General features: G+C 74.3%; 51 protein-coding genes (1 of these 51 only partly in view). 31 read left to right on the top strand and 20 right to left on the bottom strand.

Annotation, left to right across the window (positions count from 1 at the left end; genetic code table 11):
- Positions 1-87: 87 nt before the first annotated feature.
- The gene (locus tag ACH4SL_RS08040) at positions 88-516 is read left to right on the top strand and encodes a hypothetical protein (RefSeq protein WP_398442579.1); all 429 of its coding nucleotides are present in this window, start codon (positions 88-90) and stop codon (positions 514-516) included.
- Positions 517-578: 62 nt separating this feature from the next.
- On the opposite strand, the gene ACH4SL_RS08035 is transcribed toward ACH4SL_RS08040, so the two are convergent.
- The 5 genes from ACH4SL_RS08035 to ACH4SL_RS08015 form a co-directional block, all read right to left on the bottom strand.
- Positions 579-1,634 carry a GDSL-type esterase/lipase family protein gene (locus ACH4SL_RS08035; protein WP_398442578.1) on the bottom strand — a complete coding sequence of 352 codons (1,056 nt, stop codon included), beginning with the start codon at positions 1,632-1,634 and terminating at the stop codon, positions 579-581.
- Positions 1,631-3,106, bottom strand: coding sequence for an MFS transporter (locus ACH4SL_RS08030; RefSeq protein WP_398442577.1), 1,476 nt, complete (start codon positions 3,104-3,106; stop codon positions 1,631-1,633). Before ACH4SL_RS08030 ends, ACH4SL_RS08035 begins: the two co-directional genes overlap by 4 nt.
- A 204-nt stretch (positions 3,107-3,310) precedes the next feature.
- On the bottom strand, positions 3,311-4,150 hold the full coding sequence (locus tag ACH4SL_RS08025; RefSeq protein WP_398442576.1) for a class I SAM-dependent methyltransferase: 840 nt from the start codon (positions 4,148-4,150) through the stop codon (positions 3,311-3,313).
- 52 nt (positions 4,151-4,202) lie between these two features.
- The gene (locus tag ACH4SL_RS08020; RefSeq protein ID WP_398442575.1) at positions 4,203-5,030 is read right to left on the bottom strand and encodes a cyclase family protein; all 828 of its coding nucleotides are present in this window, start codon (positions 5,028-5,030) and stop codon (positions 4,203-4,205) included.
- A 29-nt stretch (positions 5,031-5,059) separates the two neighbouring features.
- Positions 5,060-6,295, bottom strand: coding sequence for a serine hydrolase domain-containing protein (locus tag ACH4SL_RS08015; protein ID WP_398442574.1), 1,236 nt, complete (start codon positions 6,293-6,295; stop codon positions 5,060-5,062).
- Positions 6,296-6,433: 138 nt separating this feature from the next.
- On the opposite strand from ACH4SL_RS08015, the gene ACH4SL_RS08010 reads away from it, so the two are divergent.
- From ACH4SL_RS08010 to ACH4SL_RS08000, 3 genes are read left to right on the top strand one after another with little or no spacing between them, the layout of a single operon-like run.
- Complete coding sequence (locus ACH4SL_RS08010) at positions 6,434-7,081, top strand: nitroreductase family protein (protein WP_398442573.1); 648 nt, start codon at positions 6,434-6,436, stop codon at positions 7,079-7,081.
- A complete protein-coding gene (locus tag ACH4SL_RS08005) occupies positions 7,082-7,402 on the top strand; it encodes an ArsR/SmtB family transcription factor (protein ID WP_398442572.1) in 321 nt (106 codons plus the stop codon).
- Positions 7,403-7,460: 58 nt separating this feature from the next.
- Entirely contained in the window at positions 7,461-8,438 is a 978-nt protein-coding gene (locus ACH4SL_RS08000; RefSeq protein ID WP_398442571.1) for an LLM class F420-dependent oxidoreductase, read from the top strand.
- A gap of 34 nt (positions 8,439-8,472) precedes the next feature.
- Here ACH4SL_RS08000 and ACH4SL_RS07995 read toward each other — a convergent pair whose 3' ends face one another.
- The 4 genes from ACH4SL_RS07995 to ACH4SL_RS07980 all read right to left on the bottom strand — a co-directional run bounded on the left by ACH4SL_RS07995 (position 8,473) and on the right by ACH4SL_RS07980 (position 12,442).
- A complete protein-coding gene (locus ACH4SL_RS07995; protein WP_398442570.1) occupies positions 8,473-8,967 on the bottom strand; it encodes a MarR family winged helix-turn-helix transcriptional regulator in 495 nt (164 codons plus the stop codon).
- 209 nt (positions 8,968-9,176) lie between these two features.
- Complete coding sequence (locus ACH4SL_RS07990) at positions 9,177-10,379, bottom strand: cytochrome P450 (RefSeq protein WP_398442569.1); 1,203 nt, start codon at positions 10,377-10,379, stop codon at positions 9,177-9,179.
- A 15-nt stretch (positions 10,380-10,394) separates the two neighbouring features.
- Positions 10,395-11,600 (bottom strand): acyltransferase family protein, encoded by a 1,206-nt coding sequence (locus ACH4SL_RS07985; protein WP_398442568.1) that lies wholly within the window; start codon positions 11,598-11,600, stop codon positions 10,395-10,397.
- A gap of 119 nt (positions 11,601-11,719) precedes the next feature.
- On the bottom strand, positions 11,720-12,442 hold the full coding sequence (locus ACH4SL_RS07980) for a LuxR C-terminal-related transcriptional regulator (RefSeq protein WP_398442567.1): 723 nt from the start codon (positions 12,440-12,442) through the stop codon (positions 11,720-11,722).
- 282 nt (positions 12,443-12,724) lie between these two features.
- Here ACH4SL_RS07980 and hutH point away from each other — a divergent pair, with 282 nt between their 5' ends.
- From hutH to ACH4SL_RS07895, 17 genes are all read left to right on the top strand, one after another.
- A complete protein-coding gene (hutH, locus tag ACH4SL_RS07975) occupies positions 12,725-14,398 on the top strand; it encodes a histidine ammonia-lyase (RefSeq protein WP_398442566.1) in 1,674 nt (557 codons plus the stop codon).
- On the top strand, positions 14,382-15,815 hold the full coding sequence (locus ACH4SL_RS07970) for a phenylacetate--CoA ligase family protein (RefSeq protein ID WP_398442565.1): 1,434 nt from the start codon (positions 14,382-14,384) through the stop codon (positions 15,813-15,815). The genes hutH and ACH4SL_RS07970 overlap by 17 nt, the downstream gene beginning before the upstream one ends.
- A 12-nt stretch (positions 15,816-15,827) precedes the next feature.
- Entirely contained in the window at positions 15,828-17,663 is a 1,836-nt protein-coding gene (gene asnB, locus ACH4SL_RS07965; protein ID WP_398442564.1) for an asparagine synthase (glutamine-hydrolyzing), read from the top strand.
- 51 nt (positions 17,664-17,714) lie between these two features.
- Positions 17,715-18,704 (top strand): carbohydrate kinase family protein, encoded by a 990-nt coding sequence (locus tag ACH4SL_RS07960; protein ID WP_398442563.1) that lies wholly within the window; start codon positions 17,715-17,717, stop codon positions 18,702-18,704.
- Complete coding sequence (gene metF / locus ACH4SL_RS07955; protein WP_398442562.1) at positions 18,701-19,645, top strand: methylenetetrahydrofolate reductase [NAD(P)H]; 945 nt, start codon at positions 18,701-18,703, stop codon at positions 19,643-19,645. The genes ACH4SL_RS07960 and metF overlap by 4 nt, the downstream gene beginning before the upstream one ends.
- Before the next feature lie 127 nt (positions 19,646-19,772).
- A complete protein-coding gene (locus ACH4SL_RS07950; RefSeq protein WP_398442561.1) occupies positions 19,773-21,182 on the top strand; it encodes a class II 3-deoxy-7-phosphoheptulonate synthase in 1,410 nt (469 codons plus the stop codon).
- Positions 21,179-22,363, top strand: coding sequence for a chorismate synthase (gene aroC / locus ACH4SL_RS07945; RefSeq protein ID WP_398442560.1), 1,185 nt, complete (start codon positions 21,179-21,181; stop codon positions 22,361-22,363). The genes ACH4SL_RS07950 and aroC overlap by 4 nt, the downstream gene beginning before the upstream one ends.
- Positions 22,363-22,935, top strand: a complete 573-nt coding sequence (locus ACH4SL_RS07940) for a shikimate kinase (protein WP_398442559.1) — start codon at positions 22,363-22,365, stop codon at positions 22,933-22,935. The genes aroC and ACH4SL_RS07940 overlap by 1 nt, the downstream gene beginning before the upstream one ends.
- Complete coding sequence (locus ACH4SL_RS07935; RefSeq protein WP_398442558.1) at positions 22,871-23,602, top strand: dTMP kinase; 732 nt, start codon at positions 22,871-22,873, stop codon at positions 23,600-23,602. Before ACH4SL_RS07940 ends, ACH4SL_RS07935 begins: the two co-directional genes overlap by 65 nt.
- Positions 23,589-25,292 carry a GH3 auxin-responsive promoter family protein gene (locus tag ACH4SL_RS07930; protein WP_398442557.1) on the top strand — a complete coding sequence of 568 codons (1,704 nt, stop codon included), beginning with the start codon at positions 23,589-23,591 and terminating at the stop codon, positions 25,290-25,292. The genes ACH4SL_RS07935 and ACH4SL_RS07930 overlap by 14 nt, the downstream gene beginning before the upstream one ends.
- On the top strand, positions 25,292-26,239 hold the full coding sequence (locus tag ACH4SL_RS07925; RefSeq protein WP_398442556.1) for a class I SAM-dependent methyltransferase: 948 nt from the start codon (positions 25,292-25,294) through the stop codon (positions 26,237-26,239). Before ACH4SL_RS07930 ends, ACH4SL_RS07925 begins: the two co-directional genes overlap by 1 nt.
- Positions 26,239-27,585 (top strand): FAD-dependent oxidoreductase, encoded by a 1,347-nt coding sequence (locus tag ACH4SL_RS07920; protein WP_398442555.1) that lies wholly within the window; start codon positions 26,239-26,241, stop codon positions 27,583-27,585. Before ACH4SL_RS07925 ends, ACH4SL_RS07920 begins: the two co-directional genes overlap by 1 nt.
- A complete protein-coding gene (locus ACH4SL_RS07915) occupies positions 27,582-28,745 on the top strand; it encodes a hypothetical protein (protein WP_398442554.1) in 1,164 nt (387 codons plus the stop codon). Before ACH4SL_RS07920 ends, ACH4SL_RS07915 begins: the two co-directional genes overlap by 4 nt.
- Positions 28,742-29,617 (top strand): DUF6182 family protein, encoded by an 876-nt coding sequence (locus ACH4SL_RS07910; protein ID WP_398442553.1) that lies wholly within the window; start codon positions 28,742-28,744, stop codon positions 29,615-29,617. The genes ACH4SL_RS07915 and ACH4SL_RS07910 overlap by 4 nt, the downstream gene beginning before the upstream one ends.
- Positions 29,614-30,297 (top strand): LysR substrate-binding domain-containing protein, encoded by a 684-nt coding sequence (locus ACH4SL_RS07905; RefSeq protein WP_398442552.1) that lies wholly within the window; start codon positions 29,614-29,616, stop codon positions 30,295-30,297. Before ACH4SL_RS07910 ends, ACH4SL_RS07905 begins: the two co-directional genes overlap by 4 nt.
- Entirely contained in the window at positions 30,294-31,145 is an 852-nt protein-coding gene (locus tag ACH4SL_RS07900; protein ID WP_398442551.1) for an alpha/beta fold hydrolase, read from the top strand. The genes ACH4SL_RS07905 and ACH4SL_RS07900 overlap by 4 nt, the downstream gene beginning before the upstream one ends.
- On the top strand, positions 31,139-31,996 hold the full coding sequence (locus ACH4SL_RS07895) for a class I SAM-dependent methyltransferase (protein ID WP_398442550.1): 858 nt from the start codon (positions 31,139-31,141) through the stop codon (positions 31,994-31,996). Before ACH4SL_RS07900 ends, ACH4SL_RS07895 begins: the two co-directional genes overlap by 7 nt.
- Here ACH4SL_RS07895 and ACH4SL_RS07890 read toward each other — a convergent pair.
- The 4 genes from ACH4SL_RS07890 to ACH4SL_RS07875 all read right to left on the bottom strand — a co-directional run bounded on the left by ACH4SL_RS07890 (position 31,989) and on the right by ACH4SL_RS07875 (position 35,614).
- The gene (locus tag ACH4SL_RS07890; RefSeq protein ID WP_398442549.1) at positions 31,989-33,536 is read right to left on the bottom strand and encodes a metallophosphoesterase family protein; all 1,548 of its coding nucleotides are present in this window, start codon (positions 33,534-33,536) and stop codon (positions 31,989-31,991) included. The two genes, ACH4SL_RS07895 and ACH4SL_RS07890, sit on opposite strands and share 8 nt — an antisense overlap.
- Before the next feature lie 87 nt (positions 33,537-33,623).
- The gene (locus ACH4SL_RS07885; RefSeq protein WP_031511932.1) at positions 33,624-34,286 is read right to left on the bottom strand and encodes a nitroreductase family protein; all 663 of its coding nucleotides are present in this window, start codon (positions 34,284-34,286) and stop codon (positions 33,624-33,626) included.
- Positions 34,287-34,418: 132 nt separating this feature from the next.
- Positions 34,419-34,754, bottom strand: coding sequence for an ArsR/SmtB family transcription factor (locus tag ACH4SL_RS07880; RefSeq protein ID WP_398442548.1), 336 nt, complete (start codon positions 34,752-34,754; stop codon positions 34,419-34,421).
- A gap of 104 nt (positions 34,755-34,858) precedes the next feature.
- A complete protein-coding gene (locus ACH4SL_RS07875; protein ID WP_398442547.1) occupies positions 34,859-35,614 on the bottom strand; it encodes a LuxR C-terminal-related transcriptional regulator in 756 nt (251 codons plus the stop codon).
- 626 nt (positions 35,615-36,240) lie between these two features.
- Here ACH4SL_RS07875 and ACH4SL_RS07870 point away from each other — a divergent pair.
- The 4 genes from ACH4SL_RS07870 (at position 36,241) to ACH4SL_RS07855 (ending at position 41,732) form a co-directional block, all read left to right on the top strand.
- Entirely contained in the window at positions 36,241-37,908 is a 1,668-nt protein-coding gene (locus ACH4SL_RS07870) for an ABC transporter substrate-binding protein (RefSeq protein WP_398442546.1), read from the top strand.
- Positions 37,905-38,885, top strand: a complete 981-nt coding sequence (locus ACH4SL_RS07865) for an ABC transporter permease (protein ID WP_398442545.1) — start codon at positions 37,905-37,907, stop codon at positions 38,883-38,885. Before ACH4SL_RS07870 ends, ACH4SL_RS07865 begins: the two co-directional genes overlap by 4 nt.
- Positions 38,882-39,778, top strand: a complete 897-nt coding sequence (locus ACH4SL_RS07860; protein ID WP_398442544.1) for an ABC transporter permease — start codon at positions 38,882-38,884, stop codon at positions 39,776-39,778. The genes ACH4SL_RS07865 and ACH4SL_RS07860 overlap by 4 nt, the downstream gene beginning before the upstream one ends.
- Before the next feature lie 280 nt (positions 39,779-40,058).
- Entirely contained in the window at positions 40,059-41,732 is a 1,674-nt protein-coding gene (locus tag ACH4SL_RS07855; protein WP_398442543.1) for a dipeptide ABC transporter ATP-binding protein, read from the top strand.
- Positions 41,733-41,804: 72 nt separating this feature from the next.
- Here the strand turns inward: ACH4SL_RS07855 and ACH4SL_RS07850 are convergent, their stop codons facing one another.
- Positions 41,805-42,425, bottom strand: a complete 621-nt coding sequence (locus ACH4SL_RS07850; protein WP_398442542.1) for an L-threonylcarbamoyladenylate synthase — start codon at positions 42,423-42,425, stop codon at positions 41,805-41,807.
- A gap of 178 nt (positions 42,426-42,603) precedes the next feature.
- Here ACH4SL_RS07850 and ACH4SL_RS07845 point away from each other — a divergent pair, with 178 nt between their 5' ends.
- Both ACH4SL_RS07845 and ACH4SL_RS07840 read left to right on the top strand, forming a co-directional pair.
- Positions 42,604-43,539, top strand: coding sequence for a slipin family protein (locus ACH4SL_RS07845; protein ID WP_398442541.1), 936 nt, complete (start codon positions 42,604-42,606; stop codon positions 43,537-43,539).
- Positions 43,540-43,790: 251 nt separating this feature from the next.
- A complete protein-coding gene (locus tag ACH4SL_RS07840; RefSeq protein ID WP_398442540.1) occupies positions 43,791-45,734 on the top strand; it encodes a discoidin domain-containing protein in 1,944 nt (647 codons plus the stop codon).
- Positions 45,735-45,775: 41 nt separating this feature from the next.
- Here the strand turns inward: ACH4SL_RS07840 and ACH4SL_RS07835 are convergent, their stop codons facing one another.
- Both ACH4SL_RS07835 and ACH4SL_RS07830 read right to left on the bottom strand, forming a co-directional pair.
- Positions 45,776-46,696, bottom strand: a complete 921-nt coding sequence (locus ACH4SL_RS07835) for an EamA family transporter (RefSeq protein ID WP_398442539.1) — start codon at positions 46,694-46,696, stop codon at positions 45,776-45,778.
- 46 nt (positions 46,697-46,742) lie between these two features.
- On the bottom strand, positions 46,743-47,513 hold the full coding sequence (locus tag ACH4SL_RS07830; protein ID WP_398442538.1) for an IclR family transcriptional regulator: 771 nt from the start codon (positions 47,511-47,513) through the stop codon (positions 46,743-46,745).
- A 69-nt stretch (positions 47,514-47,582) separates the two neighbouring features.
- On the opposite strand from ACH4SL_RS07830, the gene ACH4SL_RS07825 reads away from it, so the two are divergent.
- Genes ACH4SL_RS07825 through dmpG form a run of 3 tightly spaced genes read left to right on the top strand, consistent with a single transcriptional unit; the run spans position 47,583 to position 50,346 of the window.
- Positions 47,583-48,392 carry a 2-keto-4-pentenoate hydratase gene (locus ACH4SL_RS07825; protein WP_398442537.1) on the top strand — a complete coding sequence of 270 codons (810 nt, stop codon included), beginning with the start codon at positions 47,583-47,585 and terminating at the stop codon, positions 48,390-48,392.
- Positions 48,389-49,342 carry an acetaldehyde dehydrogenase (acetylating) gene (locus ACH4SL_RS07820; protein WP_398442536.1) on the top strand — a complete coding sequence of 318 codons (954 nt, stop codon included), beginning with the start codon at positions 48,389-48,391 and terminating at the stop codon, positions 49,340-49,342. The genes ACH4SL_RS07825 and ACH4SL_RS07820 overlap by 4 nt, the downstream gene beginning before the upstream one ends.
- Positions 49,339-50,346, top strand: a complete 1,008-nt coding sequence (gene dmpG, locus ACH4SL_RS07815; RefSeq protein ID WP_398442535.1) for a 4-hydroxy-2-oxovalerate aldolase — start codon at positions 49,339-49,341, stop codon at positions 50,344-50,346. Before ACH4SL_RS07820 ends, dmpG begins: the two co-directional genes overlap by 4 nt.
- 67 nt (positions 50,347-50,413) lie before the next feature.
- Here dmpG and ACH4SL_RS07810 read toward each other — a convergent pair whose 3' ends face one another.
- The 4 genes from ACH4SL_RS07810 to ACH4SL_RS07795 form a co-directional block, all read right to left on the bottom strand.
- On the bottom strand, positions 50,414-52,177 hold the full coding sequence (locus tag ACH4SL_RS07810) for an FAD-dependent oxidoreductase (protein WP_398442534.1): 1,764 nt from the start codon (positions 52,175-52,177) through the stop codon (positions 50,414-50,416).
- 67 nt (positions 52,178-52,244) lie between these two features.
- Positions 52,245-53,087 (bottom strand): alpha/beta fold hydrolase, encoded by an 843-nt coding sequence (locus ACH4SL_RS07805; protein WP_398442533.1) that lies wholly within the window; start codon positions 53,085-53,087, stop codon positions 52,245-52,247.
- Positions 53,087-54,028: a VOC family protein gene (locus ACH4SL_RS07800; protein WP_398442532.1), complete on the bottom strand. Its 942-nt coding sequence runs from the start codon at positions 54,026-54,028 to the stop codon at positions 53,087-53,089. Before ACH4SL_RS07800 ends, ACH4SL_RS07805 begins: the two co-directional genes overlap by 1 nt.
- A 60-nt stretch (positions 54,029-54,088) precedes the next feature.
- Positions 54,089-55,654, bottom strand: a complete 1,566-nt coding sequence (locus ACH4SL_RS07795) for a bifunctional 3-(3-hydroxy-phenyl)propionate/3-hydroxycinnamic acid hydroxylase (RefSeq protein WP_398442531.1) — start codon at positions 55,652-55,654, stop codon at positions 54,089-54,091.
- Between the two features lie 148 nt (positions 55,655-55,802).
- On the opposite strand from ACH4SL_RS07795, the gene ACH4SL_RS07790 reads away from it, so the two are divergent.
- Positions 55,803-56,139, top strand: partial view of a TetR/AcrR family transcriptional regulator gene (locus ACH4SL_RS07790; protein ID WP_398442530.1) — the 5' portion only. The gene runs 314 nt beyond the window's last position; 337 of the gene's 651 nt are visible here — the first part of the coding sequence; it begins with the start codon at positions 55,803-55,805; the stop codon falls past the right edge of the window.

The raw sequence follows: 56,139 nt of genomic DNA, 5'->3' as shown, positions 1-56,139 counted from the left end.
CCGTTGCGTTTCCGCCGGATTCGCCGGAAAACCGGGCACGACGAAAACGACGAGACGAAGAAACGACGAAGGAAGCAGAGGCGCACGATGACCGCGTTATCTCCCGCCGACCGGACCGGTGTCATCGAGGGGGCCCGGGCAGCTCTGGACGCCTTCCTCGACGGGCTCAACAGCCACGACATGGAGCAGTGGACCGCGACCCTGCACTTCCCGCAGATCCGCGTGCACGAAGGCGCGGTGACGGTCTGGCACACCCCGGAGGAGTACCTCAAGGAGTCGCAGGCCGACCTCACCGCGCTGCTGGCCTCCGGCTGGCGCCGCAGCGGCTGGCTGGAGGTCGGGTATCCGCAGGTCTCCGCGTCGCAGGTGCACGCGGCGGTGCGGTTCGGCCGGTACGACGCCGGGGGCCGGCTGCTCGGCGTCTTCGACTCGGTCTACGTCGTGACCCGGGAGGAGGGCCGGTGGGGCGTGCTCGCCCGTATCGGCTTCGACTCGGGCACGGACGAGCAGGCCTGACGGGCGGTCCGCAGCGGTGGGGCGGCCCCGCAGGCCGCTTCCGCCGCTGCGGACCTCCCCCGTCAGGGCGCCACCGGCCGTAGCAGTCCCTCCAGCGCCGGACCGATCCGCGCGGCCAGGACGTGCTCCCCCTCGGCGGTCGGGTGCAGCCCGTCGGCGAGGTGTTCGCCTGCCTCGTCGACCGGTAGGACGGACAGGCCGTCGACGATGTGCAGATTCCGGTCGCCGAGCCCCTCCAGCACCCGCACCGCGGCCACCGTCCCCTCGCGCACCTGCCGGAGTGTCAGCCCGACCTTGTTGGGGACGTTCTCGCGGGTGGGCGACGCCAGGGGGGTGACGACGGCGAGCGGCAGGTCGGGGTGCCCGTCCCGGACGGTCTCGACGAAGCCGCACACCGCCGGGCCCCAGCTGCGCGGGGAGAAGCTCTCCCGCAGGTAGACGTTGATGCCCAGCTCGACGGAGACCAGGTCGGCGGGCAGGTCCCTGATCGTACGGGCCACCACCGGGTCGAGGTGCGCCTCGGCGGCGAAGCCGAGGTTGTGCAGCCGCCATCCGCGCCGGGCCGCGGTCAGCGCGGCCCAGGTCTCCGACGGCCCGGCGGCGAACATGCTGTGGGTGAGGGAGCTTCCGTAGGTCACCCAGCGCGGGCCCGGGCGCACCGCGGGCAGCAGGACGCGGTGCCCGCGGAAGCCGACCTCCGACACCCGGGTGCTCCCCAGGTGCGGCAGCCACACCTCCACCTCGCGCGGGCCGTCCGGGCCGGCCGGCGGCCCGAGCGGGACGACGACCTCGCACGCGCCGGAGAGGGCGGCGCGCCGCACGAGCGCGCCGTCGACCCGGACGTCCAGCGGCGCCGCGTCGCCGGTCGCGTTCAGCCGCAGGGCCAGCTCCACGGCGTCGGTGCGGACCCCGAAGCGTACGCCCGCGGGCATGGCGGCCTTGGCGGTGAAGCCCGGGGAGAGAGCGGTGGCGAGGCGTCCCGCGGGGATCCGCCGGGGCAGCAGGCCCTCCGCGGTGCGCTCCAGCTCGGCGACCCCGTCCCAGGAGAGCACCGGGTCGTCGGGCGCGCGCCACTCCACCGGTCCGGCGTCGACGCCCGGCGCGGCCTTCGCGCTCACGCGTGCTCGCTCTGGAGCCCGGCGTCGGACGGCTCGGCCGCGGGCGCCCCGGCATCGTCCTTGCCGGCCGCGGCGGCGCCCCGGGGAGCGCCGAGGCCCACCGCGGAGGCGATCACGCCGACCAGCGAGAAGATGCTGACGGCGACGAAGGCGTGGTGGTAGCCCTGCACTCCGGAGCCGCTGGAGCCGGCCAGCACCGCGGCGCCCACCGCGACACCGAGGCCGCCGCCGAGCTGCACGGCGGACTGGATGAGCGAGGCGGCCAGGCCCTGCTTCTCGTCCGGCACCCCGCCGACGCCGGCGATGTTGAAGCTGAGGAAGCTGGTGCCGTTGCCGAGACCGTGCAGGATCAGGGCGGGCAGCAGCGCGGCGGCGTACGACGCGTGGGCTCCGGCCCGCAGGAAGAGCACGATGCCGAGGCCCTGGAGCACCATGCCGATCACGGCCGGCACCCGCAGCCCGGCCCGGCGGATGAGCCGGGGCGCGAGGTTGACGGCGAGCAGGATCGAGGCGGCCATCGGCACGATCGCCATGCCCGCCTGGAGCGCGCTGTAGCCGAGGACGTCCTGGAGGTAGAGCAGCGCGACGAACTGCCAGCCGATGGTCGCGCAGGCCCAGACGACGCCCACGACGTTGGCGGTGGACAGGGTGCGCGAGCGGAAGATGGCCAGGTCGACGAGCGGGTCCCCCCGGCGGCCCTCGATGAGGACGAAGGCGACGAGCAGCACCACCGCCACGGCCAGCCCGCCCACCGTGGACGCGGAGCCCCAGCCGGCGTCGGAGGCGCGGGTCAGCGCGAACACCAGCAGCAGCAGCCCGGCGGTGGCCGTGACGGCGCCGACGACGTCGAAGCCGCGGCGCTCCCCCTGGCGGGCCTCGTCGGGGGCGACGACGCTGCGCACGAGCGCGAGCACGAGGGCGGCCACCGCGAACGGGACGAAGAAGGTGAGCCGCCAGCTGATCGACGTGAGCAGCCCGGAGAAGACCAGGCCCGCCGCGTAGCCGCTGGCGCCGGTCAGGCCGAACACGCCCATCGCCCGGTTGCGTTCGGGCCCCTCGCGGAAGGTCGTGGTGATGATCGACAGCGCGGCCGGGGCGATGAACGCGGCGGCGACGCCCTTGACCACGCGGGTGAGGATCAGCAGCGAACCGCTGGAGACCAGGCCGCCGACGAGGCTGACGACAGCGAAGACCGCGGTGGCCCAGAAGAACATGCGGCGGCGGCCGAAGAGGTCGGCCGCCCGCCCGCCCAGGAGCAGGAAGCCGCCGTAGGCGACCGCGTAGCCCGAGATGACCCACTGGAGCTGCTGGGCGTCCAGATGCATCGAGTGCTGCATCTTCGGCAGCGCGACGCCCATCAGCGAGACGTCCATGGAGTCCAGGAAGAGCTGGGCGCACAGCACCAGGAGCAGCAGGTTGCCACTGCTGCCCGTGCGCGGCGCCGAGGCCTGAGATTGACGCTCCGTCATCATCCCCACCGTTCCGTTGCGGCAGACATGGTCTGCCGCTCAATGATTGGGCCATAAACGTAGCAGTGCAATCATCTTCCTTCCAACTGTTTAGCGGCAGATGGGAGGTCGACTTCCGGCGCCGGACGCGGCCGGGGCGGTGCCCCGCGCCCCGGTGGCCGCGGTGCGGCACCGGAGGACGGGGGCACCGCCCCGGCCGACCGGACGTCAGTCCTGCCTGGTGCCCCAGGCAGTGAAGACGGCGAGCGAGAGGTCGTGGAAGCCGGGGTCGTTCAGCTCCCGGTAGGCGGCCTCGAAGTCCTCGTCCGTCGCCCGGCCCGCGGCGACCGCCGCCTCCCGGGTCTGCTCCAGCGTCAGCTGCCACCATGCCGCCTCCGCGTCGCCGCCGGCGATCCGCTGGAAGCGCGCGTCGTAGCCGATGCCGCCGAGTCCCTTGCCCTCCAGCGGTACCGGAAGGCTGCGGGCCCACTCGGTGTCCGTGCCCACGGCGCTCTCCAGGTGGTCCCGGAAGGCGCGCATGACGGTGCGGTAGGCCGGGTGCGGGGAGTCCTGGATGGGGAAGAAGGACGGCTCCTCCAGCAGCAGCACACCGCCGGGCCTGAGCCAGCCGGCGAGCCGGGCCACGGCCTTCTCCGGGTCGGGCAGGTGGATCACGACGTAGCGGGTGTGGATGAAGTCGAAGCTCCCCGCCGGGAAGTCCTCCGTGTACACGTCGTGCCGCAGCACCTCGACGCCGTGCTCGGCCAGCTCGTCGAGGTAGGTGGTGTCGAGGTCGGTGACGGTCACCTCGGCGCCCTGCTCGGCCAGCCAGCGGGCGACCGAGCCGCCACCGCCGCCGACCTCCAGGACGCGGTGCCCCGGGCGCAGGCCGCGGCGCCGGAAGCTCTCGCGGGTGTGCTCGTCCAGTACGGACTCCAGCAGCCGCAGCCGCTCGCGCTCGGTGCCCACCGCGTGGCTGAACACGCCGTCCCGGTAGCGCTCCTCGTTCCACTCCCAGCGCTCCCGGGGCGGGTGCACGGAGGCTGACGTACCCGATGATGAGGTCACGTGCGTACTCCTAGGTCGGTTCCGGCTCGGGCCCTGCGGCCCGCGGGGGCGCTCATACGAACGCGAGGACGCGCGCCGGGCCGCCCGTGCCGCCGGCGTGCTTGGGCGCTCCCACGACCAGCGTGGCGCCGACGTCCGGGACGGTGTCCAGGTTGGCCAGGTTCTCGATGCCGTACTTGCCCGCCGGGAGCAGCACCCGGTGGGTGAACGGGTCGGCCGGGCGGGTGCCCGGCTCCAGGCTCGGCGTGTCGGTGCCGACCCCGACGACGGAGCGCTCCGTGACGAGGAAGTGCGCGGCCTCCACGGAGATGCCGGGGTAGCGGTAGTGGCCCTCCTTCTCGTCGAAGTTGAGGAAGGCCCCGGGGACGCCGATGCGCTCCGACCAGCCGTTGTCGACCGCCACCACGGCCCGGTCCGGGATGCGCCCGTTGCGGCTCTCCCAGCGCAGCAGGTCGTCGACGGTCAGCTCGGTGACGTTGTCGCGCGCCGCGCGCTCGCGCACCCGTACCACCGCGAGGGGCGCGACGAGCGTCTCGGGCGGGATCTCCTCCACCGTCAGCCCGTTGTCGTCGAAGTGCGCGGGCGCGTCGATGTGGGTGCCGATGTGCTCGTTGAAGGTCAGCTCGAAGGCGTTGTACTCGTGCTCCGAGAGGTTGGCCAGCCGGGTGATCTTCATCGGCTGCACATAGAGGTCGAACACCGGCCAGTCCTCGCCCAGGACGTGCGTGAGGTCCCGGAGGATGCCCCGGGGCACGTAGAGCGGGGCCGTGCCCTGCGGCGACGGCTGCTGCGACTGCTCCGACGGCTGGGCGGGGACGGGCGTTTGCCGGTTCGGCGGCTCCGGGGACGCCGCCCCGAGGATCGTTTCAGGACCGCACATGGCGATTTGCTCCCTTTCTCGGTCCGCCCTCAGTCGACCAGGGCCTGGTTGACCAGCTGCCGCAGGCGGCTGTGCAGCGGATGGGCGCTGGACGGCATGAGCTGGGTGAAGAACAAGGCGGTGATCTCCTCCACCGGGTCCACCCAGAAGACCGTCCCGGCCACGCTGTGCCAGGCGTACTCCCCCGGGCTCGCCGGGACGCCGGCCGCGGCCGGGTCCTCGACCACCGCGAAGCCGAGCCCGAACCCGACGCCCGAGGTGGGCATCTCGGAGAAGACCGGCCGCCCCACGGAGGCCAGGTCGGCGCCGCCGGGCAGGTGGTTGCGCAGCATGTGCCGCACGGTGCGCGGCCCGAGGATCCGGACGCCGTCGAACGTGCCGCCGCCGAGCAGCATCTGGGTGAAGCGGTGGTAGTCGGCGAGCGTGGTGACCAGGCCCGCGCTGCCGGACAGGCACGCGGGCCGGTGCAGCGCGCCGGCCCCCAGGTGGTCGGCCCTGACGGCGCGTCCGGTGCCGGGGTCCACGGTGTAGAACGCCGCCAGCCGGTCGGCCTTCTCCGGCGGGACGTGGAAGGCGGTGTCCGTCATCCCGAGGGGCTCCAGGACGCGCGCGGCGTAGAAGTCGTCGAGTGAGCTGCCGGACGCGACCTCGACGACCCGGCCGAGCACATCGCTCGACACCCCGTAGTTCCAGGCCGTTCCGGGCTCGAAGAGCAGCGGGAAGGACGCCCACTGCTCGCAGCACTCCGCCAGCGACAGACCGGGCGGGGTGGCCCACTCGAAGCCGTTCTGCGTGTAGATCTCGTCCACCGGATGGGCCCGGTGGAAGCCGTACGTCAGCCCGGAGGTGTGGGTGAGCAGATGCTGGATCCTGATGGGTCCTGCGACGGGCGTGGTGACCGGCCGGGAGGCCGGTCCGCGCTGGTAGATCCGGACGTTCCCGAACGCGGGTATGTACCGGCTGACCGGGTCCTGGAGGCCGATCGTGCCGTCCTCCACCAGCGTCATCGCGGCAACGGAGGTGATCGGCTTGGTCATCGACCACGCCCGGTAGAGGGTGTCCCCCTCGCTGGGCAGGTCGTTCTCGACGTCACGGCGCCCGTACTGCGCCAGGTGGGCGACCCGGCCCTTGCGCGTCACCGCGATCTGCCAGCCGGGCAGCCTGCCGTCGTCGACGTACGCGGCCAGGTAGCGGTCGAGACGCTCCAGCCGTCCGGCGTCCAGGCCGACCTCTGCGGGGTCGACTTCGATCTTGAGCTCAGGCACCTTGTCTCCTCGTGATCCCCGGTACCATGGTTCGCAAGTTCGCAACGTATGGAACTATAGGAACAAGGCGGCTCGCACAACAAGGGTTTCCGTGGGCCGAGTTGGCATGACCATCGTCCGCGAAAGGGGCCCCGGGCCATGAGTCCACTTGACCTGTCCGTCGACGAACTGCTCACGACGACCCGCGCCGTGCGCAAGCGGCTGGACCTGACGCGCCCGGTCGGACGCGACGTGATCGAGGAGTGCCTCACCCTGGCGGTCCAGGCCCCGACCGGCCGCAACCGGCAGCACTGGGACTTCCTGTTCGTCACCGACCCGCGGCAGCGCGCCGCGCTCGCCGACCTCTACCGGGCCGGCCTCACCAGCCCGCGCGAGCCCGCGGTGAGCACGAACATCGACCGGGGCGACGCGGCCGGCTGGGAGCGCATCGCGGACAGCGCCCGCCATCTGTTCGAGCACCTGCACGAGGTGCCCGTCCTGGTCGTGCCGTGCGTCCGGGTGGCGGACCGCAAGGACCTCGACTGGCCGGTGCGCCGCGCCAACGTCTACGGCTCGATCTTCCCGGCGGTCTGGCAGTTCATGCTCGCGGCGCGCTCGCGCGGCCTCGGCACCGCCTGGACGACCCCGCACCTGCAGTACGAGCAGGAGGCCGCCGAGCTCCTCGGCATCCCGTACGCCACCGTCGTCCAGACGGCGCTGATCCCGCTCGCGTACACGGTCGGCACCGATTTCCGGCCGGGGCCGCGCGTCGCGGCGGCCGAGGTGGCCCACTGGGACCGGTGGTAGGTGCGCACGCTCAAGCACCCGCCGCGCGGCGACATCCAGCTGACCGACGTCTTCCACGCGCTGAGCGATCCGACGCGGCTGGCCATCGTGCGCGGCCTGGACGGCGTGGGCGAGCGCTCGTGCAGCGGCCTGGACGTCCCGCTGTCGAAGTCCACGCTGTCGCACCATCTGAAGGTGCTGCGGGACTCCGGGGTCACGCACACCCGTATCGAGGGGACCCACCGGCTGATGTCCCTGCGCCGCGAGGACCTGGAGGCCCGCTTCCCCGGCCTGCTGGCGGTCGCGCTGCGACGGGAGCCGGCCCCCTACGGCCCCGGCTGACCCGCCCCCGCCCGAGCGTGTCCGAACCTGCCCCCCACCTGCCCGAGGGAGAGATCCAGTGGACCGGTACGGAGTGACGATCCCGCTGCGGACGGTGCCCCTGTCCGCGCACCGGCGCGTCGTCGAGCAACTGCCCGACCTCGGCTACACCGACGCCTGGACGGGTGAGGCCGCGGGCCACGACGGCTTCACCCCGCTGGCCCTGGCCGCCGCGTGGGCGCCGTCGCTGCGGGTGGGGACGGCGGTGGTCCCGGTGCAGACCCGCGGACCGGCGCTGCTGGCGATGACCGCCGCCACGCTCGCCGAGGCCGCGCCGGGCCGGGTGGTGGTCGGGGTGGGGTCGTCCGGGCCGCCGTTCGTGACGCGCATCAACGGCATCCCCTTCGAGCACCCCTACCGCCGGGTCCGGGACACCGTGCGCTTCCTGCGGGCCGCGCTGGCCGGCGAGTTCGTCGCGGGCGCGTACGACTCGTTCACGATCGAGGGCTTCCGGCTCGCGTCCGTGCCCCGCCCCGCGCCGCCGGTCATGGTCGGCGCGCTGCGGCCGCAGATGCTGCGGCTCGCGGGCCGCGAGGCGGACGGGCTGATCGTCAACTTCCTGACCGTGCAGGACGTTCCGCGGGTTGTCGAGGCGATGGGGCCCGAGGGCAAGGGCAAGGAGGTGGTGGCGCGGATCTTCGTCTGCCCCACCCGGGACCGGGAGTACGCGCGGGCCCAGGGCCGGGCCATGCTCGGCGGGATCCTCAACGCCCGTACGTACTCGGCCTTCCACGACTGGCTCGGTCGCGGGGACGTACTCGCGGCCAGCCACCGGGCCTGGCGCGGCGGCGACTTCGCGGGCGCCGCGGCGGCGGTGCCGGACGAGCTGGTCGACGCGCTGCTCGTGCACGGCAGCCCGGAGGAGTGCCGGGCGCAGGTCGCGGGCTACGTCGAGGCGGGCGTGGTGACACCGCTGCTCGCCGTCTTCCCCTCCCCCGAGTTCGGGGCGGGCCCCGACGGCATGCTGCGGGCGCTGCGGGCGCTGGCGCCCGTGTGACGGGGCCGGGCCGCCGGGCGGTACGTCCGGCGGCTCACGCCACGTCGAGGATCTTGATCATCAGCCGGGCCAGCGTCCTGCGCTCCGCGGGGGTGAGGGCCTGGAACGCGCGGTCGAGAAAGTCGGGCACCCCGTTCTCGACCTCCGTCAGGGCGGCGAAACCGTCCGGGGTGGGCACGATGACATTGGCCCGGCGGTCCTTCGGGTGCCTTTCCCGGCGCACGAATCCCGAGTCCTCCAGGCCGTCGATGCAGCCGACCATCACGCTGCGGTCGATCCGCAGCTGCTCGCTCAGCTCCTGCTGCGAGCACGGGCCGACGTCGCTCAGCATCTTCAGCACCAGGTGCTGGGCCGCCGAGATGTCGTAGCCGGTCAGATCGGAGTCGATGGACTTCGCGACCAGGGTGGTGGCCCGGCACAGGCCGACGTCCGGCCGGTCGAGAGCGAGCTTGGCGAAATACTGCTCACGCTTGATGTCGCCCACGACCCTGCTCGGCGAGGCGCGGCGGATTTTCGGCGGGTTGCTCATCTGCATTCCCTCGGGCGGCTCTTCCTGCTGACAGGATATGGGGTACCAAGAATGTTTTGCTCTCTATTTCTTGTACCCTACCGCGTCGGCGGCCCGATGCGCCCCCCTGATCGTGTGAGCCCGGCTGCGCCGAGTCGGGCGGGACGCCGCGGGGCGGGACCGCCGCGGCAGGCGGCGGCCCCGCCCCGGCGGGCAGCGGGTGGAGCGGGTCACCACACGACGGGCATGGCCCTCGGACGCAGCGTCAGCAGCCCGCCGAGCCACTCCACCTCCTCGGGCGGCACCGCCAGCCGCAGCGTCGGGAGCCGCTGTGCGAGCACGCCGAACGCCGTCTGCAGCTCCACCCGCGCGACACCGGCGCCCGGGCAGTAGTGGTGGCCGTGCCCGAAGGCGAGGTGGACGGCGTCGGTACGCGTCAGGTCCAGGGTCTCCGGGTCGGCGACGTGCCGGACGTCCCGGCCCGCGGCGTGCATCACCGGGATGACGCCCTCGCCCTTGGCGATGTGCGTGCCGGCCAGCTCGACGTCCTCGGTGGCGATCCGCATGAAGCCGATCTCCGACGGCGGGGCGTAGCGCAGGAGTTCCTCGGTGGCGGAGTTCACCAGGTCGGGCTTCTCGGCGAGCAGCCGCCACTGGTCGGGGTGGCGGAGCAGCTGGAAGAGGCTGCGGGAGATGGCGCTGACCGTGGTGTCGTGCCCGGCGACCAGCAGGTTGATGCCGAGCCAGACCATCTCGCGCTCGTTCAGCCGGTCGGCGTCGTCGCGTGCCGAGATGAGCGTGCTGAGCAGGTCGTTGCCGGGGTTCTCGCGGTGCCGGGCGATCAGGCCGGCCACGTAGGCGGCGGACTCCTCGCGGGCCGCCAGGCGCTCTTCCGGAGTGTGCGCGGTGATGCTGACCAGCCGGTCCGTCCACTCCTGGAGCTTGGCGCGGTCCTCGACCGGCGCCCCGACCATCTCGCAGATCACCCAGACCGGCAGTACGGCCGCGAAGTCGTGGTGCAGGTCGGCCGGTCGCGGCCCCGCCTCCAGCCGGTCGATCAGCTCGTGGGCGATCTCCTCGATCCTGGCCCGCCACCGCTCCGCCTTGCGGGGCGTGAAGGCCGGGGAGATGAGCCGGCGCAGCCGGGAGTGGTCGGGCCCCTCCATGTTCAGCAGGTTGTACGGGTTGTCGGAGAAGTCCTCGCCCGCGACGGTGCGGACGGCTCCCGGCTCGCGCAGCGCCGCCCGGGACAGCCGCCGGTCGGACATCGCGGCCTCGACCTCGTCGTAGCCGGTCACCATGAGGGCGGTGCCGCCGCTGGGCAGCCGGACCCGGGTCACCGGGCACCGGTCGCGCAGTTCGGAGTATTCCTGCGGAGGCTCGCTCAGGGGTCCGAGCGGGAGCGGGTAGGGCAGGAGCGCGTCGTCGGACATGCGGTCGACCACCTTTCAGGCGGTGGGGGAAGGAGAGGGTCCGGGGGTCGCGGAGGACGGGACCGCGGGTGGCGCCGCCGGTTCCCGCTCCGGCTCCGGCGCGGCGGGGGCGGGGGCGGCCCGCTTCCCGCTGAGGTAGCGCATGGCGGGGCGTTCGACGGCCACGTGCAGCGCCCCCGACAGCAGCAGGGACAGGGCGAAGGCGGCGGCCAGCATGCCGATCGCCGAGGGCGTCGACCAGGTCCGCCCGACGCCGGTCCACCGGTGGCCGAACTCCAGCAGCAGCCGGTGCACCATGTAGAAGGCGAAGGACCACTCGCCCAGCCGGATAGCGGTCGGGGTGGCGAGGACCGACGTCCTGCCGCTGGTGTCGCGCTGCGCGACCGCGGCGATGAGCAGCCCGACGGGCAGCACGGTCACGCTGGTCAGGCCGTACAGGAACGGCAGTTGCAGGGACACCGCGTAGCCGGCGAGCACGAGCGCGGCGGCCGGGAGCACCCCGATCGGGACGCGCCGCCCCGTCATCAGCATCCGGGCCAGGAAGATGCCCAGGCAGAATTCCGGGAGGCGGCTGGCGGGCAGGACGTAGACGAACCAGAACTGCCACACGGAGCCGGAGCCGAAGGGCAGCGCCGGCGAGCCGGGCAGCAGTTCGGAGGCCAGTGGCAGCAGGGGGACCAGGACCGCCATGGCGGCCGCCCACACCCACAGTTGCCCGGCGCGGATGCGCCGCACCCCGCGCAGGATCAGCGGGAAGCTGAAGTAGAAGAAGACCTCGCAGGACAGCGACCAGGTCACGTCGTTGAGGCTGGAGAAGACCGGGCGGGTGGGGAACCACGCGTGGACCAGGAGCAGGTTGGGAAGCGCCTGGTGCAGGGTGGCGGCGGTGCCGGCCCAGGCCACGAGGGCGAGGGCGGCGCCCCAGGTGAGGACGTGCAGGGGGTAGATCTTGGCGGCCCGGCGCCGCCAGAACCCTGCCGCCGTGTCATGGGGGCGGGCCGACCAGGTCAGGACGAAGCCGCTCAGCACGAAGAAGAAGCTGACGCCCAGCCAGCCGGCGTTCGCGACGACGTCCGCGTACCGCCGGTCGATGCCGGCGTCGGAGAACGGCACCTCCATCGAGGCGTGGAACGCGAAGACGAAGAGCACCGCGACGAAGCGCAGCCCGGTGAGGGAGGGAAGCCGGGAGCGGGTGGTACGCGTACGGGGAGCCGTGGTCATGGAGCGCTCCGGGTCTAGGAGTCCATATTCCAACGTTCGCTAATCATCGAACCATAGGTGCGCACGACCGGGCAACCGATCAGCGCACCCCCGGGGCCGGCGGCCGGACCGCCGCCCCGTCACGCGAGGTCGAGCAGGCGCCGGGCCGGGCCTTCCGCGCGCCCGGACTGGCGGACCTGCGCGACGGCCTGGAGACGGGTCCTGACACCGAGCTTGCGCAGAATGTTGGAGACGTGGAATTTCACGGTCTTCTGGCTCAGATAGCACGCCAGGGCGATCTCCGCGTTCGACTGCCCGGCGACCATGTGGGAGTAGATTTCCCGCTCGCGGCCGGTGAGCTTGTCGACCGGCGCGGGAGTGCCGGGACTGAAGAAAGGCAAGTGGGGCAGCACGCTGTCGATGATCTGCACGGCGATTCCGTGCGGCAGGAAGACCTCGCCCCTGTCGGCCGCGTGCACCGCGCCCAGAAGATCGTCGAGCGGCGCATCGTGGCACACGAAAACACGTGCGCCCAACTGGAGGTACTCCACGATCCGCTGGGCGCAGGCGCCCTGCATCACCATGGCGACACCGCTCAGCCAGCGGCGGCTCGGCTCGCCGGCCGCCGCGAGGCTCCCGGCGATGACCTCGGAGGGCGGGACCGCCGGGTCGTCCGCCACGAGCAGGACGCTGCCGCGCCCGCCGGCGCCGCGCGGACCGCCTTCGCGTAACTGGGCGGGCCCGAGAACCCGCACGCTCGAAACGGAGCGCAGGGCCGCCGCGATACCGGCTGCCAGGATCGACGTCCCCCGGGGGGCGACGACGCAGATGGGTTCTTCAAGACCGTCCGCAAAATCGATCATTGTGTCCCCTGTGACGACCCCACGGGGATCACTCGCCGGCGGTGAAGCGCAGCAGCGAGCCTTCTCCCCATTGACCGCAAGATGCTAACCCGCAAACAATCTGCGGCACAATGAATTTATTATAGAGTTCACAATCCTTCCGCAGCCTCCAAAGCATTGCATCACGGCCAAAATACCGACATTTCAAGGGCATTCGGCGCCCCGCCCCTGGCCCTTGGACCAGGGGCGGACTGGCCGGGCGGACGAAGCGCAGGCCGCGGCATTTCGCTGACGATTACCGGCATGATGAATCGAACCGGGTCCGGGGATGGCCCGAAGTCCGCGCGGCCCGATGACGCGTCGGTCGAGCTGGACGGCCGATCTCTCACTCTCCGTGACGTACTGCGGCTGGCCCGTCCACCGCGGGAGGGCAAGGCCGTCACGGCGGCGCTCAGTCCCGGGGCGGTCGCCGCGGCGCGGCAGAGCGTCCGGCTGCGCGACTCCCTCATCGCGGAACGCAAGCCCATCTACGGTGTGACCACCGGCTTCGGAGACAGCGTCACCAGCCAGGTCAGCCCCGAGCGGGCGGCCCACCTCCAGCGCAACCTGATCCGCTACCACCTCAACGGCACCGGTCCCGACACCGCGTCCGACGTGGTCCGGGCGACCCTGCTCATCCGCGCCAACGCGCTGGCCCGCGGGAATTCCGGCATCCGCCCCGAGGTCATCGGCAAGCTCCTGGAGCACCTCAACGCGGACATCCTCCCGCGCGTCCCCGAGCGCGGGTCCCTGGGAGCCAGCGGCGACCTCGTGCCGCTGTGCTACGTCGCCTCGGTGCTGCTCGGCGACGGCGAGGTCCGCTTCGGCAAGAAGTCCGTGCCGGCCGCGGTGGCCCAGCGGGAGGCGGGCATCACGCCGGTGACGCTGGAGGCCAAGGAGGGCCTGGCGCTGATCAACGGCACCTCCTTCACCGCCGCCTTCGCGGCGATCGCCGCCCACGACGCGGCCCGCCTGGCCGAGGCCGCGGAGATCGCCACCGCGTTCGCCGGGGAGGCGCTGCTCGGCAACGCCTCGCACTACGCGGCGTTCGTCCACGACGCCAAGCCGCACCCGGGGCAGCGGACGTCCGCCGGCCAACTGCGCCGGCTGACCGCGGACTCGGGCCTGTCCACGACCTACGAAGCGATCCGCGACAGCACCGAACCGCTGCACGAGGACTACCGCCGGCTCGACCAGCGGATCCAGGACCACTACTCGCTGCGGTGCGCGCCGCATGTCGTCGGGGTGCTGCGCGACACCCTGAGCTGGGCCGAGCAGTGGCTCACCACCGAGATCAACGCCTCGACCGACAACCCGCTCTTCTCCGTCGACGAGCAGCGGGTGCACCACGGCGGCAACTTCTACGCCGGGCACGTCGGCCAGGCCATGGACAGCCTCAAGGTCGCCACCGCCAGTGTGGCGGACCTGCTGGACCGCCAGCTGGCCCTGCTGGTCGACCCGAAGTTCAGCGGCGGGCTGCCGGCCAACCTCGTCCCGCCCTCGCTGGACGCCGAGGCGGGCCTGCACCACGGCTTCAAGGGCATGCAGATCGCCGCCTCCGCCCTGACCGCCGAGGCGCTCAAGACCTCCTCCCCCGCGAGCGTCTTCTCCCGCTCCACCGAAGCGCACAACCAGGACAAGGTGAGCATGGGCACCATCGCCGCCCGTGACGCCCGCACGGTCAACGAGCTGACGGGCGAGGTGGCGGCGATCGCGCTGCTCGCCGGGGCCCAGGCCGTCGAGCTGCGGGGCCTTTCCAAGGCCGCCCCGGCCGTCCGGCGCGTGCACGCGACCATCCGGGCCCATGTGCCGTTCGCGGACGGCGACCGCCGTATGGAGGCGGACATCGCCGCCGTCAGCGAGCTGATCTTCAACGGCGAGCTGGCCCGCGCCGCCGGTTTCTCCCCTGACAAGGACTCCGATGCTGCTGCTGCGTGACTCCCGATCCGGGCAGGCTCTCCTCGGCACTGCCACCTCCCACACCGCACTCGTCCGCGCCAGCCACGCGGGGACGACCGACCCCGCCGCGCTGGGGGAGAAGTTCACCGCCACCCTGGAGGCGGCCCTGCAGTCCGGGCTGTACGACCGCGCGCCCCTCGCCGAGGTGGCCGGCAAGGCGCGGGCGGCGGACCCGGAGACGGTCGTCGCCGAACTCCTCCCGCAGCTGCCGTTCCTGCCCAAGACCAGCCTCAGCTCGGCCGGGCACCAGGCCTTCACCCGGGAGCTGTCGGACTTCCTGCACTACTACGAGTCCTCCGGCACGACGGGCAACCCCGTCGCGGCGCCGAAGTCGCTCGACGACCTGATCGTCAACACCATCAACATCGGGGAGCAGTGGGCGCGTGTCCTGGACCGCACCGACCGGGCCCTGATCCTGATCAACGCGCCCTTCGCGCCCGCGGCCTACCAGTTCGAGAAGGTCCTGGAATACCTCCAGGTGATGTCGATGCGGCCGTGGGTGGACAACATCACCGGCGACTACACCCGGGTCCTGCGGCTGACCCGCGAACTCGCCGTGAACGTCTTCGTCGGACCGCCGTCACGGCTGCTGGAGATGATCCAGTTCGCCTACCGCAACGACGAGCCCGTCCCGGCGTTCGACAAACTCCTGCTGATGGCGGAGCAGACCGGTCCCGGCTTCGTCCGGCACCTGGAGCGGCTCACCGGCGCCACCGCCTACGTCGCGTCCTACGGGTCCTCGGAGACCGGTACGACCGCGGTCACCTGCGAGCGCAACAACCTCCACCTCCAGACGCAGTCCTACCTGCTGGAGCTCACCGACGACGCCGGGACGCGGTTCGTCGACGGCAGCGCCGACCGCGGCGAACTCGTCGTCACCAGCCTCGACATGCCGGCCCGGCCGCTGCTGCGCTACCGCACCGGGGACCTGGTCGAGATCCCCGGCACGCCGTGCCCGTGCGGGGTGGCCACCCCGCTGCTGCGCACGCTCGGGCGGTCCCAGGACCTCATCGTGCTGGAGGGCAACGGCATCCGGCAGAACGACTTCGAGGCCGCCCTGTGGCCGGCCGAGCACAGCGGTCCCACCGTGCTCAACTACATGCTGGTCATCCGCGGCGACGCGATCGTCTGCCTGGCGACCACCGACAAGGACGTCGACGAGGAGTGGTCGCGCGGCACCGCGGAGCGCCTGGGCACCCTCTTCCCCGGCTACGACCTGGCGCTGCGCGCGGTCGAGAAGCTGCCGCCGCTGGCGTCCCTCGGCCAGTACCTGGGATGGAAGCTGTCCCGCGTCCTCGACCTCAACGACGCGCGCAACTGGGACCGGCTGCCCGCCCCGATCCGCGGCGTCGTGGAGACCACCCTGGCCGACCTGGCCCCTGCACCCCAGCGTTGAGGAGCCTTCGACATGTGCGGCATCACAGGCTGGCTGGACTGGGAGCGCGACATGTCCGGCCAGGCCGGCGTGCTCTCCCGGATGACCGAGACCCTCGCGCTGCGCGGCCCCGACGGCGCGGGCGCGTGGACCGCGGCACGCATCGGGCTGGGCCACCGCAGGCTCGCGGTGATCGACGTCGACCACGGGCAGCAGCCCATGGCGGCGTACAGCCCGGACGACGGCCGGGAGACCGCGGTCGTCACCTTCAGCGGCGAGATCCACAACTTCCGGCAGCTGCGCGGTGAACTGGCCGCCCGCGGCCACCGCTTCAGGACCGGCACGGACACCGAGGTGCTGCTGGCCGCGTACGAGGCGTGGGGGGAGGACGCCGTCACCCGCTTCGCCGGGATGTTCGCCTTCGCCCTGTGGGACGTCGCGCGGCAGAAGCTGCTGCTGGTCCGCGACCCGCTGGGCATCAAGCCCCTCTACTACGCCGAGCACGCCACCGGCGTGGTCTTCGGCTCCGAGCCGAAGGCGCTGCTCGCCAGCGGGCAGGTCGCCGCCGAGGTCGACGCCGAGGGCCTGGTGGACGTCTTCACGGTGGCCGCCAAGCGCCCCGGGGACGCGGTCTTCAGCAGCATGCGCGAGGTGAAACCGGGCCACCTGCTGGTCTTCGACGCCGGCGGCACCCGCGCGCACCGCTACTGGCAGCTGCGCAGCGCCCCGCACGAGGACGACGTCCCGACCACCGTCGCCCGGGTGCGGGAGCTGCTGGGCCGGGCGGTCGCCGAGCAGACCGAGGCCGACGTGCCGCTGGGCGCCCTGCTGTCCGGCGGCATCGACTCCAGCGCCATCACCGCGCTGGGCGCGGGCACCCTCGCCGCGGCGGGCGCCGCCCCGCTGGCCACCTACTCCGTCGACTTCGCCGACAGTGAGGAGGAGTTCACCGCCGACGCGCTGCACGTCTCCCGGGACGCGCCGTTCGTCCAGGCCGTCGTGGGGCATCTGGGCACCAAGCACACCGAGGTGCTGGTGGAGCCCGCCTCGCTGCTGAGCGTGTCCGGGACCACGCTGGCGGCCCGGGACGTCCCCGGCGTCGGCGACCTCGACGCGTCGCTGTACCTGCTCTTCCGCGACGTCCGCAGGCATCTGACGGTCGCGCTGTCCGGGGAGGGCGCCGACGACGCCTTCGGCGGCTACCCGTGGTTCGCCGGCGAGACCCGGCAGCCGACGGACGGCTTCCCCTGGTCGGCCGGCGTCCAGGACCGCAACGCGGTGCTGTCCGCGCAGCTGCGGCAGAGCCTGGACCTGCACGAGCGCCTCGACAACCGCTACCGGGAGGCGCTGGCGGAGGTGCCCCGGCTGGACGGCGAGACGGGCACCGACCGGCGGATGCGGGAGGTGTACTACCTCCAGCAGACCCGCTTCCTGCCCTTCCTGCTGGACCGCAAGGACCGGATGAGCATGGCCAACGGGCTGGAGGTCCGGGTCCCGTTCTGCGACCACCGCCTGGTGGACTACGTGTGGAACGTGCCGTGGGAGGTCAAGCGGCTGGGCGGCCAGGAGAAGGGCCTGCTGCGCAGCGCGGTCGAGGACCTGCTGCCGGCCGAGGTCGTGCACCGGCCCAAGAGCGGCTTCCCGGTCGGGAAGGGCTCGGCGTACCTGGACTCGGTGCGCGAGGCGGTGTCGGCGATGATCGGCGACCCCGGCTCGCCCGCCATGGACCTGCTGGACGCCGGGACGCTGCGCGCCATGGTCGACAGCAAGGACTGGTTCAACGGCGCCTTCACCCCGCCCCCCATCCTCCCGCGGGCCCTCCAGCTCGACGACTGGATGCGCCGCTACGGGGTGCGGGTGGTCCTGTGACCGGCCGGCCCGGCACAGCGCGGGCACCGCAGACGTCAACCGGAGGATGAGATGCGCATAGCAGTCACCGGTTCGATCGCCACGGACCATCTGACGCACTTCCCGGGCCGGTTCACCGACCAGCTCGTCCCCGAGGAGCTGGACCACGTGTCCCTGTCCTTCCTGGCCGACGAGCTGCACGTCCGGCACGGCGGCGTCGCCGCCAACATCGCCTTCGGCCTCGGGCAGCTGGGGCTCGCCCCGCTGCTCGTCGCGGCCGCGGGAGCCGACTTCGCCGACTACGGGGCCCGGCTCGCCGGGCACGGCGTGGACATCGGCCCGGTCCACGTGTCGGCGACCCGCCACACCGCACGGTTCATGTGCACCACCGACGAGGCCGGCAACCAGATCGCCACCTTCTACGCCGGGGCGATGAGCGAGGCCGCCGTGATCGACCTGCGGGCCGTCGCGTCGGCCGCCGCGGTGGACCTGGTGCTGATCGGGGCGAACGACCCGGAGGCGATGATCCGGTACACCAAGGACTGCCGGGCGGCCGGGCTGCCCTTCGCGGCGGACCCCTCGCAGCAGCTCGCGAGGCTCACCGCCGAGGCCGTCCAGGAGCTGGTCACCGGGGCGGAGTACCTCTTCACCAACGAGTACGAGAGCACCCTGCTGCTGCACAAGACCGGGTGGTCGGCCGCGGACGTCCTCGCCCGGGTCGGCGTCTGGGTCACGACGCTGGGCGAGAAGGGCTGCCGCATCCGGCGGCAGGGCGAGCCGCCCGCCGAGATCAGGGCGGTGCCCGTCGTGCGGCCGGCCGATCCGACCGGTGTCGGCGACGGCTTCCGCGCCGGATTCCTGGCCGCCGTCGCCTGGGGCGCCGGGCCGCTGCGGGCCGCCCAGCTCGGCTGCGCGGTGGCCGCGGCCGTCCTGCGCTCCGTCGGGTCGCAGGAATACCGGGTGCGGGTCGACGACCTGCTCGCGCAGTGCGGTGACGTCTACGGACCGGGGTGCGCCGAGGAGCTGGCGGCCTGCCTCGGGCGGGTCGGGGGGCGGACATGACGGCGCGCCGCCGGGCTCCCGGCGGGGTGCGCGGCGCGCTGGCCGCCCCCGGTCCGGTCCTGTCCTTCGAGGTCTTCCCGCCGAAGACCGCGCAGGGCGCCACCGCGCTGTGGCGCACCGTCCGGGCGCTGGAGGCGCTGCGCCCGGCGTTCGTCTCCGTCACCTACGGGGCCGGCGGCAGCTCCCGGGACCGCACCCTCGAACTCGCCGAGCGGCTGGCGCAGGAGACGACCCTCCCGGTCCTGGGCCACCTCACCGCGGTGGGGCACTCGGTCGCGGAGCTGCGCCGGATCGTCGGGAGTTACGCGCAGGCGGGGGTGCTCGACCTCCTCCTGGTGCGCGGCGACCCGCCGTCCGACCCGCGGGGCCCCTGGACCGCGCACCCCCGGGGCCTCCGCCACGCCGCCGAACTGGTGCGCCTGGTGCGGGAGTCCGGCGACTTCGGCATCGGGGTGGCGGCCTTCCCCGAGCGGCACCCGCGCTCGCGCGACTGGGAGGAGGACATCCGGCACTTCGCGGCCAAGGCGCGGGCGGGCGCCGACTTCGCCGTCACGCAGATGTTCTTCCACGCCGAGGACTACTTCCGGCTGTGCGACCGGCTCGACGCGGCGGGCTGCACCATCCCCGTCATCCCCGCGGTCATGCCCGCCACCCGCCACCGGCAGATCGCCCGCTTCGCCGAACTGAGCGGCGCCGCCTTCCCCGCGGACCTGGCCCGCCGCCTGGAGAACGCGGGCGACGACACGGCCGAGGGGCACCGGATCGGGGTCGCCCACGCGACCGCGCTGGCCCGGGAGCTGCTGGACCAGGGCGCCCCGGGACTGCACTTCCTCACCCTCAACCGGCCCGAGGCGACCCTCGACATCCACCACGGGCTCGGGCTCCCCGGCCCCCGCCGGCTTCGGACGGCTGCCGCGGGAGCGTCCCCCGATGCCGCCTGAGAGTTGCGCCACCGCGAGTGCGGCAGCCCTGCCCGCCGGGTCCGGCCCGAAAAGACGTACCGAGTGCCTCCCCGCGGCCGCCGCCCGCCGACCCCGGTCCTCTTCCCGCGCCCCTGGAGAACCCGTCATGCAAGCGAACCCGGAGGGCCCGGTGCCGGCGCTGCCCGGCCGGCGAGGCCTGCCCGCGGCGCAGCAGCCCGACTACCCCGATCCGCAGGCCCTGCGCGAGGTGATCGCCGACCTGGAGGCCTGCCCGCCGCTCGTCTTCGCCGGGGAGTGCGACCGGCTGCGCGAGCGTATGGCGGCCGTCGCCCGCGGGGAGGCGTTCCTCCTCCAGGGCGGCGACTGCGCGGAGACCTTCGAGGCGGTTTCCGCCGACCAGATACGGGGCAAGCTCAGGACGCTGCTCCAGATGAGCGCCGTGCTCACGTACGCGGCGCGGGTGCCGGTGGTGAAGGTCGGCCGGATCGCCGGGCAGTACGCCAAACCGCGCTCCAGCGCGTACGAGACGCGCGACGGGGTGACGCTGCCGAGCTACCGCGGCGACGCCGTCAACGGCCTCGCCTTCACCGGGCGGTCCCGTACGCCCGACCCCGCCCGGCTGCGGCGGATGTACGACTCCTCGGCGGCGACGCTCAACCTCGTACGCGCCCTGTCCACCGGCGGCTTCGCCGACCTGCGCCAGGTGCACGCCTGGAACCGGGACTTCGTGGCGTCCTCCCCCTCCGGGGAGCGCTACGAGCGGCTGGCCCGCGAGATCGACAGCGCGCTGAGCTTCATCCACGCGTGCGGGGCGAGCCCCGAGGAGTTCGACCAGGTCGAGTTCTTCGCCTCCCACGAGGCGCTGCTGCTGGACTACGAGCGGGCCCTGACCCGGGTCGACTCGCGGACCGGAGAGCTGTACGACGTCTCGGGCCACATGGTGTGGATCGGCGAGCGGACCCGGCAGCTGGACGGCGCGCACATCGCGTTCGCGGCCCGGATCCGCAACCCGGTCGCCGTCAAGCTCGGTCCGACCACGACCGTGGACGAGGCGCTGCAGTACGCCGAGCGCCTCGACCCGGACGGAGAGCCGGGCCGGCTGACCTTCGTCGTCCGGATGGGGGCGAAGCGGGTCCGCGACCGGCTGCCGGAGCTGGTGGAGAAGGTCACCGCCTCCGGGCTGACCGTGGCGTGGGTGAGCGACCCCATGCACGGCAACACCTACGAGGCCCCGTCCGGTCACAAGACCCGGCGCTTCGACGACGTCCTCGACGAGGTCAAGGGCTTCTTCGAGGTGCACCGGGCGCTCGGCACCCATCCCGGCGGCATCCACGTGGAGCTGACCGGCGACGACGTCACCGAATGCGTGGGCGGCGGCGCCGAGGTCTTCGTCGACGACCTGCACCGGCGCTACGAGACCGCCTGCGACCCGCGCCTGAACCACAGCCAGTCCCTGGACCTGGCCTTCCTGGTGGCCGAGATGTACCCGCACCGGGGCGACGCGGTCCGCGGCGGCGCGGAGCGGACCGGGACGCGACCGAGGAGCACCGCATGAACCGACTGCGCTGGCTCACCGCCGGCGAATCCCACGGCCCGGCCCTGGTCGCGACGCTGGAGGGGCTGCCCGCGGGCACCCCGCTGACCACCGGGATGATCGCCGCCGCCCTCGCCCGCCGCCGGCTCGGCCACGGCCGCGGCGCCCGGATGGCGTTCGAGCAGGACGCGGTGACCCTGCTCGGCGGGGTGCGGCACGGGCTGACGCTCGGCTCGCCGGTCGCGGTCATGGTCGGCAACACCGAGTGGCCCAAGTGGGAGCAGGTCATGGCCGCCGACCCGGTGGATCCGCAGATCCTCGCCGAGTCGGCCCGGGGCGCCCCGCTGACCCGGCCCCGGCCCGGCCACGCCGACCTCGCCGGGATGCAGAAGTACGGCTTCGCCGAGGCCCGTCCGGTCCTGGAGCGCGCCTCGGCCCGGGAGACCGCCGCCCGGGTCGCGCTGGGGGCCGCCGCCCGCTCCTTCCTCGCGGAGACCGTGGGCGTCGAGCTGGTCTCGCACGTGGTCGGGCTGGGCGGGGCCGAGAGCCCGCCCGGCGTCGCACCGCTGCCCGCCGACCAGGACCGGCTGGACGCCGACCCCGTGCGGTGCCTGGACGCCGCCGCCTCCGCGGCGATGGTCGAGGAGATCGAGCGGGCCCGCAAGGACGGCGACACCCTGGGCGGCGTGGTGGAGGTGCTGGCCTACGGCGTCCCGGTGGGCCTGGGCTCGTACACCCACTGGGACCGGCGGCTGGACGCCCGGCTGGCCGGCGCCCTGATGGGTGTGCAGGCGATCAAGGGCGTCGAGGTCGGCGACGGCTTCGGCCTCGCCCGGGTCCGCGGCTCCGTGGCGCACGACGAGATCGAGCCCGGCCCGCGCGGCATCCGGCGCAGGTCCGGCCGCTCCGGGGGCACCGAGGGCGGGGTGTCCACCGGCGGGATCCTGCGGGTGCGCGCGGCGATGAAGCCGATCGCGACCGTGCCGCGGGCGCTCGCCACCGTGGACGTGTCCACCGGCGAGGCCGCCAGGGCCCACCACCAGCGCAGCGACGTGTGCGCGGTGCCGGCCGCCGGGATCGTCGCCGAGGCGGTGGTCGCGCTGGTGCTCGCGGACGCGGTGGTGGAGAAGTTCGGCGGCGACAGCGTCGCCGAGACCCGGCGCAACGCCGCGGCCTTCCTCGCGCACCTCGCGGTGCGCTGATGGGCGGCCCGCGGGTCGTCCTGGTGGGTCCGACGGGCGTCGGCAAGACCACGGTGGGCGCGCTGCTGGCCGCCCGGCTCGGCCTGCGGTGCCGCGACACCGACGCGGACGTGGCGGCCGCCGAGGGCCGCTCCGTCGCGGAGATCTTCGCGGACGAGGGCGAGGAGTACCTGCGGGAGGCCGAGGAGCGGGCGGTGGCCGCCGCACTGGCCGAGCACCCGGGGGTGCTCTCGCTCGGCGGCGGGGCGGTGCTGCGCGCGCGGACCCGCGCCCGGCTGGCCGGCCGGCCGGTGGCGTACCTGTCGATGGGGCCCGAGGCCGCCCTCGGCCGGCTGCGCCGCGGCGGCGCCCGGCCGCTGCTGGCGGGCGACCCGCTCGGCCGGTGGCGCGCGCTGACGGAGCTGCGCCGCCCCCTCTACACCGCGGTGGCCCGGGCGGTGGTCGACACCGACGGCCTGGCACCGGACCAGGTCGCCGAGCACGTGATGCGAGCCTTGGAGCTGAGCCATGACGGGCATTCAGGACAGCTGTACGAGCACCGGTCCGCGGCGGAGCGCCTGGCCCCGCCCTGACCGGCCCGAGCCGGCGGAGCCCGCGCGGCCGCCGGGCCCACCGGACTTCACCGTCCTCATCGGCGGCGACTTCGCGGGCAAGTCGACCGTCCTCGGCGCCCTGGCGGCGGCGCACCCCGAGGTGCAGGTGCTGTCGACCGACGAGGGATTCCTCGGCCCGCGCCACCTCCAGGTCGGCCAGCTGCGCCGGCTGGCCGGGCGGCTGCTGCCGCACGTCGGGGGCGACTACACCCCGGACTTCCTGGCGGCGCTCTTCCACGCGGCGGTGGTGCACCTGCGCGACGAGCTGCGGCGCTGCGATCCCGGGCGGCCGGTGGTCATGGACTCCTACTACTACAAATTCCTCGCGAAGTGCCGGCTGGCCGGCGCCCAGGAGAGCCCGCTGTTCGCCTGGTGGCGCTCCTACCCGCAGCCGCACCGCGTCATCGAGCTGGAGGTGCCGCCCGCCACGGCCTGGGAGCGCTGCGGCCGCGGCGCGGGCCTCAACGCGCTGGAGTTCTACGGCGCCTCGCCCGTCCGGCCCGCTTTCGAGGACTACCAGAGCGACCTGCGCAGGCTGATGCGCGAGGAGGTCCGCCACCTGCCGCTGCGGCGCCTTCCCGCGACCGGCGACCCGTCGGTCACCGCCCACCGGATCCAGGAGGCACTCGCCGATGTCCGCGCCTGACCCCACCGCCTTCCACGACCGCAACGCCCGCTACCGCGCACGGGTCTTCGCCGAGCGGGCCCGGCTGCGCGACGCCCTCGCCGACCCGGCCGCCCACCAGCGCAAGGTGCTCCAGGACCTGCTGGACTTCAACGCCGGCACCCGCTTCGGCGCCGCGCACGGCTTCCGGCGGATCCGCTCGCTGGACGACTTCCGCAAGGCCGTCCCGATCCACGCCTACGCCGACCTGGAGCCCTGGATCGAGCGGGCCGCGGCCGGTGAGGCGGACGTGCTGAGCGCCGATCCGCCCGCGGTGTGGTTCACCAGCAGCGGCAGCACGGGCGCGCACAAGAAGATCCCGGTGACACCGGGCTTCGTGCGGACCACCTTCCTGCCGTTCTACTTCGCCGCCTGGGCACCCCTGCTGGAGCACTTCCCCGAGGTGCTCGACCGGCCGGACGCCGTGCTCAACCTCAAGCACGACCCGCTGGCGGCCCCGCCGACGCTCGGCGACGGCCGGCCCCATGTCGGCGCCAGCCAGGTCGACTTCGGGGAGCGGTTCGGCGAGCCGCTGGCGGCCGAGCCCGGCTCCTTCGCCCCCTGGGCGACCCTCCCCGTCCCGCTCGCGGCCGACGACCACGAGGGCAAGATGTACGCCCGGCTGCGGCTGGCCGTGGAGAGCGACGTGCGGCTGGTGATCGGGATCAACCCCGCCATGGTCGCCGCCCTGCCCTACCAGCTGCGCCGGTGGTGGCCGCGGCTGCTGCGCGACGTCCGCGACGGCACCGTGGACGGCGTTCCCGCCCGGGAGCCCAACCCGCGGCGGGCGGCGGAGCTGGAGCGGGCGGCGCACCGCGCGGGTGTGCCGCGGCCGGCCGTGGTGTGGCCGCGGATGCGGGCGCTGTTCTGCTGGACCACCGGCATGGCGAGCCTGTACCTGCCGCGGCTGCGCGAGGAGTACGGGACCGCGGTGACGGCCCTGCCCGCGCCGGTGGCCGCCTCCGAGGGCCCGGTCGGCACCGCGCTGGACCGGCACCCCACCGCGGGAAGCCCCGTCCTGACCGCCTCGGTCCTCGAATTCGCGGACGCCGACGAGGACATCCGCCCCGAGACCCCCACCTGGGACGTCCAGCAGCTCGACACCGGCCACGACTACCACGTCGTCTTCAGCCACGTCGGCGGCCTGTACCGCTACGCGGTCGGCGACGTGGTCCGGGTGGTGGACCGGGTCGACGGTGTGCCCCGGCTCGAATACGCCGGGCGGGCCACCCGCTCGGACGCGGCCGGCGAGCGGCTGCGCGACGCGCAGGTGATCAGGGCGCTGGCCGGCGCCGCGGCGGCGGGCGGGCTCGCGGTGCGCAACGCCGCGTGCCGTGTGGAGCCGGACCCGGGCACCGGCCGCCCCGGCTACCGCTTCGCCCTGGCCCCGGCGGACGCGTGGAGCGCCGACGAGCTGCACCGCTTCGGCGCCCGCCTCGACGAGGAGCTGCGGCAGGGCTCCGCGGGCTACCGGTCGGCCCGGGAGGAGGCCCGCCTCGCGCCCGCCCGGGTCACCCTCCTGGACGGCGACGCCTTCGACCGCGACTGGCTGGCCGCTGTCGCCGAGGGCACCCGCCCGACGCAGGTCAAGGACCGCCTCTTCCGCCAGGACAGCCGGCAGTGGGACCGGCTGACCGCACCCGGCCACGCTCCCGCCGACCGAGGTGAATGATGCCCCAGCAGACCCGCCCCGCCCCCGGCACCGACCCCGACCCCGCCTCCGGCACCGACCCCGGCACCGCCCCCGCGGACTCCCCCGCCGACACCGCGCTGGACGCCGTCGAGCGCACCGCCCTGCTCACCGCCGCGCTGCGGGCCGCCGAGACCCGGCGCCCCGACCGTATCTACGACGACCCGTACGCGGCCGCGCTCTGCGGCGCTCTCGGCCCCGAACTCCTCGCAGAGATCCGGGCGGTGACCTTCCCGCGGGACGCGGCGCGCACCCTGCCCAGCACCCCCGACTACAACGCGATCCGCACCCGGCTCTTCGACGACCTCCTCCAGGACGCCGCGCACCGGCAGGGCCTGCGGCAGATCGTGCTCGCCCCCGCAGGGATGGACTCGCGCGCCTACCGGCTGGAATGGCCGGACGGCGTCAGGTACTTCGAGGTCGACCGCCCCGCGGTGCTGGCCTACAAGCACGGGCGCCTCGCGGGCCTGGCCGCGCCCCGGGCCGACCACCACGCGGTGGCCGCCGACCTGACCTCCCCCGACTGGGAGAGCCGGCTGACCGCCGCCGGGTACGACCCCGCGGCCCCCTCCGTGTGGCTGCTGGAGGGCCTGCTCTACTACATCCCCGAGGCGGACGCGCACCGGATGCTCGGCCGGGTGGCCGCGCTGATGGCCCCGGGCAGCCTGATCGTCGCGGACATCGTCAACCGCGCCGCGCTGACGCTGCCCGACACGCGGGGCCTGCTGGACGTCTTCGCGGGCTGGGGCTGCCCCTGGCTGTTCGGCGAGGACGAGCCCGAGCGGCTCTTCGCCCGCCACGGCTTCGACGTGACGGCGACGCAGCCCGGCGAGGAGGCCGCCGACTACGGCCGCTGGCCCGACCCGGTGCCGCCGCGTACCGTCGGGCCCGTCCGCCGGGTGTTCTTCGTCCACGGTGCGAAACGCTGATGCGCGTCGTCGTGGCCGGAGGAAGCGTCGCGGGACTGGCCGCCGCACTCGCGCTCGCCGCCCGGGGACACCGGGTCGACGTCCTGGAGGCGACACCGCCACCGCCGGACGGACCCGGCGAATGGCGGCGCGCGGCCGTACCGCAGGCCCTGCACGCGCACACCTTCACCTCGCTCGGCACCTGCCTGCTGCGGGACCGGGCCCCGGAGCTGCTGCACGAACTGCTGGCGGCGGGCGCCACGCTCCTGGACCTCACCCGGGCAGCCCCGCCCGGCGGCCCGCCGGTCACCGACCCGGACCTCATCGGCCTCGCGTGCCGCCGGACCGTCTTCGAACGGGTCCTGCACGGTTACGTCGCGGCCCGGCCGGGCGTCCGCGTCCGGCACGGCCACCGCGTCACCGGCGTGCTGGTCGACGACGGGCGGGTGCGCGGGGTGCGGCTGGGCGGGCAGGAGATGCGGGCCGATCTGGTCGTCGACGCCACCGGCCGCAGGGGCGCCGCCCGCAGCTGGCTGGCGGCCGCCGGGATCCCGCTGCCCGCGGACCGGGTCGAGCGCTCGGCGATCACCAGCTTCTCCCGGCTGTACCGCCGCAACGGCGCGCAGCCCCCCGGCGTACTCAACCGCGGCAACGCCGCCGGGGGGATCTGGGACGGCTACGCCGCGGTCCTGCACCTCGGCGACGGGGCGACCTTCACCGTCGCGCTGGGCACCCTGCCCGCCGACCGCACCCGGGGGCGGCTGCGCGACAGCGCGGACTTCACCCGGGTCGCGGCCGCGAGCCCCTTCCTGGGCCCGTGGCTCGCGCCCGGCGCCTCCGAGCCGCTGTCCGCCGTGCACGCGCTCACCTGCCCGCCGAACGTGCTGCGCGCCGCGGCCGTCCACCCGCCGGTGGCCGGGCTCCACCCGGTGGGCGACGCGGCGGCCGTCACCGACCCGATCTTCGGGCGCGGCATGTCGCTGGCGTTCTCCCACGCCTTCGCGCTGGCCGACCTGCTGGACGCGCACCCCGCGGTGGACTCCGTGCAGCGCGCCGCGGCCGGGCGGCTGGCCGAGGCCGCGCTGCGCCCGTGGTTCGAGCACGCGGCCGCCGCCGACCGGGCCCGTACCGCCGCCTGGACCGCGGGGACCCCGGCCGCCGGGTCGCCCGCGTTCGGGCTGCCCGGCGTGACCGCGGGCGAGCTGGCGGCGGCCGCCGCGGTGGACGGCACGGTGTGGCGGGCCCTGACCCGTACGCTCATGAGCCTCGACACACCGCAGCAAGCCTTCGCCGGCAACGCCCTGGCCGTGCGGGTACGGGCCGCGACCGGCAACCGGGAGCGGCCCGCGGCGGGAGCCCGGGCATGACGGCGCTGACCACCCCCGCGGCGCCCGCGTCCGCCCCCGTCGCGGCGACGCCCCGCCGGCCGCGCGTGCTCATCGCGCCGGTGACCGTCACGCCGTCCAAGCCGCTCACGCCCTCGCACCTGAAGGGCCTGCTGTGGGCGGACGTGATGTACCGGGCGACCGGCCAGGTGGCCGACACCGCGCTCCGCTACAGCCACACCGCCTACCACCCCACCGAACAGACCCTGGGCTTCTGGGAGTTCCTCGACCGCGCGGTCGGCGACGCCGACTTCGGCGCCATGGACGAGGAGGGCATCGGGGCGCTGTACGTGCGCTTCCGGCAGGAGGGGCGGCGCGCCCCCGCCGCCGCCCTGCGCCCCTACGCCGACGCCGTCGAGCACCAGGGGTGGACGCACCCGGCGGCGCTGCGGGTGCTGGAGCTGTGGCAGCGGCACTACGCGCGGCTCGGCATGCACGACCCGGGCCTGACGGCCCACCAGCCGCCGGGCCTCACCCTGCACGACGCCCTCGACCTCCTCGCCGCCGACGGGCTGTGCCTGGACCAGCGCCCCATGGGCGGGCCCGTCTACCTCGACCTGACCGCGCAGGGCCTGCCGCTGCGGCAGATCGTGACCGCCGACGGGCGGCCCAACTACCTGGCGTGCGCCCTGCGCGACCTGCTCCCGCTGGCCGCCCGCCACGACGAGATCGTGCTGCTGTACGACCCGGACCTCGACGCGGACTACCAGCTCCTCCAGCGGGTGCTGCAGGCGCGCGGCCCCGCCGTGCACCGGGTGCCGGTGGGGCGGGTGCCCGTCGACGGGCGGATCCGCTCGGCCCGCGAGGGCGGCTGGCAGGGCCTGCACGCCGGGGCGCTGCTGGACGCCCTGCTGCCCGGCCACGACCGCGCCGCGGTGGCCCTCGGGGCGCGGCTGTACTTCCTGGCGAGCCTCGGGCCCGGGCAGCGGGAGTCCTTCCGCGCCGAACTCCTCGTCCAGCAGGTCCGGCGGGCCCGCCGGATCCTGGACGCCGACGAGGCCGCCGGCGCCCCGGCCGCCGAGCTGATCGGCCGCCACCGGCGCGGCCACGCCTACGTCGACGCCTACCGGCTGACCTCCGGTCTGCTGGGCCGCCGCCCCACCCGGCTGCCCCCAAACACCCTGCGGGAGGTGTTCCTGTGACCGCGCGGGGGGCGACGGGGACGTCGGACACAGGGAGCACGGCGGGCACAGCCGGGACAGCCGGGACAGCCGGGACAGCGGGCACGGCAGACACGGCAGCCACGGCCAGGGCCCTCGGCCAGGAGGAGCTGCGGCGGGCGGCCGCCGCCCGGCTGCACCGGGTCCGCCCGGACCTGCTGGACGGCGCGGACGCGGATCTGGAGCGGCTGCTGCGCGCCAGGGACGCCCTCGCCGAGGAGGACGGGCGCGGGGCGCACGCCGTCGCCGTGGTGCGCAGTTACGCACCCGCCCGCTGGGTCGCCCAGGCCTGCGCGTTCGGCCTGTCGCTGCGGTCCCGCCACGACGCGGAGCGCGTCGCGGCCTGGCGCCGCTCGCTGACCCGCACCGTCTTCCTGGCCGGTGACCCGCGCCGCCTCCAGCGCCGCTTCGACTTCCACCACCTGGCGCCCGACGGGTCCGTGGGGTGGTGCGCACCGGCGCCGCCGGCCGCGACTGCGCCGCTGCGCAGGCTGCTCAAGACGCTGCACGTCTCCGGCGGGGCCCCGGCGATCCCGCCCACCCCGGTACTGGTGCCCGACGCCGGCCGCCCGGCCCGCCGGGCGCCGCTGCGCCGGCAGCTGTACGTCGCCACGGCCCGCACCCCGCTGCCCCGCCTGCTGGTGCACACCCACCACCTGCTGGTCGAGGCGGTGCTCGACGGCCTCGTCGAACCCGGCGACTGCCTCACCCTGCACCACGTCCCGTCGCTCGGCGGGCTGCGCGCCGACTTCGCCGCGCTGCGCGTCGACGCCGAGGAACCGCCCGCCCACGGCGCCCCCGCCCCGCCCCGTCTGCGCGCGTGGGCCGCCCTGACCCGAGGAGAACGCCTGTGACCGCCTCCGCCCCGCCCGCGCGCGCGGAAGACCCCGCCGCGGGGAGCCCCGTGATCCGCTGCGGGCTGCACGCCTCCCACACCATGGCCGACCGGATCGTGGCGGGCGCGGGATGGCCCGCGGACGCCGTGAGGTGGCTCCCGTTCGAGGTGGACGACCCCTTCACCGCGCTGCGTGCCGGGCAGATGGACCTCATGGTCGTCAAGTACCTGCCGCGCACACCCGACCTGGAGATCAGCCGCCCGGTCTGGCACGACCCGCGGGCCGTCGCGGTGGGCGCGGACCACCCGCTGACCCGCCGGGGCGCCCTCACCCTGGAGGACGTCGCCGACTTCGCGGACTTCCGCTGCCCCACGGACTTCCCGCCGGAGGTGTGGGACGAGGTGGTGCCCCGCACGGCGCCGTCCGGGCGCCCGATCCGCCGTGTCCACCCCATGACGACGGTGCAGGCCATGGCGGACGTCCTCGTCGCGGGCGACGCCGTGCACCTCTCCTTCCTGTCGCTGGCCACCGCGGTGCCCGCGGGGGTCGAGGTGCTTCCCGTCCACGGCCTCCCGCCGGGGCCGGTCGCCCTGGCCTGGCTGCGCGGCTCCCCGCTGCCCGGCCACGTGGCCCGCTTCGTACGGGACGCCGAGAACGCCGAGGCCGCCCGCACCGCGACCGCGGAGCCGGTCCGATGACCGCGCCGCGTCCCGGCCGCGCGTCCCGGCCGCCGGTGGTGCTGCTGCACGCGCTCGCGCTCGACGCCGCGATGTGGCGGGCCCAGCAGCACGCCCTGACCTTGCGCGGGCACCGGGTGCTCGCCCCGCACCAGCGGGGGTTCGGCGGCAGGCCGCTGGGCTCGGAACCGCCCTCGGTCGACCTGCTCGCGGACGACCTGCGCCGTGCCATGGACGGCCACGGCGTGGAGCGCGCGGTCCTGGCCGGGGTGTCGATGGGCGGGTACGTCGCCATGGCCTTCGCCCGGCGCTGGCCGGACCGCGTGCTGGGCCTCGGGCTGGTCTCCACGCGGGCCGCCGCGGACGACGCGGCGGCCCGCGAGGGGCGGTTGGCGTTCGCGGCGGCGATGGGCGATCCCGCGGCCGCGCCCGGCTGGGCCGCCGCCGCGGCCGGCCGGCTCTTCGGCCCCACCACCCGGGACCGCCGGCCCCGGGTCGCCGCGGAGCTGCGCGCGGCGGGCGCCGCGGCGCCGCCCGCGTCCGTCGCCTGGGCCCAGCGCGCCGCCGCCGGACGGCCCGACGCCGGCCCGGCGCTGGCGGCGCTGGCGGTGCCCGCGCTGGTCGCGGTGGGCGAGGAGGACTCCCTCGTCACGGTCGAGGAGGCGGAGGCCACCGCGCGCCACCTCCCCGGCGCGCGCCTGGCCGTCGTACCCACCTCCGGGCACCTGCCGCCGCTGGAGACCCCGCACACCCTGACCGCGCTGCTCGCCGACCTGCTCGACGAGGTCGCGGGCACCTCCCGCGTCCCCGTGCCCGGCGCCCGACACCCGGCCCGCGTCACCGTCCACCAGGAGGACCTGCCGTGCTGACCGACGACCACGCGGCATGGGGCCACACCACCTCCACCGGACTGGGCTTCACCACCGGGGACGTCGTGGACGCGCACTTCGCGGCGTGCGCCGACGCCTACCGCACCGCGCTCGGCCTGGCCGGGCTGCACCGCGGCTGGCACGTGCTGGACGCCGGGTGCGGCAGCGGCACCTTCCTGCCGCTGCTGGCCGAACGCGTCGGCCCGCAGGGCAGGCTGTCGGCCGTCGACCTCGCACCGGAGAACGCCGCACTCGCCGGGCGCCGCGCAGGGCAGCTCGCACCGCCGGTCGACGTCAGGACCGGCGACGTCCTGGACCTGCCCTACCCCGACGACACGTTCGACGCCGTGTGGTGCGCCAACACCGTGCAGTACCTCGACGACGGCGAACTGGCGCGCGCGCTGGCCGAATTCCGGCGGGTGGTGCGCCCGGGCGGGATCGTCGCCGTCAAGGACCTCGACGCGGCGCTCCTCACCCTCCGCCCCGGCGACCCCTTCCAGCTCACCGACTTCTTCCGGCACGCCGCCCGCGTCCCCGGCTACGCCCACCAGCTGCTGCGCACCCGGGACCTGCACCGGTGGCTGCGCCGTGCGGGCCTGGCCGGAGTCCGCCAGCAGACCCTGCTGATCGAGCACTACGCACCGCTCACCCCGGCGGCCACCCACTTCTACGGCCTGGCCACGGCGAGCGTCGCCCGCCAGGCCCTCGACAGCGGCCTCCCGGAAGAGACATGGACCCCCCTGCTGACCCCGGAGCACCCCTCCCACCCCCTGCGCTCCCCCGACGCCTACATCAGCGAGGGCAACGTCGTGGCCGTCGGCACCGTCCCGCCCGGCGCGGGCCTCAGGTGAGGGGGATGGTGAAGTCGTCCTCGACGGGGGGTTCCAGCTCGTGGGGCCGCAGTCCCGTCGCGGCGAAGCACCGGACGCGGATCTCGGTGGGGGTCACGTCCAGGCGCAGGAAGTTCTTGAAGAACGGCGGGCTGTAGGTGGCCGAGCCCGGGGACAGCACGCCGGTCAGCAGCTTCCGCACCGGCAGCCGCAGCCGGCGTCTGCGGCCGGGGCGGGAGGCCACGCCGAGCACCGCGGCCACGAAGCGGGTGCGCCGGGTGACCTCGGCGGCGGCCGGCGCGCGGGTGGGGGCGAGGCCCAGCCGGGCGGCGATCACGGCGGCGGCCTGGTCCGGCGTCAGGTCGAACAGCTTCCGCAGCCGCAGCCTGCGGCCGTACAGGCGGCTGTAGAAGGCCAGCGAGTCCGCGCGCAGCGGGTAGCAGCGGAAGCGGTCCTCGGTCACGCCGCCCACGGTGACCGGCGGGATGGTGTGGGTGGCGTGCATGAAGGCACCGCCGCCGCCCGAGACGACGTACTCGATACGGCGCCCGTCCACGTCGACCGGGTAGTGCTGGTAGTTGTGGATGTCGCCGCCTATCGCCGCGACGAAGCGGTTGCGCGGGTCGCGCACGATGGCGTCGACCGTGCCGCCGCCCTCGATGGGGCAGGGGTGGTGCTCGCCGTCGACGTAGAGGGGCGAGCCGGTCACCAGGATCTTGGGCCGGGGGCCGCGCGCCACCCGGGCGAGCCACTCGCCCTGCTCGCGGTCGATCCCGCCGAGCAGCCCGGTGTCGATCCCGATGATCCGCAGCGGCCCGGAGTCCATGGCCCAGTACGGCCCGGGGCACCGGGCCGCCTGCGCGGGCCGGTCCCGCATCCGGCGCGCCGCCGCCAGCCGTTCCGCGTCGATCGTCGCGGGCGCCCGCCACAGCAGCGACCGCCACCAGGCCGCCGACCCGAACCGCGGGCGGGGCGCGGGCGGCGGCTCGGGGGCGTCGCAGAAGACCCGCATGAAGCCGCCCAGACCGTCGTACCAGTCGTGGTTGCCGGGTATCGGGTAGATCGGCGCGTCGTAGTCGCGGTAGGGCCGGAAGAACTTCGTGCCGTACTCGTCGGCGCTGCCCACCGGGTAGAGCACGTCACTGCACAGCACCGTGTAGCGGGTGCCGGCCCCGGCCTTCAGCATGCCGGGGACGACGGCGTACTGCGGGGCGTCGCCCTCGCCGGTGTCGCCGAGCAGCAGGAAGGAGAAGGTGTCGGGGTCGTCCCGCTCGATCAGCAGGTCCTCGTTCGCGGCGCCGCGCTCGACCTGCCCGCGTACCCACTGCTGCCGCCGCGCCCCGGTCGGGTCGCCCAGCAGCGAGGCGAGCGGGCCGTTGCGCGCCTTCCACAGCGTCGCCGGATTCAGCCACGACAGGTTCGACACCCGCTCCGGCATCAACTCCGGGTACGTGCCCGGTTCCTGGTCCTCCCATCCGGCGCCCGCGAGCGAGCCACGGGAGGACGGCGGGGGCGCGGAGGATGCCTCGGGGGAGGCTTCCGGCGAGCTGGAAGGCGGCATGGGGCGACTCTAACTCCCGTGCGCGGCCCGGCAGGTGGACTCCGCGGAGCTGCCTGCCGGGCCGGGGCCGGCCGCCGGGGGAAGGCGCTACGGCCGGCCCTGCTTCCACCCGTCCCAGTGCAGGACGTGCTCGCGCGGGATGCGCGGAGCCGGTTTGAAGTCGGTGCCGATGCTGTAGGCCAGCGGGATGAAGGCGGCCAGCATGACCTCGTCGTAGGGGACGCCGAGCACCCCGGCCAGCTCCCGTTCCAGCGGGGCCTGCGCGGTGGTCCAGGTCGTGCCGAGGCCACGGGCCCGGGCGGCGAGCATGAAGCTCCACACGGCGGGCAGGATCGAGCCCCACGTCCCGGCCTGCTCGGCGACGTTCGCGCGGTCGGTGCGCCCCTCGACGGCGGGGATGACGAACACCGGCACCCGGTGGATGTTCGCGGCCAGGTGGCGCAGGCCGTCGAAGACCCGCTCGGTGGAGCCCGGGTGGTAGCCCATGCGCCAGGTGTCGCGCGCGGTCAGCCGCTGCCCCTGGGCCACGGACAGGGCGCGCAGGAAGAGGTCGGCCACGGCGTGCCGCTGGACGTCCTCGGTGACCACGACGAAGTGCCAGCGCTGCCGGTTGCGGCCGGTCGGGGCCTGCACGGCCAGGTCCACGCACTCCTCGATCAGCTCGCGCGGGACGGGGCGGTCGAAGTCGAGGCGCCGGCGGACCGCGCGCGTGGTCGACAGGAGTTGGTCGGGCGTCAGATCCAAGGTCACGGAAATCATCTTAGGGCAGACGATCAGCACGCATACAAATCAGCTGGTGGACGCGCGCGAGCCCTGCGGACACGCGGACATGACGGGGCGTCGCACGCGCGCGGGATCGCACTACGGGATCGCGGCGCGGGATCAGGCGGCGGAGTCGGCCAGCAGGGTGAGCGGCGCGTCGGGAAGCTGGGCGAGGATCGCGCCCATGAGGCCGGGGAAGCGCGTGTCGAGGTCGTCGCGCCGCAGGGAGATGTAGCGGTGGGTACCTTCGAGGCGGGTGCGGGTGACGCCCGCCTCGCGCAGGATCTTCAGATGGTGCGAGAGCGTCGACTTCGACAGCGGGATCGCCATCGCGCCGCACGACATCTCGCCGCCGGCCACCAGCCCGGCGATGGCCAGCCGTACGGGGTCGCTCAGTGCGTGGAAGAGCACGGCGAGTTCGAGGTCGTCGACCTTGGGGTGGACCGGCGTACGCACGGACGGCACCTCCCTTCCCGTCAGCACCGGCCGCGGGCGGGACCCGCGGGTGCGCGGGCTGCTCGCGGCCTGTCGTTTGACGGTTCAAGGATACTCGACCTTCCTCAGGAAGCGGCTGCGGGAAGGGTGCGGAAGTAGACGACGGCCTGGGTGCGGCTGCGCACCCGGAGCTTGGTCAGCACGTTGGAGACGTGGAATTTCACCGTCTTCTCGCTCAGGTGCAGCGCGGCCGCGACCTCCGCGTTGGACATGCCGGTGGCGACCAGGTCGAGTATCTCCCGCTCGCGCGGCGTGAGTTCGCGCAGCGCGCCCTCCCCGGCCGCCGGCTCCCGGCCTTCCTCCGGCGGTACGGGCAGATGCGGGGCGGCGAGGTCCAGGGCGACCCGGGCGAGCGGCGGCGAGAAGTAGGCGTGTCCGGCGGCGACCGCGCGCACCGCGGCGAGCAGCTCGTACTCCTTGCCGTCGCGGTGCACCAGGGCGCTCGCCCCGGCCCGCAGCAGCGCGCTGACCCGCGTCTCGTCGCAGCAGGTGAGCACGACCGCGCCGGCGGCGCCCGCGGTGCGGCCGACCACCGACCGGACCAGCTCGGCGGTGTCCCCGTCCAGCCCGCCGTCCTCCAGGACGACCACGGAGGGGCGCGCGTCGACGGCCATCCGCAGCACGTGGCGGCTCTGGCAGACCTCGGCGACGACCTCGATCCCGCCGGCCGCCAGGAAGATGGTGCGCAGCCCGGTCCGCATCACCGGGCTGCCCGCGCCCAGCAGCACGCGGGTCGCGCCGGCCACGGGGAAGTCGCAGCGTAAGGCCGCGGCGTCGGCCGGGTGCGCCGGTGCTTCCGCGGCCAGGTGGGACATCGCCATGGATCCTCCCGTGTGGTGTCGCCGCGGGCGAGCGGCGCCGTGCGCGGGGCCGAGCACCCCGGCGCACGCCTGGAGTTCGATTGTTTCACGTTTTCCGAATTAGTGTCCCGTACCGGGCCCGTACGTGCCAGGGCGCGACGGGGGCGGGCAGCGGCGCGAAAGGCGGCAGCCCCCGGGACATCCTCCGGTCCCGCGCGTCGCGGGCGTCCGGTGATCACCCGGACCCCCGCCCAAAGTCCAGGTCCGGGCGCCCGGTGACGGCCTTTCGGCGGGTGCGCAGTCCCGCCTTGCGGCCGAGGCACCCCGGGCTCCGCACACCGCAGACTGTGCGGCGACCGTTCACGTAGCTGGAGTGACCATGACGACCCAGCCGCCCCGCGCGGGATCCGGGTCCCGTTCCGGCCCGCGCCCGCCGGCCGGGACCGCGCCCGTGCCGCGGCCCCGGCCCGTGCCCGTGCCCGTGCCCGTGCCCGTGCCCGCGGCGGGAGCCTGATGCCCTTCGTGCTCGCGCCACCGCTCGTGCGGCGGCGCCACATCGACCTGCTGCGGGTCTGCGCCGCGGCGTGTCCGGGCCGACCGCCCCGTCCGCCACCCCGCATCCCACCCGCTCACGGAGGAGATCCGTCATGCCCACCCCGCTCCGCCGCGCCGCGTCCACCGCCGGCGCCGCCCTGCTCGCGGTCGCCCTCGCGGCCACCACCGGCTGCTCCGCCGACGGCGGTTCCAGCACCGACACCTCGGGCGGCAAGCCCGTCAACGGCGGCAGCCTGACCTTCGCCGTCAGCTCCGAGCCGTCCTGCCTCGACCCGCACATCTCGCCCACCGACGCCTCCGCCGTCATCCTGCGCGGTGTCTTCGACTCGCTGGTCTCCGAGGACGCCGCCGGCGCCGTCCACCCCTGGCTGGCGAAGTCCTGGAAGATCTCCCCCGACGGGCTGAACTACGACTTCACCCTCCGCGACGACGTGCTCTTCCACGACGGCACCACGCTGGACGCCGCCGCCGTGAAGGCCAACTTCGACCAGATCACCGCGCCGGCGACCAAGTCCGCCTACGCAGCCAGCCTGTTCGGGCCCTCCTACAAGGGCACCACCGTCACCGGCAAGGACACCGTGCGGGTGTCCTTCAGCCACCCGTTCTCCCCCTTCCTCCAGGCCGTGAGCACCACCTACCTGGGCATCGAGTCGCCGAAGGCGCTCAAGGCGGGATCGAGCGCGCTGTGCGCGAGCGGCACCCACTCCGTGGGCAGCGGGCCCTTCGTCGCGGCCTCGCGGACGGTGGGCCGGCAGATCGTCTTCCACCGCAACGCCGCCTACAAGTGGGGCCCGCAGGACGGCGGCTACAACGGGCCCGCCCATCTGGACTCCCTCACCATCCGCTTCCTCACCGACGACACCACCCGGCTGGGCACCCTGACCAGCGGTCAGATCGACGCGGCGGTGGTGCCGGTGATCGCGGCGACCCAGGTCCGCAGCGACCCGCGGCTGCGGCTGCTGTCCCACCAGTCGCCCGGCGCGGTCTACAGCCTGCAGCTCAACACCACCCGCGCGCCGCTCAACGACCAGCTGGTGCGCACCGCCCTGCTGCACGCGCTGGACGTCGACAGCCTCGTCAAGGCCATCTACCTGGGCGTCTACCAGCGCGCCTGGAGCCCGCTGAGCCCCTCCACGCCGAACGCCTACGACGCCTCGCTCAAGGACACCTGGGCGTACGACCCGAAGCAGGCCGGGACGCTGCTGGACCAGGCGGGCTGGACCGGCCGCGACAAGCAGGGCTACCGCACCAAGGACGGCAAGCGGCTGACCCTGTCGTGGCCCATCCTGGCCGCCAACGTCACCCGCGACCAGCGCGGCGCCCTCGCCGACGGGATGAAGTCGCAGGCCAAGGCGGTCGGCATCGAGCTCAAGCAGGTGGTGGTCGACTCCGGCGGCTACTTCAAGGCCGCCTACTCCGCCGACTACGACGTCCTGGACCTCAGCTGGTCCCGCGGTGACGGCGACATCCTGCGCGGCCTGTACTTCGGCGGCGCCAACCTGGAGAAGGGCGGCCAGAACGCCTCCCGTATCGACGACCCGCAGGTCGACTCGTGGCTGCTGGCGGCGTCCGCCACCACCGACCCGGCGCAGCGCAAGGCCGCGTACGCGAAGGTCCAGCACTGGGTGATCGACCATGCCGTGACGATCCCGCTGTACGTCGGCACGTACCTGCTGGGCACGTCGAAGTCGGTGCAGGGCGTCGCCTTCGACGTCTCCGGCTGGCCGCTGTTCGCGCGCGCCTGGACCACCGGCCGGTGAGAGGCGCGGGCGTCGCACGCTACCTCGCGGGGCGCGCCGCGGCGGCGGTGCTGGTGGTGTGGGCGGCGGCCACCGCCGCCTTCGCCGTCCTGCACCTGCTGCCCGGCGACCCGGTGCAGATCATGCTGGGCAACGGCTACGCCGCCTCGCCCGGCATGGCTGCCCGGATCCGTCACGACTACGGTTTCGACCGCCCGTTCGCGGTGCAGTACGTCCGGTTCCTGACCCGGCTGCTGCACGGCGACCTGGGCACCTCCTACCAGCAGCAGCGGCCGGTGACCGCGATCATCGGCGAGCAGCTCGGGCCCACGCTCCAGCTGGCGGGCGCGGCCACCGTGCTCATCCTGCTGGTCGCGGTGCTGCTGTCGGTGGCCACCGCGGGCACCGGCAGCGGGCGGGGGCCGCTGGCCCGGCTCGGGCGGCTGGGCCGCGGTGTGCTGTCCGGTGCGGAGCTGACGGCGATCTCGCTGCCGTCCTTCTGGCTGGGGATGCTGCTGCTGACGGCCTTCTCCTTCCGGCTGCGGCTGCTGCCGGCCGCGGGCGCGGGCGGTTTCGAGGCGCTGGTGCTCCCCGCGGTCACGCTGGCGCTGCCGGCCGCCGGGCTGCTCACGCAGGTGCTGCGGGACGGCATGCAGGCGGCCTGGCAGGAGCCGTACACGCTCACTGCGCGCGCCCGCGGGCTGTCGGAGTGGGCGGTGCGGGCCCGGCACACGCTGCGGCACGCGGCGCTGCCCGCGCTCAACCTCACCGGCTGGTTCGTCGGCCACCTGCTGGGCGGCGCGGTCCTGATCGAGACGGTCTTCGCCCGGCCCGGGCTCGGCAAGGTGGCGCTCGACGCGGTCGGGACCCGGGACATGCCGGTCGTGCTCGGCGTGGTGATCGTCGCGGCCCTGGCGTACGCGGCCGTCAGCACCGTCGTCGACCTGCTGTGCCTGGTGGTCGATCCGCGGCTGCGCGTGAAGGGGGCGGCGGTATGACGGACATGACGGACGTGGAGCAGGCGGTGGAGGCCCCGGCAGTTGCCGACGCGCCGCCGGGCCCGCGGCGCAGGCCGCGGTGGCGGCGGGTACGGCCGGGCACCGCGCTGGCGGTCGCGGCGCTGCTGCTGATCGCCGTGGTGGCCGCGCTGCCGTGGCTCTTCACCGACGGCGCGCCGCTGACCCCGCACCTCGACGCGGTGCTGCGCCCGCCGAGCCTCGCGCACCCCTTCGGCACCGACCAGTTGGGGCGCGACGTGCTGACGCGGGTGGCGTACGGGTCGCGGCAGTCGCTGGCCACGGGGCTGGGCGCGACCGCGCTGGCCGCGGTCGCGGGCCTGGTGATCGGGATGGCCGCGGCGCTGTCCGGCCGGGCCGCGGACGCGGTCGTGATGCGGCTGGTGGACGCGCTGCTGGCGCTCCCGGCGCTGCTGGTGTCGCTGCTGGTGCTGACCCTGGCGGGGCGCGGCTCGGGCAGCGAGGCGATCGCCATCGCGGTGCCCACCGCGCTGGGGTACGCCCGGCTGGTGCGCACCCAGGCGATGTCGGTGCGCAAGTCCGGTTACGTACGGGCGGCGGTCTGCCTGGGGCAGCGGCCGGCCGTCCTGGTGGCGCGGCACGTGCTGCCGAACACCGTCGGGCCGCTCGCGCTCGTCGCCGCGATCGGCACGGGCTCGGCGATCACCTCGGGCGCCGCCCTGAGCTATCTGGGACTCGGCCCGCAGCCGCCCTCCCCGGAGTGGGGCGCGATGCTCGCCCAGGGCCAGCAGTACCTGCCGGTCGCCTGGTGGACCGGCGTCTTCCCGGGCCTGGCCGTCACGGTCGCCGCGGTGGCGATCAGCGTGGCGGGCCGCGCCCTGCACCACCGCTTCGCAGGCCGGACCACCGGATGAGCCCCCGCCCGACAGACCCGCCCGCACGCCGCCCGGCAACGGCGCCACTCGCCGTCCCCGCCCCGGGGACCCGGCGCCCCGGGTCCGGCCCACCCGACCATCGCCCGGCACCGGCCCGTCCGCCCGCTGACCGCCCGGCAACGACGGCGCCCGCCGCACCGCGCCACCTCGCGGCCGCCTCACCCGACAACCGCCCCGCGAGGACGGCATTCGTCCACCCGCCCACACGCCGCTGCCCGGCGGCGGCGCGTTTCCGTCCGACCGAGAGGAGCGTCCGGTCATGACCGATGCCATCGAGACCGTCCCCGGCGCCGCGGGATCCGGCGGTGCGGGGCCGGAGGGGCCGCTCGTCGCCGATGTCGCGGGCCTGCGCGTGCGGTTCGACACGCCGGGCGGGGCGGTGGAGGCCGTGCGGGGGGTGTCGTTCCGGCTGGCCGCCGGGCGGTCGCTGGCGCTGGTCGGGGAGTCCGGGTCGGGCAAGAGCGTGACCGCGCGCAGCCTGCTGGGGCTGGTCGGCGGGCGGTCCGAGGTGCGGGCCGAGCGGCTGGAGGTGGGCGGCACCGACGTACGCCGGTACGGCGAGCGCGAATGGCGGGCGGTCCGCGGCGTGGACGTCGGGCTCGTCTCCCAGGACGCGCTGGTCTCGCTCGACCCGCTGCGGCCGGTCGGCCGGGAGATCGCCGAATCGCTCACCGCCCACCGCCGCGCCTCCCGGGAGGAGGTCGGCGCCCGGGTCCTGGAACTGCTCACCACGGTCGGTGTGCCCGAGCCCGAACAGCGGGCCCGGCAGCGCCCGTACGAGCTGTCCGGGGGGCTGCGCCAGCGGGCCCTGATCGCCTCGGCCCTGGCCGGCGGCCCCCGGCTGCTGATCGCCGACGAGCCGACCACCGCGCTGGACGCCACCGTGCAGGCCCGTGTCCTCGCGCTGCTGCGGGAGCTGCGGGACGCGGGCACGGCCGTGCTGCTGATCAGCCACGACCTGGCCGCGGTGGCGCAGGTGGCGGACGACATCGCGGTAATGCGCGAGGGCGTCGTCGTGGAACAGGCCCCGGCCGAACGCATCCTGACGGCGCCCGAACACCCCTACACCCGGGCGCTGCTGGACGCCGTACCCGGACGGCGCCCGCCCCGCGCCCGGCGGGCCGGGCCGGACCCCGCACCCGCCGGGAAGGACGCGGAGCCCCGGGAGCCGGGACCCGTGCTGGAGGCGACCGGCCTCCGGCTGCGCTACCGGCGGCCCGGCGGCGGCTGGCGCGAGGCCGTGCACGATGTCTCCCTCGCCCTGACGCCGGGCCGGACGCTGGGCGTCGTCGGGGAGTCCGGATCGGGCAAGTCCACGCTGGCGCGGCTGGTGCTCGGGCTGGAGCAGCCGGACGCGGGCACCGTCCTGCTGGACGGCGCCGCGTGGAGTCCCGGGCCCGAGCGGGCCCGGCGGCAGCGGCGGCGGCTCGTGCAGCTGGTGGACCAGGACCCGCTCAGCGCGCTGGACCCGCGCTACCCGGTGCGGCGGCTGCTCGGCGAGGCGCTGGCCGCCGCGGGGGTCGCCCGCGCGGACCGGCCGGCCGGCTGCGCCGAGCTGCTGGAGATGGTGGGGCTGGCGCCCGAGCACCTGCGGCGCCGGCCGTGGGAGCTGTCCGGCGGCCAGCGGCAGCGGGTGGCGATCGCCCGGGCGCTGGCCACCCGCCCCCGGGTGCTGGTGTGCGACGAGCCGGTCTCCGCGCTGGACGTGTCGCTCCAGGCCCAGGTGCTCGACCTGCTGGGGTCCCTGCGGGACCGGCTGGGCCTTGCCGTGCTCTTCATCTCGCACGACCTGGCGGTGATCCGGGAGATCGCCGACGAGGTGATGGTCATGCGGGACGGGCGGGTCCTGGAGAGCGGCCCCGTGGAGCGGGTCTTCGCCGATCCGGTCGACCCGTGGACGCGCGAACTGATCGCCGCGGCCCCGGCGTTGTGACCCCGGCGGTACGGCCCGGCGCCGTACCGCCCGCCGCCGGGCGGTACGGCCGCCCGGCGTACGGCCGCGCCGCTACTCGAACCGCGCGGTGTCGCCCGCGCCGCGGCGCAGGATCTCGGTGCCGCCGCCGGAGAAGTCCACGACGGTGGTCGGCTCGGTGCCGCAGTCGCCGGAGTCGACCACCGCGTCGACGACGTGGTCGAGCCGCTCCTTGATCTCCCAGCCCTGCGTCAGCGGCTCCGCCTCGTCGGGCAGCAGCAGGGTGCTGGAGACGAGCGGCGTGTCCAGTTCCGCGAGCAGCGCCTGCGTCACGACGTGGTCGGGGATGCGGACGCCGACGGTCCGCTTCTTGGGGTGCTGGAGCTGCCGCGGCACCTCCTTCGTCGCGGGGAGGATGAAGGTGTAGCTGCCGGGCGTCGCCGCCTTCACCGCGCGGAAGACGTCGTTGTCGATCTGCACGAACTGGCCGAGCTGCGCGAAATCCCGGCAGACCAGCGTGAAGTGGTGCCGGTCGTCGAGGCCCCGGATGGTGCGGATGCGGTCGACGCCCTCGCGGTTGCCCAGCCGGCACCCCAGCGCGTAGCAGGAGTCCGTGGGGTACGCGACCAGCGCACCGGCCCGGATGCTGTCGACCACGCCGCTGATGATGCGCGGCTGGGGATTCTGGGGATGTACATCGAAGTAGCGTGCCATCGGCCCAGCCTAGGGCGGCCCGCCGGGTGAGTCCGCGTACCCGGGCCGCCGTGGCGGGTGGGCGGCCGGAACCGAGGGGTGCAGACGGGGCGTCAAACCCTGGCCAAGGAAGGGCCGTTACCCGTGCGGCGGCCCGGCCGCAGGCCGTACCCTCACGCACCGGACTGGGGAGTGGGACATGGAGATCGTCGTGGTACTGCTGATCGTCCTGGCCGTGGTCGGCCTGATCGTGCTGCCGAGCAGCATGCGGGTCGTCAAGCAGTACGAGCGCGGGGTGATCTACCGCTTCGGGCGGGTCAGCCCGCTGCCGAAGCAGCCCGGCCCGCGGCTGCTGGTGCCCTTCGTGGACAAGATGACCAAGGTCAACATGCAGGTCGTCACCATGCCGGTGCCCTCCCAGGAGGGCATCACCCGCGACAACGTGTCGGTACGGGTGGACGCCGTGCTGTACTTCCGCGTCGTCGACCCGATCCGTGCGACGGTCGACGTGCAGAACTACCAGTTCGCGATGCTGCAGGTCGCCCAGACCTCGCTGCGGTCGATCATCGGCAAGAGCGAGCTGGACGACCTGCTGTCCGGCCGGGAGCTGCTGCACGAGGGCCTGGAGCTGATGCTGGCCACCCCGGCGACGGGCTGGGGCGTGCACATCGACCGGGTGGAGATCAAGGACGTGGCGCTGCCCGAGTCGATGAAGCGGTCGATGGCCCGGCAGGCGGAGGCCGACCGGGAGCGGCGGGCCAGGATCATCACCGCGGACGGCGAGCTCCAGGCGTCGCACAAGCTGTCGGAGGCGGCCCGCACGATGGACGCCAACCCGGCCGCGCTGCAACTGCGCATGCTCCAGACCGTCGTGGAGGTCGCCGCGGAGAAGAACTCGACGCTCGTGCTGCCCTTCCCCGTCGAGCTGCTGCGGTTCTTCGACCGCGCGACGACGGGCGCGTCCGGCGGGACGGCCCCGCAGCCGGAGGCGGCCTCCGCGCCGGTGGAGCCCGCGGGCGCGGCGCAGGGGGCGGACGAGCTGGCAGCGGCCGAGGAGCGGGCGGAGCTGCCCGGGGCCGTACCGCCGCGGGCCGTGTCGCCCGACCACGCCGAGCCGCCCGCCGCCGGGGCGTAACCCCGCCCGGCGGCATGCCGCACGGGTCCGCCCGCCACGGGCCCGCGCGGCTTTTCGTCGCCCCTTTTTGTTACATCGAATTGTTTCACCACCCCTCACCGCAAGACCCCGCGGCACACCTCTTGACACCCGAGAGGCGTGCCGTCTTTGCTGATGCCCGCGCGCACAGATTTCCGCTTCTGTTTCATTCTGTTCCACCCGGCCGGACACGGGACCGGCGGTCGGGCCCCCGTCAGCAAGGAGAACCGTCCATGAAACGCGCCTTCGGTGCCTCGGCCCTCATGGCCGCGGCGCTGTGCATGGCCTGCCTCCCGTCCCCCGCCACCGCGGCGGCGCACCCGGCCCACGGACCGGCGGACCCGCAGGCGCAGGTGTGGCTCACGACCGCCGACGACTCCGCCCAGTTGCAGCGGCAGGCGCCCGTCGCCTTCCACCAGGGGGCGTCGGACCTCACGACGATCACCGTCGACCCGACGCAGCGCTTCCAGCAGATGGACGGCTTCGGCGGCGCCCTCACCGACTCCTCGGCCGCGGTGCTCGGCTCACTCCCCCGGCAGACCCGGGACGCCGCGATGCGGCGGCTGTTCGACCCGGCGTCGGGCATCGGCGTGAGCTTCCTGCGCCAGCCGGTCGGATCCTCCGACTTCACCGCGCAGGCCGAGCACTACACGTACGACGACATGCCGGCCGGGCAGACCGACTTCGCACTGCGCCACTTCAGCATCGCCCACGACGAGAAGCAGATCCTGCCCCTGCTGCGGCAGGCCGAGAAGCTGAATCCGCAGCTCACCGTGCTGGCCACGCCGTGGAGCCCGCCCGCGTGGATGAAGGACTCCGACTCCCTGGTCGGCGGCCATCTCAAGGACGACCCGGCGGTCTACCAGGCGTACGCCCGCTACCTGGTGAAATTCGTGCAGGCCTACAAGGCCGCCGGGGTGCCCGTCGACTACCTGACCGTGCAGAACGAGCCGCAGAACCGCGCGCCCAGCGCGTACCCCGGCACGGACATGCCGGTCGAGCAGGAGGCGAAGGTCATCGAGGCGCTCGGCCCGATGCTGCGGGCCGCGGGTCTGCACACCAGGATCCTTGCCTACGACCACAACTGGACGACGCACCCCGACGACATCGCCACCGCGGAGAAGCTCGGCGAGGACCCGCAGACGGACTACCCGTACGAGATCCTCGACGGCCCCGCCGCCCGGTGGGTCGCCGGCACCGCCTACCACTGCTACTCCGGCGACCCGAGCGCCCAGAGCGCGCTGCACGACGCCCACCCGGACAAGGGCATCTGGTTCACCGAGTGCTCCGGCTCGCACGGGGCGACCGACACCCCGGCCCAGATCTTCCGCGGCACCCTCACCTGGCACGCCCGCACCATCACCGTCGGCACCACCCGCAACTGGGCGAAATCCGTGGCCGACTGGAATCTCGCCCTGGACGCCGACGGCGGCCCGCACAACGGCGGGTGCGACACCTGCACCGCGCTGCTCACCGTCCAGCCGGACGGCACGGTCACGGCCAACGCCGAATACAGCACCATCGGGCACCTGTCGAAGTTCGTGAAGCCCGGCGCCGTCCGCATCGCCAGCACCAACTACGGCACCACGGGCTGGAACGGGCAGCTCACCGACGTGGCGTTCACCAACCCCGACGGCTCCACCGCGCTCGTCGTCCACAACGAGAACGACGACCCGCGGTCCTTCACCGTCGCCGTCGGCGGCGAGTCCTTCGACTACACGCTGCCCGGCGGGGCGCTGGCGACCTTCACCTGGCCCGCGTCCGGGAAGCTGCGCACCACGCTGCGCCAGCTCGACCTGTCCGGCGCCACCGCCACCGCCTCCCCCTCGGGCCAGGGCCCGGCCGCGGCCGTGCTGGACGATGACGGCAGCACCCGCTGGACGAGCGGCGCCGCCCAGGCACCCGGCCAGTACGTGCAGCTCGACCTCGGCCGCCGCACCGCCTTCGGCACGGTCGCGATCGACACCGGCGACAACCTCGGCGACCAGGCCCGCGGCTGGCAGCTCTCGGTGAGCGACGACGGCGCCCACTGGCGCACCGCCGCCCAGGGCGCCGGCACCGGCCAGCTCACCACGGTCCGCCTGCCGCGCACCGCGAACGCCCGCTACCTGCGCGTCACCCAGACCGGTACGGCCGCCAACTGGTGGAGCCTGGCGGACGTCCGCCTCTACCGCTGACCGGACCCTGAGTCACCCCGCCGCGCGCCGGGCGGGGTGACTCAGGACTGCGGGCGGGCGCCGCGCGTGGCGCCCGCCGACGCGGCCATCACGCACAGCACCGCGACCCACTGCGACCAGTGCAGCGACTCGCGGAGCACGACGAGGCCGATGAGCGCCGCCGTCGCCGGCTCCAGGCTCATCAGGATGCCGAAGACATGCGGCGGGATCCGGCGCAGCGCCTCCAACTCCAGCGAGTACGGCACCACCGACGACAGCAGCGCCACCCCGAGCCCGGCGAGCAGCACCCACGGGGTGACCAGGGCCGTACCGCTGTCCACCACCCCGAAGGGCACGGCCACCAACGCGGCCACGGCCATGGCCAGCGCGAGCCCGTTGCCCTGCGTGGTGTGCCGGCCGAGCGCCGCGCCGAGCAGGATGTAGAGGCCCCAGCAGGCTCCGGCCGCGAGGGCGAACAGCAGGCCGACGAGGTCGACATCGCCGCGCCCCTCCATCAGCAGGGCCACACCGCCGCCCGCGAGCAGCGCCCAGCAGACGTCCGACCAGCGGCGCGACCCGCCCAGGGCCACGGCGAGCGGACCGAGGAACTCGGTGGTCACCGCGATGCCCAGCGGGAGCCGGGCCAGCGCCAGGTAGAAGCAGAGGTTCATCACGCCCAGGACGACGCCGTAGCCGAGCACCGCCGTCCACGCGCGGCGGTGCATGCGCAGCGGCGGCCGCCAGGCCGCCATCAGCACCGCGGCGGCGAAGAAGAGCCGCAGCGCGACCGTCCCGAAGCTGCCGACCGCGCCGAAGAGGTGCTTGGCCAGGGCCGAGCCGACCTGGACGCTCACGATCCCGAGCAGCACCAGGGCGGGCGGCGGCACGGCGCCGAAGGCGCGTCCGGCGAGCGCGGTCGGCGAGGGGTGCGGGGGCGGGCCCGCGAGCGGGGCGCCGGCCCCGTCGACGTTCATGACAGCCATCAGGGGATTCTGCGCGATCGGACGCCCCGGCGGCACCCCCGGCGGATCACAGCGTGGCGGTGTGCGGGGGGATGCGGCGGCGGGCGAGCTGGTTGCCGAGACCGGTGGCGGCGGCCCGCACGGCGTCGGCGTGGCTCTCGGGGCGGAATCTGCCGACCGGCCCCGACAGGCTGATCGCGAGCGAGGTGCGGCCCTCCGCGTCGGGTACGGGCGCGGCCACGCACAGCAGCCCCGCCGCCGACTCCTCGTGCTCGTAGCCGACGCCCGCCTCCAGGACGCCCTTGAGCTGGCGCTCCAGCGCGCCCGGGGCCACGACGGTGTGCGGCGTGCGGCGCTCCAGGGGCGATTCCAGCACCTCCCGGCGCAGGTCGGGCCCGGCGTGGGCGAGCAGCACCTTGCCGATCGCGGTGCAGTGCAGCGGCATGCGCCCGCCGGTGCGCGAGGGGCTCGCGGCCTGCCGGTGGCCGCCGATCTTGGCGATGTAGACGACCTCGGCGCCGTCCCGTACGCCCAGATGGACGGTTTCGTGGGTGCGCTCGTAGAGGTCCTGGAGGAAGGGCATGGCCAGCTCCAGCAGGGTCCGCTCGACGGACGCGCGCAGGCCCAGCTCGAACAGCCCGCCGGACAGCCGGTAGCCGTAGCGGTCGCGGTCCAGCAGGCGGTGCCCGACCAGCTCGGCGGCGAGCCGGTGGACGGTGGCCTTGGGGAGCCCGGTGCGGCGTACCAGCTCGGCCAGACCGAGGACGCGGTCGTCGCCGGTGAACGACCGCAGGATGGCCACGGCCTTCCCGAGCACCGTGTTGAGCTCCGGTTCCACACGAAAAGCGTACCGCTGAGCGGAACGTCTTCCTGGTCGCGGGCCTGCCGCGCTGCGAGCCTGAGCGGCATGACCGACAACCCTGTGACCACGGACGCCGTGGCCAAGGCGGCCGACCGGCTCCTTCGCGCTCAGGCCGGCGGCGCGCCGTGCCCGCCCGTGCGGGACCTGATCGGCCGCGACGACGTCCGGGCGGCCTACGCCGTCCAGCAGCTCCTCACCCGGGCCCGACTCGCCGCCGGTGAGCGCGTGGTGGGCCGCAAGATCGGGCTCACCTCGCCGGCCGTACAGGCCCAGCTGGCCGTGGACCAGCCCGACTTCGGTGTCCTCTTCGACACCATGCGGTACGAGGACGGCGCCGCCGTCCCGCCCGGCGCGGTGTTCCAGCCGCGCGCGGAGGCGGAGATCGCCTTCGTGCTGGGGGCGGACCTCGCCGAGGGTGAGCTGTCCGTGGAGCAGGTCGGCGCCGCGGTCGACCACGCCGTGGCCGCGATCGAGATCTGCGGCAGCCGGATCGCGGGCTGGGACATCAGCTTCGGCGACACCGTCGCGGACAACGCCTCGGGCGGCGCCTTCGTCCTGGGCCGCGAGCGCCTCGCCCTCGCGGACTTCGCGCCGCGGGACGCGGTGATGACGCTGGAGGTGGACGGCGAACAGGTCTCCACCGGCACCGGCGCGGCGTGCCTGGGCGATCCGCTGCTGGCCGTGCGGTGGCTTGCCCGGCAGGCGCGCGCGCTCGGCGACCCGCTGCGCGCCGGCCAGGTGGTCCTGTCCGGGGCGCTCGGCCCCATGGTGCCCGTCGCACCGGGCAGCACGGTCCGGGCCACGGTCGCGCCGCTCGGCGCGGTCTCGTTCACACTCGGGGAGGAGCGGCGATGACGGCCGAACGGCGCACGAAGGTCGCGGTCATCGGTTCCGGCAACATCGGGACCGACCTGATGATCAAGGTGATGCGCACCTCGGAGCATCTGGAGATGGGCGCGATGGTCGGTATCGACCCCGCGTCCGACGGTCTCGCCCGGGCCCGCCGGTTCGGCGTCCCGACCACCGCGGAGGGCGTGGAGGGCCTGGTGGCCCTGCCCGGCTTCGACGACATCGGCATCGTCTTCGACGCCACCTCCGCCAAGGCCCACGTGGCCAACGCCGCCCGGCTCCAGCCGCTGGGCAAGCGGCTGATCGACCTGACACCGGCCGCCCTGGGCCCGTACGTCGTCCCGGCGGTCAACCTGGACGCGCACCTTGACTCGCCGAACGTCAACATGGTCACGTGCGGCGGCCAGGCGACGATACCCGTCGTTGCCGCGATCTCCCGGGTCGCGCCGGTGCACTACGCCGAGATCGTCGCGTCGATCGCCAGCCGGTCCGCGGGGCCGGGGACGCGCGCGAACATCGACGAATTCACCGAGACGACCTCGGCCGCGATCGAGCAGGTCGGCGGCGCCCGGCGCGGCAAGGCGATCATCATCCTCAACCCGGCCGAGCCGCCGCTCATCATGCGCGACACCGTCTTCGCGCTCGTCGAGGCCCCGACCGCGGCGCTGCACGAGCAGATCCGGGAGAGCGTCGGCGCGATGGTCGCCGATGTCGCCGGGTACGTCCCCGGCTACCGGCTGGGGCACCGGGTCCAGATCACCGGAATCGCCGCGGACCAGCCGGTGCACACGCTGCTCCCCGACGGCGTGTCCCGCCCCACCCACCAGGTGTCGGTGTTCCTGGAGGTGGAGGGCGCCGCCCACTACCTCCCGGCCTACGCGGGGAATCTCGACATCATGACCTCCGCCGCCCTGCGGGTGGCCGAGCGTCTCGCAGCCCGGAAGGTGCAGCCGTGAGCACGCCGATCTTCATCCAGGACGTCACCCTGCGCGACGGCATGCACGCCGTACGCCACCGCATCACCCCCGACGACGTCGCCCGCATCGTCGCGGCGCTCGACGAGGCGGGCGTGGACGCGATCGAGGTCGCGCACGGCGACGGCCTCGCGGGCGGCTCGGTCAACTACGGCCCCGGCTCGCACACCGACTGGGAGTGGATCGAGGCGGCCGCCTCGGTGCTCCGCAGGGCCCGGCTGACCACGCTGCTGCTGCCGGGCGTCGGCACCGTCCACGAGCTGAAGCGGGCCCACGACCTCGGCGTGCGCTCGGTCCGGGTGGCCACGCACTGCACCGAGGCCGACGTCTCGGCCCAGCACATCGCGGCGGCCCGCGAGCTGGGCATGGACGTGTCCGGCTTCCTGATGCTCTCCCACATGGCCCCGCCGCAGGAACTGGCCGCGCAGGCGAGGCTCATGGAGTCGTACGGCGCGCACTGCGTGTACGTCACCGACTCCGGCGGCCGGCTGACCATGAACGACGTGGCCGCCCGCGTCCGCGCCTACCGCGACGTGCTCGACCCGGCCACCGAGATCGGCATCCACGCGCACGAGAACCTGTCGCTGTCGGTCGCCAACTCCGTGGTCGCCGTCGAGAACGGGGTCACCCGGGTCGACGCCTCGCTCGCCGGGCACGGCGCCGGGGCGGGCAACTGCCCGATCGAGGCCTTCGTCGCCGTCGCCGACCTGTCGGGCTTCCGCCACGGCTGCGACCTGTTCAAGCTCCAGGACGCCGCCGACGACCTCGTCCGCCCGCTCCAGGACCGGCCCGTCCGGGTCGACCGGGAGACCCTCACGCTGGGCTACGCCGGGGTCTACTCGTCCTTCCTGCGGCACGCCGAGAACGCGTCGGCGACCTACGGCGTGGACGTCCGCGACATCCTCATGGAGTGCGGGCGGCGCCGGCTGGTGGGCGGCCAGGAGGACATGATCATCGACATCGCCCTCACCCTGTCCGCCGGCTGAGCGGCCCCCGCGGCAAGGGAACGGCCCCCTCGGAATCTCCGAGGGGGCCTTTCCCGTCACCGGCCGGTCAGGCGGCCGGGGTCCGCAGGATCGCGCGCAGGACGCCGAGCAGCGCGCCGGACGGGTCGTCGCCGCCATCCGCGCTGCGCCAGCCGACGATGTGGTCGGGGCGGACCAGCACCGCGCCGTCCTCGCCGATGCCGCAGACGTCCGCCCAGTCGCCGTAGCGGTCCTCGTAGTCGCAGCCGCGCCCGATGGAGACGACGTCGATGTCCACGCCGGTCTCCGCCGCGGCACCGGCCGCCGCCTCCCGCCAGTGCGCGCCGCGCACCCCGGTGAGCAGCGTGAAGCGGCCGTGGCCGCACAGGTCGATCACCGGCACCTTGCGCTGCCCGGCGAGCAGCCAGGCGTGCGGCAGGTGGCGGCCCGGGTAGGTGGTCGCGAAGTAGTGGATCTCCTCGTCCCGCGGGGCCACGGGGGCCGGGACGCCGTCCGTCACCAGGGCCGCGGAGCGGTAGTTCTGGTTGGTCTCCACGCCGTGCGAGTTGAAGCACAGCAGGGTGTCGCGCACCGCCGCGTCGAAGGCGGCGCGCATCCGCGTGCCCTCCTCCGTCGGGGCCCGGAGCGTCTCCAGGGCCGCGCCGAGCGCCTCGGGGCCCGCGGCGGGCGGCAGGTGCAGGGCCATGAACAGCGGCGGGATCAGCCCGTTGCTCGCGGTGGCCCGCTCGACGATCTGCCGGGCGACGGGCAGCCGCTCGTCGCGGTAGGTCTCCAGCAGCTCGGGGCCGGCCTGCCCGCGCAGCACCAGGGCGAGCTTCCAGCACAGGTTGAAGGAGTCCTGGATGGAGGTGTTGGACCCCAGGCCGTTCATCGGGGAGTGCCGGTGGACCGCGTCACCGGCGCAGAAGACCCGGCCGGCGGTGTTGTCGGTGGCGTGGACGTGGTTGACGGCCCAGGTGGAGACCGACTCCACCGTGACCGGGACCGTGTCGTCGCCGATGAGCTGGTGCACGACGGCCCGGCCGAAGTCCTCGGTCAGCTCCGGGGCGCCCTGCTCCACGTCGTAGCCCCAGACGGCCATCCACTTCTTCCAGGGGCGGACCGCGCGCAGCACCCCGACGCCGTTGCCGTCGTGGCCGACACCGGGCTGGACGAACCAGTACATGTCGCCGGGCCGGTGGGCGACCAGATGGGTCAGGTCGGCCTCGAAGACGATGTTGATCGAGCCGCCGAGGCCCATCTCGCCTTCCAGCGGGATGCCGAGCTGCGCCATGATCCGCGAGTTGCCGCCGTCGGCGCCGATCAGGTACTTCGACCGGATCCGGTACTCCTCGCCGGTCACCCGGTCGAGCACGGTGCTGGTCACGCCGTCGTCGTCCTGGGTGAAGGACAGCAGCTCGGTGTTCACCCGCACGGTGGTGCCGCGGCGGGTGGCGGCGCCCAGCAGGATCGGCTCCATCCGGTCCTGCGGCAGGTCGCACACGGCGGTGGGGCTGGCCAGGTCGTGCTCGGCCTTGAAGGTCGGGTGGGTGTACCAGGTCCGCAGCCGCCCCAGCTCGGGGCCGGTCAGGCTGGTCGCCCACACGTGCTCGCCCATGAGGTGCTGGGGCATCGAGGCGCGTTTGGCGTCGTCCTCGACCCCGAGGTCGCGCAGCACCTCCATGGTGCGCTGGTTGGTGATGTGGGCGCGCGGGGTGTTCGCCACCGAGCCGTGCTTGTTCAGCACGATCGCGCGGACGCCGTACGCCCCCAGAAGGGCGCCGGCCGCGGCGCCCGCCGGACCGGCGCCCGAGACGAGGACGTCGGTCTCGACGGTACGGGTGTTGCTCATCGGTACTCCTGAAGAAGCCGGGGGGCCGCGCCGCCGGGTGCGGTCCGCACCCGGCGGCGCGGGAGCCTCAGTTGTGCGTGACGAAGTCCGTCACCAGGCGGTTGAACTCGTCGGCGTGCTCCAGCTGGGCCCAGTGGCCGCAGCGGTTGATCAGGTGCGCGCGGGAGTTCGGGATGTTCGCGGCGAGGAAGAGCGTGGACTCGAAGGAGACCACCCGGTCGTCGCGGCCGTGGACGAGCAGCGAGGGCGCGGTGATGCCGGCGGCCTTGTCCAGGTCCAGCCAGATCGGGATCGGCGCCTTCGGGGCCACCGCCGCGATGTTGGCCAGGTGCTCGGGGCGCTGGAGCGCGGCCTTCGAGCGCAGCTCGCACAGCTCGGGAGTGGCGAAGCGGGCCTTGTCGTAGACCATGATCTCGACGAGCCGCCGCATGCCCTCGGGCGTGGCGTCGGTGTACGTCTCGTACATGATCTTCAGGCCCTCGGTCGGACCGCCGCCCGCGCCGAAGAGGAAGGGCTTCATCTGGATCGGCGCGCCCATGGTGATCAGGTGCGAGACGCGCTCGGGGCGCTCTGCCGCGAGCCGCAGCGAGGTGTGGCCGCCCATCGAGTTGCCGACGAAGGCCGCCTTCTCGATGCCCAGGGCGTCGAGCAGCTGGCAGGCCGCCTCGACGTGGTCGAGGGTGCCGAAGTCCACCGCGTCGGAGTCGCCCCAGCCGGGCATGTCGGGCGCGATGACGCGGAAGTGCCGGGAGAGCGCCTCGATGTTCGGGGAGTAGTTGCTCCAGCCGGTCGCGCCCGGGCCGCCGCCGTGCAGCAGCACCACCGGGTGGCCCTCGCCGGCCTCGTTGTAGTGGATCCGCCAGTCCGGGGTCTCGACGTAGCGGGAGATGTCGCTCTGTTGCAGGGCCATCAGTGGGCTCCTCCGGGGGTCTGGTTGGTGAAGGGGGCCTGGCCGAGCAGCGCGTGAACGGCCTCCGGCGGGCGGTGGCCCCAGCTGTGCAGCCGGTCGAGGGTCCGGACCTGCCAGGTGTCGTCGTCGATGAGCAGCCCGCCCCAGCCGTACTCGACGGAGAAGCCGGACGGCGTGCGGACGTAGAAGCTGAACATGTGGTCGTTGGGGTGCATGCCGAGCGTCATCTCGAAGGGCTGGTGGGCGTCCATGCACCGGTCGTAGGCCATGCCGACGTCGCGGATGTCGGTGACCTCGACCATGAAGTGGTGGACGCGCTTCGGGTGCGGCATGTCGCCGAACGCGACGCTGTGGTGGCGCGGGTTGCAGTGCAGGAAGATCAGGTCCGCGACGATGCCCGGCGCCAGCTCCTCGACGATGATGTCGCTGATCCGGAAGCCGAGCAGGCCCTCGTAGAAGGCCATGTAGTCGGCGCGCGCGACGCCCTTGGACAGCAGCACCTGGTGGCCGGCGCCGCCGGTGCCGGTGACGAAGCCGCCGAGCAGGACGTCGGAGCGGAAGGGGGTGGCGGCGTCGGCGAGGCCGGTGACCAGCTCGATGCGGTTGCCCATCGGGTCGGCGAGCTGGAACAGGCGGTCGACGCGGCGGGCCGCGGCCAGGTCGGCGCCGCCCTCGGTGACCTCGACGCCGGCGGCGGCGAGGCCTGCCACGAGCGCGTCGAGGGCCTCGTCGGAGGCGACCTCGTAGCCGCTGACCGCGAGGTCGTCGGCCGGGCCCTCGGTGACGATCCAGCGGTGCGCCTTCTCGTCGGTGCGCAGCGTGAAGCCGTTCCCGGTCCGCTCGCCCAGCTGCATGCCCAGCAGGGCGGTGCCGAAGTGCTCCCAGTCGGCGAGGTCGCTGACCTCGTAGACGACGTACGCGAGCTCGTTCACTCCGGTCATGAGTGTGTCCTTTCGTTCCGCGGGTGGGCGCGGTGCGCGCGTCCGCCCAGGTCGGAGGGTTCAGAGGGTCGGTACGGCCAGGCCGCCGGTGTCGGCGGCGGCGACGAAGCGGTCCGGGCGCACGGCGACGGCGCGGGCGCCGTAGCGGGCGAGCCACGGGAGCAGTACGCCTTCGAGGTCGACCAGCTCGCCGGGACCCTGCGTGTACGCGGGGCGGGGGCGCACGGCGACGTAGGAGGCGCCGAGGGCGTCCCAGCCCGCCCGCTCCTCGGGGGTGAGCAGCGCCGCCGGGTCGGTGTCCGCGCCGAGCAGCACGAAGCCGCGGGGCAGCAGGTCGTCGAGCCGGGCCATGACGCCGGTGACGTCGCCGCACACCGGCTGCGGCACCATCCGGCCGACCACGCTGGCGTCGCCCTGCTCGCCGCGCAGCCAGCCGCCGGACAGCACCGGCGGGGCGGTCAGCGGCGGCTCCCACGGGGTCACGGCGTTCTCCGGGACCGCGTTCATCGCCGCGACCTCCTCCGCCGTGGCCTCCTGCTTGATGACGCGGCCGAGGCCGACGGCGAGGCCGGTGTAAAAGTCGGCGCTGGGGCGGCGCTCGGCCTCGTAGGTGCCGAGCCACCCCTCGGCCAGCTCGCCGCGCAGCACACCGGCGAGCTTCCAGCCCAGGTTGTGGGCGTCGCGCATGCCGGTCTGCATGCCGGCGCCGGCCCACGGCGGCATCAGGTGGCAGGCGTCGCCGGCCAGGAAGACCCTGCCCCGGCGCCAGGTCTCGGCGGCGCGCACATGGTGGCGGTAGAAGGCGTGCTGGTGGATCTCGACGTCGTCCCCGGTCACACCGAGGGCCTCCAGCAGCGGCCACACCTCGGCGCTCGTCGGGAAGTCGGCCTCGGTCTCGCCGGGCCTCAGCGGGATCTCCCAGCGGTGGTTGCCGGCCGACAGCGCGATGTCGACGACCGGGCGGTCCTTGTCGGTCCAGAAGGTGAGGAAGTCGCGGTCCGGCCACCAGCGTTTGACCCGGCAGTCGATGACGACCCACAGCGTGTCGACCGTGTCGCCGAGCATCGGTATGCCGAGCATCTTGCGGGTGGGGCTGGAGCCGCCGTCGGCCGCGATCGCGTAGCGGGCGCGGGTGCGGGACTCGGCGCCGGTCGCGCGGTCGCGCGCGGTGACGGTCACACCGTCCGCGTCCTGCTCGACGGCGACCACCTCGGCGCCGTAGCGGACCCGCAGGCTCTCCAGTTCCTCGCCGCAGCGGCGCAGCTCGGCCTCCATGGCCGGCTGGTAGATGTTGTAGAAGCGCGGGCGGGTGCCCCGGGTGCCGAGGGTGGACGGCGGGTGCTCGACGCGCATGACCTCGTGGCCGTCGTACGTCACCCAGCGCAGGGCCCGCTGCGGCTCGACGACCTTCTCGATCCGCTCGTCGATGCCGAGGTCCTGGAAGATCCGCATCGTCCAGTCGTTCACCGTCACGGCGCGGGCCCGGGCGTGGATGTCCGCGTCGCGTTCGAAGGCGGTGACGCGTACGCCCCGGCGGGCCAGTGTCAGCGCTGCGACCAGGCCCGTCGGGCCGTAGCCGACGATCGCCACGTCCGTGTCGTATGCCGCGCGGGGGTTTGGGGTCATGCGAGCTCCAGTGATCGCTCTCTCACTATTGGACCGACCGTTCCGTCCAATAGTGAACACGGTCATACGGGAGCGGCTCCGCGTCAAGAGGCCTGGGGCAACCTTTTTCGGGCATGGCCGGCCAGCAGGGGGCCGTATGATCAACGGAATGGAGCGAGGATCGAGGGCGCCGAACGGCAACCGGCGCGGGCAGCGCTCGCGCGGGGAGATCCTCGACGCGGCCGCGCGCGTCATGGCGCTGCGCGGCTACGCGGGCACCACGATCTCGTCGATCACGACCGAGACCGGGCTGCCGAAGAGCGCGATCTACCACCACTTCCGCTCGAAGGGCGGGCTGCTCTCGGCGGTGATGGCGCGCGGCGCCCGCGACTTCTTCGACGCGATGCGCGCCGCGCACGCCGATCCTCCCGCGGGCGGCACCCACCGCGAGCGGATGGCCTGGTACCTGGACCGCACGGCCGCCGTCTTCACGGCCAAGCCGGACT

The sequence above is a fragment of the Streptomyces sp. NPDC021020 genome (assembly GCF_044333285.1).
Classification (GTDB): Bacteria; Actinomycetota; Actinomycetes; order Streptomycetales; family Streptomycetaceae; genus Actinacidiphila.
This window is presented reverse-complemented; position numbering and strand designations above follow the sequence as displayed.

Coding starts and splice junctions, on each gene's coding strand:
- ACH4SL_RS07820 (WP_398442536.1), top strand. CDS start 48,389: ATGACGGCCGAACGGCGCACGAAGGTCGCGGTCATCGGTTCCGGCAAC.
- ACH4SL_RS07960 (WP_398442563.1), top strand. CDS start 17,715: ATGCGCATAGCAGTCACCGGTTCGATCGCCACGGACCATCTGACGCAC.
- ACH4SL_RS07900 (WP_398442551.1), top strand. CDS start 30,294: ATGACCGCGCCGCGTCCCGGCCGCGCGTCCCGGCCGCCGGTGGTGCTG.
- ACH4SL_RS07925 (WP_398442556.1), top strand. CDS start 25,292: ATGCCCCAGCAGACCCGCCCCGCCCCCGGCACCGACCCCGACCCCGCC.
- hutH (WP_398442566.1), top strand. CDS start 12,725: ATGATGAATCGAACCGGGTCCGGGGATGGCCCGAAGTCCGCGCGGCCC.
- ACH4SL_RS07875 (WP_398442547.1), bottom strand. CDS start 35,614: ATGGCGATGTCCCACCTGGCCGCGGAAGCACCGGCGCACCCGGCCGAC.
- ACH4SL_RS07840 (WP_398442540.1), top strand. CDS start 43,791: ATGAAACGCGCCTTCGGTGCCTCGGCCCTCATGGCCGCGGCGCTGTGC.
- ACH4SL_RS07995 (WP_398442570.1), bottom strand. CDS start 8,967: ATGAGCAACCCGCCGAAAATCCGCCGCGCCTCGCCGAGCAGGGTCGTG.
- aroC (WP_398442560.1), top strand. CDS start 21,179: ATGAACCGACTGCGCTGGCTCACCGCCGGCGAATCCCACGGCCCGGCC.
- ACH4SL_RS07845 (WP_398442541.1), top strand. CDS start 42,604: ATGGAGATCGTCGTGGTACTGCTGATCGTCCTGGCCGTGGTCGGCCTG.
- ACH4SL_RS08040 (WP_398442579.1), top strand. CDS start 88: ATGACCGCGTTATCTCCCGCCGACCGGACCGGTGTCATCGAGGGGGCC.
- ACH4SL_RS07805 (WP_398442533.1), bottom strand. CDS start 53,087: ATGGCCCTGCAACAGAGCGACATCTCCCGCTACGTCGAGACCCCGGAC.
- ACH4SL_RS07800 (WP_398442532.1), bottom strand. CDS start 54,028: ATGACCGGAGTGAACGAGCTCGCGTACGTCGTCTACGAGGTCAGCGAC.
- ACH4SL_RS07930 (WP_398442557.1), top strand. CDS start 23,589: ATGTCCGCGCCTGACCCCACCGCCTTCCACGACCGCAACGCCCGCTAC.
- ACH4SL_RS07985 (WP_398442568.1), bottom strand. CDS start 11,600: ATGACCACGGCTCCCCGTACGCGTACCACCCGCTCCCGGCTTCCCTCC.
- ACH4SL_RS07810 (WP_398442534.1), bottom strand. CDS start 52,177: ATGAGCAACACCCGTACCGTCGAGACCGACGTCCTCGTCTCGGGCGCC.
- ACH4SL_RS07970 (WP_398442565.1), top strand. CDS start 14,382: ATGCTGCTGCTGCGTGACTCCCGATCCGGGCAGGCTCTCCTCGGCACT.
- ACH4SL_RS07850 (WP_398442542.1), bottom strand. CDS start 42,425: ATGGCACGCTACTTCGATGTACATCCCCAGAATCCCCAGCCGCGCATC.
- ACH4SL_RS07855 (WP_398442543.1), top strand. CDS start 40,059: ATGACCGATGCCATCGAGACCGTCCCCGGCGCCGCGGGATCCGGCGGT.
- ACH4SL_RS07950 (WP_398442561.1), top strand. CDS start 19,773: ATGCAAGCGAACCCGGAGGGCCCGGTGCCGGCGCTGCCCGGCCGGCGA.
- asnB (WP_398442564.1), top strand. CDS start 15,828: ATGTGCGGCATCACAGGCTGGCTGGACTGGGAGCGCGACATGTCCGGC.
- ACH4SL_RS07860 (WP_398442544.1), top strand. CDS start 38,882: ATGACGGACATGACGGACGTGGAGCAGGCGGTGGAGGCCCCGGCAGTT.
- ACH4SL_RS07915 (WP_398442554.1), top strand. CDS start 27,582: ATGACGGCGCTGACCACCCCCGCGGCGCCCGCGTCCGCCCCCGTCGCG.
- ACH4SL_RS08020 (WP_398442575.1), bottom strand. CDS start 5,030: ATGTGCGGTCCTGAAACGATCCTCGGGGCGGCGTCCCCGGAGCCGCCG.
- ACH4SL_RS07990 (WP_398442569.1), bottom strand. CDS start 10,379: ATGTCCGACGACGCGCTCCTGCCCTACCCGCTCCCGCTCGGACCCCTG.
- ACH4SL_RS07835 (WP_398442539.1), bottom strand. CDS start 46,696: ATGGCTGTCATGAACGTCGACGGGGCCGGCGCCCCGCTCGCGGGCCCG.
- ACH4SL_RS07795 (WP_398442531.1), bottom strand. CDS start 55,654: ATGACCCCAAACCCCCGCGCGGCATACGACACGGACGTGGCGATCGTC.
- ACH4SL_RS07920 (WP_398442555.1), top strand. CDS start 26,239: ATGCGCGTCGTCGTGGCCGGAGGAAGCGTCGCGGGACTGGCCGCCGCA.
- ACH4SL_RS08030 (WP_398442577.1), bottom strand. CDS start 3,106: ATGATGACGGAGCGTCAATCTCAGGCCTCGGCGCCGCGCACGGGCAGC.
- ACH4SL_RS07825 (WP_398442537.1), top strand. CDS start 47,583: ATGACCGACAACCCTGTGACCACGGACGCCGTGGCCAAGGCGGCCGAC.
- ACH4SL_RS07935 (WP_398442558.1), top strand. CDS start 22,871: ATGACGGGCATTCAGGACAGCTGTACGAGCACCGGTCCGCGGCGGAGC.
- ACH4SL_RS07890 (WP_398442549.1), bottom strand. CDS start 33,536: ATGCCGCCTTCCAGCTCGCCGGAAGCCTCCCCCGAGGCATCCTCCGCG.
- ACH4SL_RS07980 (WP_398442567.1), bottom strand. CDS start 12,442: ATGATCGATTTTGCGGACGGTCTTGAAGAACCCATCTGCGTCGTCGCC.
- ACH4SL_RS08010 (WP_398442573.1), top strand. CDS start 6,434: ATGAGTCCACTTGACCTGTCCGTCGACGAACTGCTCACGACGACCCGC.
- metF (WP_398442562.1), top strand. CDS start 18,701: ATGACGGCGCGCCGCCGGGCTCCCGGCGGGGTGCGCGGCGCGCTGGCC.
- ACH4SL_RS07870 (WP_398442546.1), top strand. CDS start 36,241: ATGCCCACCCCGCTCCGCCGCGCCGCGTCCACCGCCGGCGCCGCCCTG.
- ACH4SL_RS07940 (WP_398442559.1), top strand. CDS start 22,363: ATGGGCGGCCCGCGGGTCGTCCTGGTGGGTCCGACGGGCGTCGGCAAG.